General features: G+C 54.9%; 45 protein-coding genes and 3 pseudogenes. 27 read left to right on the top strand and 21 right to left on the bottom strand.

Annotation, left to right across the window (positions count from 1 at the left end):
- Window positions 1-209: transposase domain-containing protein (locus FHX05_RS28010; RefSeq protein ID WP_183875976.1), on the top strand; the 209-nt coding region annotated here is incomplete at its 5' end.
- A 63-nt stretch (window positions 210-272) separates the two neighbouring features.
- Window positions 273-557, top strand: a complete 285-nt coding sequence (locus tag FHX05_RS28005) for a hypothetical protein (protein WP_183875974.1) — start codon at window positions 273-275, stop codon at window positions 555-557.
- Window positions 558-1,151: 594 nt separating this feature from the next.
- Here the strand turns inward: FHX05_RS28005 and FHX05_RS30810 are convergent.
- The 4 genes and pseudogenes from FHX05_RS30810 to FHX05_RS30900 all read right to left on the bottom strand — a co-directional run bounded on the left by FHX05_RS30810 (window position 1,152) and on the right by FHX05_RS30900 (window position 2,838).
- Window positions 1,152-1,280 carry a hypothetical protein gene (locus FHX05_RS30810; RefSeq protein ID WP_281411899.1) on the bottom strand — a complete coding sequence of 43 codons (129 nt, stop codon included), beginning with the start codon at window positions 1,278-1,280 and terminating at the stop codon, window positions 1,152-1,154.
- Window positions 1,258-1,607: pseudogene (locus tag FHX05_RS28000) on the bottom strand (DUF1612 domain-containing protein); the annotation flags it as partial. The gene FHX05_RS30810 and the pseudogene FHX05_RS28000, both read right to left, overlap by 23 nt.
- A gap of 109 nt (window positions 1,608-1,716) precedes the next feature.
- Window positions 1,717-1,938 carry a hypothetical protein gene (locus FHX05_RS30585; RefSeq protein ID WP_246699134.1) on the bottom strand — a complete coding sequence of 74 codons (222 nt, stop codon included), beginning with the start codon at window positions 1,936-1,938 and terminating at the stop codon, window positions 1,717-1,719.
- A gap of 405 nt (window positions 1,939-2,343) precedes the next feature.
- Window positions 2,344-2,838, bottom strand: a complete 495-nt coding sequence (locus FHX05_RS30900; RefSeq protein WP_348648351.1) for a hypothetical protein — start codon at window positions 2,836-2,838, stop codon at window positions 2,344-2,346.
- Here FHX05_RS30900 and FHX05_RS30580 point away from each other — a divergent pair.
- Entirely contained in the window at window positions 2,837-3,421 is a 585-nt protein-coding gene (locus FHX05_RS30580; protein WP_348648350.1) for a transposase, read from the top strand. The genes FHX05_RS30900 and FHX05_RS30580 overlap by 2 nt on opposite strands.
- Before the next feature lie 2 nt (window positions 3,422-3,423).
- Here the strand turns inward: FHX05_RS30580 and FHX05_RS27990 are convergent, their stop codons facing one another.
- Both FHX05_RS27990 and FHX05_RS27985 read right to left on the bottom strand, forming a co-directional pair.
- Entirely contained in the window at window positions 3,424-3,744 is a 321-nt protein-coding gene (locus tag FHX05_RS27990) for a hypothetical protein (RefSeq protein ID WP_113240632.1), read from the bottom strand.
- 234 nt (window positions 3,745-3,978) lie between these two features.
- Window positions 3,979-5,421, bottom strand: a complete 1,443-nt coding sequence (locus tag FHX05_RS27985) for an RtcB family protein (protein ID WP_183875972.1) — start codon at window positions 5,419-5,421, stop codon at window positions 3,979-3,981.
- A gap of 306 nt (window positions 5,422-5,727) precedes the next feature.
- Here FHX05_RS27985 and FHX05_RS27980 point away from each other — a divergent pair, with 306 nt between their 5' ends.
- The 4 genes from FHX05_RS27980 (at window position 5,728) to FHX05_RS27965 (ending at window position 8,755) form a co-directional block, all read left to right on the top strand.
- Complete coding sequence (locus tag FHX05_RS27980; protein ID WP_246699132.1) at window positions 5,728-6,255, top strand: AAA family ATPase; 528 nt, start codon at window positions 5,728-5,730, stop codon at window positions 6,253-6,255.
- Between the two features lie 183 nt (window positions 6,256-6,438).
- Entirely contained in the window at window positions 6,439-6,924 is a 486-nt protein-coding gene (locus FHX05_RS27975) for a DUF4946 domain-containing protein (RefSeq protein WP_183875970.1), read from the top strand.
- A gap of 44 nt (window positions 6,925-6,968) precedes the next feature.
- Window positions 6,969-7,223, top strand: a complete 255-nt coding sequence (locus FHX05_RS27970; RefSeq protein WP_183875968.1) for a hypothetical protein — start codon at window positions 6,969-6,971, stop codon at window positions 7,221-7,223.
- Window positions 7,224-8,356: 1,133 nt separating this feature from the next.
- Window positions 8,357-8,755, top strand: a complete 399-nt coding sequence (locus tag FHX05_RS27965; protein WP_183875966.1) for a nuclear transport factor 2 family protein — start codon at window positions 8,357-8,359, stop codon at window positions 8,753-8,755.
- A 487-nt stretch (window positions 8,756-9,242) separates the two neighbouring features.
- On the opposite strand, the gene FHX05_RS27960 is transcribed toward FHX05_RS27965, so the two are convergent.
- Entirely contained in the window at window positions 9,243-10,193 is a 951-nt protein-coding gene (locus FHX05_RS27960; RefSeq protein WP_183875965.1) for a hypothetical protein, read from the bottom strand.
- Between the two features lie 574 nt (window positions 10,194-10,767).
- Between FHX05_RS27960 and FHX05_RS27955 the strand changes: the two are divergent.
- A pseudogene (locus tag FHX05_RS27955) lies at window positions 10,768-11,824 on the top strand (IS66 family transposase); the annotation flags it as partial.
- A 791-nt stretch (window positions 11,825-12,615) separates the two neighbouring features.
- Here FHX05_RS27955 and FHX05_RS27950 read toward each other — a convergent pair.
- From FHX05_RS27950 to FHX05_RS27930, 5 genes are all read right to left on the bottom strand, one after another.
- A complete protein-coding gene (locus FHX05_RS27950; RefSeq protein WP_183875963.1) occupies window positions 12,616-13,137 on the bottom strand; it encodes a hypothetical protein in 522 nt (173 codons plus the stop codon).
- A gap of 109 nt (window positions 13,138-13,246) precedes the next feature.
- Window positions 13,247-13,669: a hypothetical protein gene (locus FHX05_RS27945; protein WP_183875961.1), complete on the bottom strand. Its 423-nt coding sequence runs from the start codon at window positions 13,667-13,669 to the stop codon at window positions 13,247-13,249.
- A gap of 260 nt (window positions 13,670-13,929) precedes the next feature.
- Window positions 13,930-14,748 (bottom strand): HEXXH motif-containing putative peptide modification protein, encoded by an 819-nt coding sequence (locus FHX05_RS27940; protein ID WP_183875959.1) that lies wholly within the window; start codon window positions 14,746-14,748, stop codon window positions 13,930-13,932.
- Between the two features lie 7 nt (window positions 14,749-14,755).
- Entirely contained in the window at window positions 14,756-15,856 is a 1,101-nt protein-coding gene (locus FHX05_RS27935; RefSeq protein ID WP_183875957.1) for an aminopeptidase, read from the bottom strand.
- A gap of 34 nt (window positions 15,857-15,890) precedes the next feature.
- The gene (locus FHX05_RS27930) at window positions 15,891-16,082 is read right to left on the bottom strand and encodes a hypothetical protein (protein WP_183875955.1); all 192 of its coding nucleotides are present in this window, start codon (window positions 16,080-16,082) and stop codon (window positions 15,891-15,893) included.
- A gap of 328 nt (window positions 16,083-16,410) precedes the next feature.
- Here FHX05_RS27930 and FHX05_RS27925 point away from each other — a divergent pair, with 328 nt between their 5' ends.
- Both FHX05_RS27925 and FHX05_RS27920 read left to right on the top strand, forming a co-directional pair.
- Window positions 16,411-16,917 carry an HIT family protein gene (locus FHX05_RS27925; RefSeq protein WP_183875953.1) on the top strand — a complete coding sequence of 169 codons (507 nt, stop codon included), beginning with the start codon at window positions 16,411-16,413 and terminating at the stop codon, window positions 16,915-16,917.
- A gap of 83 nt (window positions 16,918-17,000) precedes the next feature.
- A complete protein-coding gene (locus FHX05_RS27920; protein WP_183875951.1) occupies window positions 17,001-17,348 on the top strand; it encodes a hypothetical protein in 348 nt (115 codons plus the stop codon).
- A 466-nt stretch (window positions 17,349-17,814) separates the two neighbouring features.
- Here FHX05_RS27920 and FHX05_RS27915 read toward each other — a convergent pair whose 3' ends face one another.
- Window positions 17,815-18,912 carry a DUF4238 domain-containing protein gene (locus tag FHX05_RS27915; RefSeq protein ID WP_183875949.1) on the bottom strand — a complete coding sequence of 366 codons (1,098 nt, stop codon included), beginning with the start codon at window positions 18,910-18,912 and terminating at the stop codon, window positions 17,815-17,817.
- A gap of 799 nt (window positions 18,913-19,711) precedes the next feature.
- On the opposite strand from FHX05_RS27915, the gene FHX05_RS27910 reads away from it, so the two are divergent.
- From FHX05_RS27910 to FHX05_RS27880, 7 genes are all read left to right on the top strand, one after another.
- Window positions 19,712-19,939: a hypothetical protein gene (locus tag FHX05_RS27910; protein ID WP_183875947.1), complete on the top strand. Its 228-nt coding sequence runs from the start codon at window positions 19,712-19,714 to the stop codon at window positions 19,937-19,939.
- 7 nt (window positions 19,940-19,946) lie between these two features.
- Complete coding sequence (locus FHX05_RS27905; protein WP_112420575.1) at window positions 19,947-20,237, top strand: type II toxin-antitoxin system RelE/ParE family toxin; 291 nt, start codon at window positions 19,947-19,949, stop codon at window positions 20,235-20,237.
- Between the two features lies 1 nt (window position 20,238).
- Window positions 20,239-20,550 (top strand): addiction module antidote protein, encoded by a 312-nt coding sequence (locus FHX05_RS27900; protein ID WP_112420576.1) that lies wholly within the window; start codon window positions 20,239-20,241, stop codon window positions 20,548-20,550.
- Window positions 20,551-21,163: 613 nt separating this feature from the next.
- Window positions 21,164-22,327 (top strand): plasmid partitioning protein RepA, encoded by a 1,164-nt coding sequence (repA, locus tag FHX05_RS27895; RefSeq protein ID WP_246699131.1) that lies wholly within the window; start codon window positions 21,164-21,166, stop codon window positions 22,325-22,327.
- A complete protein-coding gene (gene repB, locus FHX05_RS27890) occupies window positions 22,324-23,340 on the top strand; it encodes a plasmid partitioning protein RepB (RefSeq protein WP_183875943.1) in 1,017 nt (338 codons plus the stop codon). Before repA ends, repB begins: the two co-directional genes overlap by 4 nt.
- A 193-nt stretch (window positions 23,341-23,533) precedes the next feature.
- A complete protein-coding gene (gene repC, locus FHX05_RS27885) occupies window positions 23,534-24,748 on the top strand; it encodes a plasmid replication protein RepC (protein ID WP_183875941.1) in 1,215 nt (404 codons plus the stop codon).
- Between the two features lie 212 nt (window positions 24,749-24,960).
- A complete protein-coding gene (locus FHX05_RS27880; protein ID WP_246699130.1) occupies window positions 24,961-25,983 on the top strand; it encodes a hypothetical protein in 1,023 nt (340 codons plus the stop codon).
- 382 nt (window positions 25,984-26,365) lie between these two features.
- Here FHX05_RS27880 and FHX05_RS27875 read toward each other — a convergent pair whose 3' ends face one another.
- The 5 genes from FHX05_RS27875 to FHX05_RS27855 all read right to left on the bottom strand — a co-directional run bounded on the left by FHX05_RS27875 (window position 26,366) and on the right by FHX05_RS27855 (window position 30,319).
- A complete protein-coding gene (locus FHX05_RS27875) occupies window positions 26,366-27,046 on the bottom strand; it encodes a hypothetical protein (RefSeq protein ID WP_183875939.1) in 681 nt (226 codons plus the stop codon).
- Window positions 27,047-27,113: 67 nt separating this feature from the next.
- Window positions 27,114-27,266, bottom strand: a complete 153-nt coding sequence (locus FHX05_RS27870) for a hypothetical protein (protein WP_162714489.1) — start codon at window positions 27,264-27,266, stop codon at window positions 27,114-27,116.
- A gap of 427 nt (window positions 27,267-27,693) precedes the next feature.
- A complete protein-coding gene (locus FHX05_RS27865; RefSeq protein ID WP_112420503.1) occupies window positions 27,694-28,569 on the bottom strand; it encodes a hypothetical protein in 876 nt (291 codons plus the stop codon).
- Between the two features lie 276 nt (window positions 28,570-28,845).
- Window positions 28,846-29,265, bottom strand: a complete 420-nt coding sequence (locus FHX05_RS27860) for an HIT family protein (RefSeq protein WP_162714491.1) — start codon at window positions 29,263-29,265, stop codon at window positions 28,846-28,848.
- A gap of 124 nt (window positions 29,266-29,389) precedes the next feature.
- A complete protein-coding gene (locus FHX05_RS27855; RefSeq protein ID WP_183875937.1) occupies window positions 29,390-30,319 on the bottom strand; it encodes a PHB depolymerase family esterase in 930 nt (309 codons plus the stop codon).
- A 101-nt stretch (window positions 30,320-30,420) separates the two neighbouring features.
- Here FHX05_RS27855 and FHX05_RS27850 point away from each other — a divergent pair, with 101 nt between their 5' ends.
- Window positions 30,421-30,738 carry a hypothetical protein gene (locus tag FHX05_RS27850; protein WP_183875935.1) on the top strand — a complete coding sequence of 106 codons (318 nt, stop codon included), beginning with the start codon at window positions 30,421-30,423 and terminating at the stop codon, window positions 30,736-30,738.
- Between the two features lie 153 nt (window positions 30,739-30,891).
- On the opposite strand, the gene FHX05_RS30575 is transcribed toward FHX05_RS27850, so the two are convergent.
- Window positions 30,892-32,052 (bottom strand): hypothetical protein, encoded by a 1,161-nt coding sequence (locus FHX05_RS30575; RefSeq protein ID WP_246699129.1) that lies wholly within the window; start codon window positions 32,050-32,052, stop codon window positions 30,892-30,894.
- A gap of 391 nt (window positions 32,053-32,443) precedes the next feature.
- Here FHX05_RS30575 and FHX05_RS30570 point away from each other — a divergent pair, with 391 nt between their 5' ends.
- The gene (locus tag FHX05_RS30570; protein ID WP_246699128.1) at window positions 32,444-32,716 is read left to right on the top strand and encodes a hypothetical protein; all 273 of its coding nucleotides are present in this window, start codon (window positions 32,444-32,446) and stop codon (window positions 32,714-32,716) included.
- Between the two features lie 84 nt (window positions 32,717-32,800).
- Here the strand turns inward: FHX05_RS30570 and FHX05_RS27840 are convergent, their stop codons facing one another.
- Complete coding sequence (locus FHX05_RS27840) at window positions 32,801-34,375, bottom strand: type IV secretory system conjugative DNA transfer family protein (RefSeq protein ID WP_183875933.1); 1,575 nt, start codon at window positions 34,373-34,375, stop codon at window positions 32,801-32,803.
- Window positions 34,372-34,665: a mobilization protein gene (locus FHX05_RS27835; RefSeq protein ID WP_183875931.1), complete on the bottom strand. Its 294-nt coding sequence runs from the start codon at window positions 34,663-34,665 to the stop codon at window positions 34,372-34,374. Before FHX05_RS27835 ends, FHX05_RS27840 begins: the two co-directional genes overlap by 4 nt.
- Window positions 34,666-34,935: 270 nt before the next feature.
- Here FHX05_RS27835 and traA point away from each other — a divergent pair, with 270 nt between their 5' ends.
- The 8 genes and pseudogenes from traA to FHX05_RS27795 form a co-directional block, all read left to right on the top strand.
- Window positions 34,936-38,229: a Ti-type conjugative transfer relaxase TraA gene (gene traA / locus FHX05_RS27830; protein WP_183875929.1), complete on the top strand. Its 3,294-nt coding sequence runs from the start codon at window positions 34,936-34,938 to the stop codon at window positions 38,227-38,229.
- 171 nt (window positions 38,230-38,400) lie between these two features.
- Window positions 38,401-38,601, top strand: coding sequence for a hypothetical protein (locus FHX05_RS27825; RefSeq protein WP_183875927.1), 201 nt, complete (start codon window positions 38,401-38,403; stop codon window positions 38,599-38,601).
- Window positions 38,602-39,229: 628 nt separating this feature from the next.
- Entirely contained in the window at window positions 39,230-39,814 is a 585-nt protein-coding gene (locus FHX05_RS27820; protein WP_183875926.1) for a hypothetical protein, read from the top strand.
- Window positions 39,815-41,817: 2,003 nt separating this feature from the next.
- Window positions 41,818-48,804, top strand: coding sequence for a DUF4214 domain-containing protein (locus FHX05_RS30895; RefSeq protein ID WP_348648349.1), 6,987 nt, complete (start codon window positions 41,818-41,820; stop codon window positions 48,802-48,804).
- Window positions 48,805-49,021: 217 nt separating this feature from the next.
- Window positions 49,022-49,762 carry a hypothetical protein gene (locus tag FHX05_RS27810; protein ID WP_183875922.1) on the top strand — a complete coding sequence of 247 codons (741 nt, stop codon included), beginning with the start codon at window positions 49,022-49,024 and terminating at the stop codon, window positions 49,760-49,762.
- Between the two features lie 15 nt (window positions 49,763-49,777).
- On the top strand, window positions 49,778-53,716 hold the full coding sequence (locus FHX05_RS27805; RefSeq protein WP_183875920.1) for a calcium-binding protein: 3,939 nt from the start codon (window positions 49,778-49,780) through the stop codon (window positions 53,714-53,716).
- A gap of 133 nt (window positions 53,717-53,849) precedes the next feature.
- Window positions 53,850-54,005 (top strand): hypothetical protein, encoded by a 156-nt coding sequence (locus tag FHX05_RS27800; protein ID WP_183875918.1) that lies wholly within the window; start codon window positions 53,850-53,852, stop codon window positions 54,003-54,005.
- Between the two features lie 597 nt (window positions 54,006-54,602).
- Window positions 54,603-56,592, top strand: a pseudogene (locus tag FHX05_RS27795) (hypothetical protein); the annotation flags it as partial.

Below are 56,592 nucleotides of genomic sequence, written 5' to 3'. Positions count from 1 at the left end.
AGAACGCGCTCTTCGCCGGACATGACGCTGGAGCGGAGAACTGGGCGATCATCGCCTCGCTGATCGAGACATGCAAGCTCAATACCGTCGATCCGCTCGCCTACTTGACCGCCACGCTGACCGCCATCATCAACGGCCACAGGCAGTCCCGCATCGATAAGCTTTTACCGTGGAACTATCCGGGCATGGCAAGCAATTTCCACACGTAGTAGCTCCCCCGTTGCGTCCGATCGCCTCTTTCGGAAGGGTGGTTCGTGAAGTAAAACACTTCGATGAAAAACGAACTTGTCCACGAAATCTGGCTCGATCCCGAGCCAGACGGTCAACTGCTCCCCGGCCTTTGTCTTGCTGGTCCAATGGGAGACAGCTTCAGAGCGCTCCTTAGCAAGGGGGCTGTTAAGGCTGGCGAGATAACTGGGCATAGCCATTTCGATGTCATGACGAAATACTGGAAGCTTCAGGGCTGGGGCGAGTACCAGACGGAGCACCGGCAGGATCACGAGCCATATCCTGACGAATGGGTTCTCATCCAACGCCCCTTTATCGACAGCATGTGAATTTGCGGCTTGACCGCGATCAACGCACACTCGCCTTGGGTCGGAACCGATCTTCAAAACGAATCCGCGTTTGGTGGTCAGGTGTGATTGGCACACCGCTTACGAAGAATCTCCCATCGGCAATATTGGACGGGGATCCCACTATTCGGTCTTCCGGACCGCTGAGTGGAGGGATGTCGCGCGAGAACCCCTGGATCAAGCCCAGATCCATGACTTCGCGGTCATCTGGGATGAGGATCACGACGAGCGGGTCATCGACGTCGCTGAACGCATCTACATGTCCGGATTGTTCTCACCAGTTCAATTCATCGGAGAGCGTAAGGGAGGCCTAGCGGTCATCGTGGCAGCTCGGTTCAGGTTCTATCATCCAGAGCCAGTCTATTTGAAATGGCAGAAGGACATCGAGCGTATCGCAAGCGATATCAACGGCGACTCGTGGAATGTCAATTTTGGAATGTTCGACAAGAGCGTAGGCTCCCCTCAACAGACAGACCCGACATACATCGTTCAGGATTCTGAGGACCGAGCCATCACGTACCTTCGCCACATCGACAATCTTTGGAACCTAGGCACGTGGGAATACAATTCCAGGCGTTACCCGCCACCACCGGAGCCCTTCCCGTTCCCTTCCGGGCTGCCCGGCATGCCGACAGTCCCCGTGCCGACATTCTTCTCACCGCCGCCCGTTGCGAAGCGATAGTCGATCCAATGAGGGCCGGTCATGTTCTTTCATGCCGATCTCGACCCTTACGATTCGGCCGCACGCGATAGCGAGCAGCCTGATTTCGCGGTCGCTGTGCCGGCGCCGATCAGTGGGAATGGTTTAAGACCGAGATTGACGGCGGTCAGGTGAGCGCCGGTGGCGATGCTGGCCCGACACAGTATCGACGCAACCAGCAGCCGACCGAGCCACGGCGCACGGTGCAGGACCGAAAGCTCATTCCAGGCATCGAGGACGACAATGGCCTGCAGCACTGCCGGCAAATGGTCGGCCTTGCGCAGCACGCCGCGCCACTCTTCGTCGTCCCAGTGTACGTGGGGCAGAAGGGGTGGCGCCGCCGGAGTTTCCGAGCTGACAACGACGGGCACGCAGTTAGCTGTGCATAAACATCGGCCTTGAATCCGACGACTGTCGTGGCCGATTCCGCCGGCGGGCAAATCATGATTCCTTCTCGCTATGGGCGAGAAGCCACTGCCGTCCGTTGAGCATGTCGAGACGCTGTCGCTGGTGGCGATGCGCCGGCTCGTCGGCGGCCTTGTCGAAGAGCTGCACACGCTGAAGGCCGACGTCGCGGCACTGCGGTCCGAGAATGACGCCTTGCGGCAAGACAATGCCGAACTCCGGTTGGAGAATGTCCGCCTGAAGGTTGAGAACCAGCAATTGCGTGACGAGATCGCGCGGCTGAAGAAACTGCCGCCGCGTCCGCCGTTTCGACCATCGGGTATGGACAAGGCAACAGATCCAGCCAGCGATAATCCTGGTGATGATCGAACAGCCGGCAAGCCGCCCCGCGGCCCTAAGCGCGACAAGAACCGGATCACCCGCACCGTGACGCTGAAGGCCGACATACCCGAAGGCTCACGTTTCAAAGGGTACAAAAGCTTCTTCGTGCGCGACCTGATACTTGCCGCGGAACTTGTCCATTATAGGCGCGAGCGCTGGCTGACGCCTCAGGGCAAACTGATCACGGCTCCCTTGCCAGACGGCGTCGCCTGCGGCTTTGGTCGCAACTTGCGTCGGATCTGTCTGGCGCTGCATGCGCAGGGGCAAGTCACGACGCCCAGGCTAACCGCGATTCTCAACAGCATCGGCATCGAGATCTCGAAGCGACAGGTCGTGCGATTGCTCACCACCGACCTTACGCCGTTCGTCGAGGAAGACAGTGCCGTTCTGCATGCCGGGCTGGTTTCGGCGTCCTTCATCACTGTTGATGATACCGGCGCCCGCCATTTCAGGCGCAACGCTTACACCACCCAGATCGGCGGCGAGCGCTTTTCCACCTTCCGCACCGGTTTTTCCAAATCGCGGCTCAACTTTCTGTCGATCCTGAAGGCAGGCCATCAGGACTATATCCTGAATGAGGAGGCGATGAACTGGCTGCGGACACAGGGTACTGTCGAGCAGACGACTATGGAAAAGCTCGCCACCAGGTCCACCACCATCTTTGCCGATCAGGTTGCCTTCCTGGAGTACTTGACTGGCAGAGGTATTGATATCTTTGACCGGCAACTGATACGCCCGCTTGTCGAAGCCGGCAGTTGGGGCACGATCCGCCATCATGGTCTGCTCGGCAACACGGTCATTGTCTCCGACGACGCTGGCCAGTTCCGCGTTCGGCAACCACGCCCTGTGCTGGATCCATTGCGAGCGTCTGTTACAAAAGCTGATGCCGGCCAAATCAAAGGAGGTGCGTGCTGTCACCCTCATTCGCGACCTTGTCTGGCGTTTCTACAGGGCGCTGAAGGCTTGGAAGCAAAACCCCGCTCCGCAAGCAATCCCGGCTTTCCGACGACGGTTCGATCGCATCTTCACCCTGCGCACCGGCTATGACGCCCTCGACAAGTTGCTCGTGCGCTTGCATCGACGGGGACGGGAACTTCTCAAAGTCCTCGAACATCCCGAGATTCCACTGCATACCAACGCCTCCGAGAACGATCTGCGAACCTTCGTCACCAAGCGAAAGATCTCCGGTGGCACGATGAGCCTTGACGGTCGTATCGCTCGCGACGTCATGCTCGGCTTACTGAAGACCTGCCAGAAGCTCGGCATCTCATTTTATACCTATCTTGGTGACCGCCTCGGTCTTGCCTCCGCCGGATTGACAATTCCGCCGCTGGCTGACCTTGTCCTGGCGACAAACTGAGATCAGCCTTTTCTCGAAAACGGCACCAGCTTGCCGGACCGTGTTTCTTCAACCCGGCTTTCTTTCCGCAGCAACTGCGGGGAAACATTCCACTGGCGTCCGTTGTCGGCGTGCACCGTCACCGTCTTACGGTTCCGACGGATCACGATGCCCGCTTGCGTCTGGCCGCTATTGTCTTCGAACATGACACGCTCACCGATCGCCAGCTCGAGCAGCGCGTGGGTGGTCTTTTGCTGATGCAGAAAATGCAGTCGATCAACGATCTGATCGTGCAGCTCGATCAGTTCCGATTCACTCAAGCCGTCAAGATTGATCTTGTGCATCTCGATGCCTCCATACAAGACAATCGTCGCTCCGAAAATGCATCGACGCAATGCCGGCTCATCGACGACCCGCAGGATCCTTCAGCTGCTGAATTCTGCTCGCCGCCACCCCTTTTGCTCCGCGTACGTGGATCGGGTTAACGGGGGCATAATCGGTAGCGCGGCATGGCGCCACCGATCGCAATGCAATATTCATCGACCACGAAGAGCTCGCTGCCCATCGCTATCGCGGCGTCATCCCTTCACCGTAATCAGCGGCCTGATTTTCGCCACTCTTCTTATCATGCCTGCGTCGGCCATTGGCGCCACGATGTTGTCGATGGGCTTATATGCTCCTGGAGCCTCTTCTCTGAGGCGAGCCTCTATCTCAGTCACGATATCTTGCCTTGCTCGCAATGTCGGGCTTTGCGGATCAACGGGCCCGATCACGCGCAATGAACCGTCGATAGTCGTTTTCGAGCGTGCTTCCTGCCGTGATAACTTGCGTCCCGCGCCATGGGCGGCCGACTCCAGAAAGTTGACTGAACCGCATCCCGCAAGCAACCAAATACCATCCCCCATCGAGCCGGGAAGGATGACCGGTTCACCAAGCCATGCATATGGACTGGAAGCCATAAATCCAACGCCTTTGGCCGAGCAGGCACCTTTCCTGTGGCGGATGATATTTCCGCTTTCCCAAACAGTATTGTGAGGGGCGTCGTAGACGAGATGGTGGGCGATCTCCCGTCCCAACACACGCGCGACAGCCTCAATCGCCGCCAGGCCGATAAAGAAGCGGTTGGCGAAAGCGGCATTTACCGCATTTGCGTGGCCATTCATATATCGTCGGTAGAGATGCGGGTGCAGCTCCATGGATAGTATCCGCCAATCTTCACCAGCGTCTGCGCCAGCCCTCAATCTTTCCTTCGTTGCGGTACCAATTCGCTGGCCAAAGTCGAGCGAGCCAGAATGGACGACAAGGACGACCGAGCCAGATTTCAGCCCGGCGGCCCTGGCAAATGCACCATCGACGACCTGATCGACATATCCGAGTTCAACAAAGTGGTTCCCGCCGCCGATCGTTCCGAGCATAGCATCGCGGCGGTGGCAATGATCGATCTGCGCATAATCCGCAAAATCAGGGTCGATACCCTCACATGAGAAAACGCCATTGTCCGACTGGCGTTCGAGATCGGCCCACGTCCGCGAAAGATCCAGTTTGGAGAGTAAGCCTGTGCTTGCCCGTTCCAGGTTCTCGATGAGCCCGGGTAGACCTTCGCGTAGAATGGCGTGCCGGTCTGATCCCGTCAAAGCGATGTCCCGCCCTCCCTGGAAGAAGAGATGGCGAAGATGATGGTCCAAAAGCGGGGTCGACAATTGGTCGGCCGAAACGTCCTCGAGCACGATCATGCGCATTCCGCAACCGATGTCAGACCCGATCATGTGTGGCAGGACCGCACCTTCGAGGTCTGCGACCACGCCAACCGGAACGGGTTTGCCCGGATGAAAGTCTGGGGTTGTGACGGCCGTACGCAGCGAGGCATTCCTCTTAGCCAACGCCCCAGGCGTAGGCAGAGCGCTCGCAAGATCTGCTAGTGATTGTGAAAAACTTCGCTCCGGTTCGTCGTGTGCTACGACCGACCTGATGACATGCCCAGCGATGTTACTGGTGCGGCAGATGAATGATGGCGCGTTCATGTTGTTCTCCGTGAGTGCCTGGGTTCAGCAGCCGCGGCAATACGGAGTGCCAGAGCGTATGGCATGGCGGGATCGAAAACTCAATCTCTTTGTCAAGTTGATGCTGAGGGAATGCGAGCGAAGGGGCCGTGCGCGGGCAGGTGAAACGCCGCGCCAACAAATCTGCACCAATTACTAAAAGGGGTAAGTGGGGCAAATTCGAGGGTAGCCCAAATCGCTGGGCAACTGCCGCCGCTGCGGCTTTCGATATTGAATTGAATTTCACCGTCGAGTCTAATCTGCGGCGCCTGAATGTGGGAGAGACCATTGCACCCAGCACATCTTGAAGACCTTCGGCGGATACTGATCTTTGGGAACGGTGGGACAGGTAAAACATGGCTTGCTCGGGAAGTCGCCGCCATCATCAAACGTCCTATTGTTCATCTCGACGACTTGCGTTGGGTTTCCGGTCAGTATGGTGTCGCAAGAGACAACCAGCTCGTGCTCAGTGAGGTTGTCGACGCCGGAAGAGCCGAGACCTGGTTGATGGAAGGCGTATACGGCTGGCTGGCGAACGCCGTGTTGTCACGGGTAACCGCGTTGGTCTGGATTGATCTTCCAGAGGAAGAGTGCGTTGCCAACATCAGAGCCAGAGGCATTCAAGGCGGGGGCAGCGAGGAGAGTTTCCAAGAGCTTATCGACTGGGTGAGAGAATATCGCCACCGGGAAAACTCCTCGACCTGCTATTTGGGACATCAAAAGCTGTTCGATGCATGCTCAGCTTCAAAAGTGATCCTAAGGAGCAGGCAGGATATTCGCGCATATGCAGAGAATATCCGTGCATTTTTAGCATAGATAGCAGGCGAACTGGCGCGGCCGCCCATCCGGATGGAGGCGGGACTGATGGACATTGTCTTCCGGCATCGGTTATAGCCTTCATTAGATTTATGTCTCAGGCGCCCCACCAGATTGGGCATTGAATTGAAGACGATGTCGATGCGTGCCTTTTCTGCCATGCTGATCATGGTGCTCTTGCCGATGGTGCCGGCTGCGGCCGCCTCTTCGATCACGTGGCCGCAAGGATGGGAATTGCGGCAGTCGCCGGTGCCGACGTCAAACTCGGGCGAAAAATTCGATGGGTCGAACCGATTGGCGGTCAAGGTTGACAAGTCGGGACAGATGCTTGCGGTGCTGAACCTCATTGTGCTTGCGATTAAGCAAGGCGATAAGCCCACGCTGGAAAACCAGACGGCATCGCTGGCCAATACCATGCGCGCCGCATATGCGGAGAAGGGAATGACGTCGTCTTGTCAGGAGCCGCAAGACACGACGCTCGACGGTTTTCCGGCTCGGCAGATGCGATGCATAGTGCTGAAGGACAAGGCGGATGTTCTGGAACAATTGTTGATCGTCACCATCGGACGGCACACGGTGCAAGCGTTGAGCCTTACCGCGTCGCCGGCCAATTTCAAAACTTATGAGCCGGATTTCATAGCGACCCGCGACAGTTTGCGGATTGATTGAACCTCCGGGGCGAGGCCAGGTGAATGGCACGCCGCTGAGCATCTGTGGGCATCGCGGGGGCCGATGGGCTAAATGCCGGCGATGTCATCCTGGCTAGTCTCGCCGGCCAGACAGTTCAGCAGAGGAGTGATCGCGGGCCGGCATATGTGCGGCACACCGCCGCCCGGAAGCCATCGGCTACTCTCGCAAAGCCGATGGGCGCGACCACGCCTCCCCAAGGCGATGTCGGCGCGGACCAATATCTCCTCGGCCAGCGCCACGCCCTTGCCGGTGGCCGCCGCGTCAGGGCGAAGAAATGATGCACGTGCTCGACTAGCCTGTCGGACTCCACATGCTTTCCCGGGAAGTGCTCCCATGCCTCCAACGAATGGACGGAACTTTCTGCAAGAGACGCGCGGGAGCGAACAAGTGATGCTCATCGCGTTTCATGAGATAACCGGGCACGCAGACTGGACGATAGCGCGTGTCGCCTAGGCGCGGATAATCCCTGCAGGCGTTGTGACAGCCAGCGAACCGAGAACGTCGTGCTCAGCTCTTCACGAAGGGCTGCGTTTTCGGTGTCAAGCTTCGCGTGCCTGACTGCAGTCTGTTCCGCTCGTTTCAGCAGGAACTCGCTGAGCAAGTGGCTGAAGACGCCGCCACCGCAAATGCCCCACTTACCCGCGAACGTAACTGGGGCAAATTTTCTGGCAATGCAGAACCGCCCAGCATTGCACAAGCGGGTTTCGATTGCGATGGACAGTGAAAACTGCTTTTCTAATGCGAATTGCAAGTGGCGGGACAGCAAAAGGCTGTGGTTCAGATGGCCCCTTATCTGCTATTGTTTTTCATCGTCGTCACGTGCGGCCTCGTCAATATGACACGCCCTCGAAACTCTATTCGACCAGGGAGTGACCGAGACATCGAAAACGCTTACAAAGCGGCTTTCAAGATTGAATCCAAGGAGACGGTAGAGCGACGAAAGCTCATAAGCTTCCTTCTGGTGATTGCATTGCTAATCGACATGCTCCTCATCGTGTGGATAGTTCGCTACGCCTAATACCTCGGCGCGCTACGCGCGAAGAGACCCCTGGATGCGCGAGATGGCTCCGTCTCACGAATTTTTTGGATTGATTTGGAAGCGCGTTTCTGCCTTCAAGTCTGCCCCACTTACAGGTCACCCCGAAACCCGGTAACTAGGGCAGATTTGGTGGCAGTGCCAGTTTGACAAGCCAAGGCCGGGGCGGCTGGCCGCTTTATGCCGTGGCGAGTTTGCGTCTGGACAGTGCCGCACACCTGTGAAATATCTCGACCATGGAAACCGCCCGCACCTCGCTGATTATTCGCGCCGTTCTTTGAATGGTGGGTTTGTGCGTTTTTGGTTTTCAGATGCAACCCGCCCGGTAAGGCGGGTTTTGCTTTTCCTGTCTTCCGGCCTCAACAGGAGACAGATATGTCACGTCACGATCTGCAGCATGTGGTCGAAGCCGCCGACAAGGCCATCATGGCGGAGGATTTCGATTCCCTCATGGACTTTTACGATGAGCAGGCGACACTCGTCATCCGACCGGGACTGAACGCTTCCGGTAAGGAGCAGATCCGCAAGGCCTTCTTGGCGATCGCCAATCATTTCAATCACTCGCTTCGGATCTCTCAGGATCAGATGGTGGTAATTGAGGGTGCGGATATGGCCCTTGTTCTGGCCGAGGCCGTTCTCGATGCCGCCGGGCCGGATGGCGTGCCGATCTCGCTCGCACGGCGCGCGACCTATGTGTTCCGAAAGAATGCCGAAGGCAAATGGCTTTGCACGATCGACAATTCCTATGGGACCGATCTGCTCGACGAGCGATAGGACAATGGTGGAAGAGATCATTCTGGCGATAAACCAGAACGATCTCGATCGAGCGGAGTGCGGGGTGCCACCCCTTTTGCCCCACGTACCCCGATCTCGGGGCGAGATTCTCAAGTTTCTGTTTCATTAACCATATGAATTAACGCCGTTCTTTTGCCATAGTGAATCTAAATTGGCTTCTACTTCCGTTGGCCATACACCGTTTTGACGGAGCTCTAACCATCGATAGGTATCAAGTATCGATAGTGATGGTTTTCGAGCCGCAAAACAGGATGTCAGTCACCCTGGATGACCGGAAACCATTAGTTTTCCGGCCTTTTAAAAGGATTTCTGCGAGGTTCGGCGGAAAGCCACATCCGATCGTCGAGGAACGATCTCCGTCGCGATTGTATTACTCGGGTGAACTTCGTTCCAGGATAGGAAGACAACGCTCCATCAAGCGACTTGCTCATCGCGATGATCGGCAACTATTTGAAATCAATCGCCGTCAGGAACCAAAGAGGACTTTCAATATTGCCACAATCGCGCTCACGAGAACTGCCAGCGTGACGCAAACATTCTTCGACACCGCCAGACGTTCAACGACAAGGGCGACTGGCTTCAACGTAATGCCCCGGCTCCAATATACGGTTGCCCCCAAGAAGCATGACAGTGTAAACAAGATAAGAGGTATAAGAGCCTCAAGTGCAGCATATTGGGTTAGAGCGATTATCGAAAAACTGAATGGTGGTGTGGGAGGGCTATAGCACCTGAGCGTTAGGAATGACCTAAACTCAAAATTTTCCATTAGCGGAAGGAGCAATCCATTTCTGCCAAATTGAATATAGCTTTCCGAACCGAACGGGATTCCGAATTTCGAAGTGCTGAAGTCGAGCGAAACGGGAAGGTAGATAGCATGTAGAAGGCGGATCACAAGAAATGCAGATAGCGGCACTCCGATGACGACCACGAAACTGTGGTATTTCCGACTTCCTGACGTAATCTTCCTGAGAAACCAGATTGTTGCAGACCAGGTTAAAAGATCAAATATAAAGTTGATGAAAAACACCTTGATCATAACGGGCGCCAAATAAAATGGAACACCCAACGCTAGATAAAACGGTGGCGCGCGACAACTATCACTGTCATTCCATATGGATTTTAGATAACTTAAAAATATATATGAAAAAACCATCACAAACGTAAATATAACGCTTATGAAGAGCGTCTTTAAGAAAAATTTTATACTGAAAACCCTATTCGAAAGAATGCTTTCGAAAAATAAAAGCAGCTTTATAGCTGGACCTTTATAAAGTCGATCCCAGTCACCCTCTTCAATTGCCACGTAGAAATCGGCAAGGCGGTCTCGAAGTTTTTTGTTTCCTTTTTCACCTAATATGAAATCCAGCAATGCTCCCAGCGGGACTAAAATTGTTGAAATATAAATAAATGTCGCCATCCATATGGCCCCACCTTTTGTTCGCACAATACTTAAATTGTATTGCGATCGCAACTATAATCAACGGCTTGACCTGATCCGAACAGCCTTTTTGATCTTGCTACGGGCGGGACGATACCTGAGAACCTTTGACTTGAACGCTTACGGTTCGAAGTTAAGTCACGCCTGCTTCGACGCTCTCGGTTTCAGGCGATGCTAAATCCGGCGCCGTCAACTTATGTTTGCTTGAATAGCCAACAGACGGTCTACGGTCTGAATATGGCGCTAACGCAAACCGCCCCCAGAGATGGTTCCGACCGTGCGGGTTGAACCGCGCCGGCTTTACCGGCGACCGCTTGGGTTAAGTTATGCGTCCAATGCTGGTGCCCCCAGCATGACCGCTTACGTTGATCGTAAGCGCGAATTTCTCCGCACCTTCTGCAATTGAGTGAGCTTTGGCATGTGGTGTCCACTTAAAAGAGGTGGACACCAAGTTATGGATGAAGGTCAAAAACTCGCGGTCCGGCTGGTCGGTCGGAATGGAAGACGCCGCTTCGATCAAGGGTCGAAAGATCGTCTTGTTGCAGCCTGCCTTGTGGTAATCGCACCGATGCCGCCCCAACCCTTGCCGGGCAGCATCGCTACCGCCTCGACGCTGGCCTTCGCACTCGTCCACAAATACGTCGACGGCACGCCGCTCTACCGCGTGGCGCAAACGTTCGAACGCGCCGGCGTTCCGATCAGCCGGGGCGCTCTCGCGCACTGGGTGATCGGTTCGAGCGAGAGGCACCTGCATCGCATCTATGATGCGCTGAGATTGCGGCTGCGATCGCAGCCTCTCATTCACGGCGATGAGACGACCGTTCAGGTCCTGAAGGAAAAGGACAAGGAAGCCACCAGCACGTCGTACATGTGGGCCTACCGCAGCGGCGAGGATAGTAACCAGCCGATTGTATTGCTCGACTACCAGCCAGGCCGTGGTCAGATTTACCCGCAGACCTTTCTCGGTGATTACCGCGGCATATTGGTGACCGACGGCTACAGCGCATGGCGCAATCCATTTGGGGTGCATGGCACATTCACGGCGGCGCTTCGTCGAGGCTCTCAAAACCAGGAAGAATGGAGGCGGACCGCCGGAACAGGCACTCCGGTTCTTCGAGCAGCTCTACCGGATCGAAAAGCAGGCGCGAGACAGAAAGCCCGACGCCGGCGAAACGCAGGCCGATTGCATTCGCCGTTTCCGGCAACGGCACAGCTTGCCTGTCCTCAACGCCCTAAAGGCATGGCTCGATACCATCGCGCCTAAGGTCATGCCGGATACCAAGCTCGGCGATGCCGTGTCCTACACCCTGAACCAATGGGATTACCTGACACGCTATACCGGCGACGGCAGCATGCCGATCGATAACAACATTCTGGAACGCGACATCAGAGTTTTTGCCACCGGAAGAAAATCGTGGCTGTTCAGCGATACCGCCGACGGAGCCAAGGCCAGTGCCGTGATCTACAGTCTGATGCTGACTTGCAGGGCCTGTGGCGTCGATCCACTCACTTGGCTGCGCCACGTACTCACTGAGTTGCCTCAGCGCGAAGAAGCCGCCGACATTGCCGATCTGCTGCCGTTCAACTTCTCCAAAACCTCCGCCGACTGATAGAGCCAAATATCGCTACGCAGGAGCGGCCGCGTCAGCGCTGCCGCCGATGTCAATGCGCATAGAAAATCGCGCTCACCGTTGATCTGGAGCCGCAAATCAGCGAAACGTCTTACCGGAAATGTGCCCGCTCACTCTCGGACAGCTCCTTGCAGAAGATTTCGACGTGAACAGTGCGAAATCGCTCGATCAGCTCCTTGCTTCCAGCCTTTCGCCACTAGGACGTTATCTCGGCGATCAAGCAGGCTATCGAGGTGGGTTCCTCTTAGATTCTAGGGCCACCGTCAGACGAGGGGAAAAGTTCAATAGACTCGTCCCAATCTTCATCATTTACAAGACCTGCTCCCAATATCGATTTGGCCGGGGGTAGAACCGGAAGCGTTTGACCACCAGCAGCCTTGATCACGTCGAAGACTTCTTGGGCCGTGTTGATCACCGGAATTTTCTTTTCGCCGATCAAAAAGGCCGAGTTGTAGCCGCTGATGTTGACTTCGTTTTCGGTGATCTGAAGCGGTCGCTTTGCTCGCGCTCCATCGAAGTAGATCGGTCAGTGGTTTTTGGATGAGAGCAGGCTTAAAGGCTTGGGCCGCTCAGCGTCTGCAAGAGCCTTCACATCTACCGGTGTTTCCAAGCAGTATGTCTTATCGGTGACAGTGAGGATCATGCCGTTCGCCGGAGAGCTGTTCTCGACTTCAATCGGCTTGAGAACGTTCCGCGTGTATAGGATTTCGGTAGCCACTATCGGCTTGTCACCTTGTGGTGGGGGCAATGCACTTCCATGAGATTCCCCTTCAATTTCCCTGCTGCTTTTCTGTATGTAATACGGCAATCATGTTGCCAAACCCATCGAGCGATAGGTTCTTGGCTGCGTCAGGTCCAGCTGCGACTAAGAAATCCTTTACGTCCCGAGGACTGATGTTCCCATGGAAAGCCTGCCAAGACTTGAGGACCATCTCCAGGTTGGGCTGCCATTGATCCGGCTGATCATATAACCCGCGAAGCCGGATTATTTCCAAGAGTTCGCCCGATATTACAGTCGCATCACCGTTTTCGTAATTATCAGCAATGAGCAGGGATGTGATCAGTGCAACCATATACACGTCCCCAGCACGAATCCCTTGCATAAATCCCTGCATCTTCGAGCAAATTTGAGCTTCTTCCGCGTGTGAGATCAGTAGTTTCTCACCGGTCGGGATCGCATCGCAATGTTCAACAGGCGTCGTATCTTTCAACAGGTCACGATAGTCCGCCAGAGACGGGTTAGCGAAGAGGAGGACTAGTAACGCCGTCGAAGATGCCAGCTGCTTGTGCACGTGAGTTTGCCTCGATTTGTTTAAAAGGGAGACACGATCCGGGCGCGAACCATGGGACGAGATTATGAAGTAGCTGCCTTTGTCGACCGAACAGCTCCGTAAAGCTATTCTAGGACACAAGTGTCGCCGCCTTGGCCCACAGGGCGTCAGCGTTGTCTACCCAACCGGATACGTCTTCAACACCGCCGCCCGAACCGTGCGCCATCTCCCATGACGTTACCCTTGGAGAAACTCCGAAGGCCGCGCTGGCATCAACAGAGATATGTTTCCCCTCTAGTCCTCCATAGGGAAACGACAAACTTGGGTGGCCCTTAAAATCCTCGATACGCGAGAGCGGCAAAACCGAAACCAGCAACGTATGCGACCCGCTGCATTCCGAATGGCTGCAAGGGAATGTGACCCGAAAGTCCGGCGACCAGTTTCCGACCGTCCGGGGGTTCACGTTCCATTTCCAGCCTGCGAGATCAAAGAACGCAGCCCATTGGGCTTCAAGCGGGGTTTTGAATTCCAGTCCGTCGTAGATAGCAGCCACAGTGTTTCCTCGAATTCAGACAAAGCGCGTGGAGTTGGGAATCGAAGGAAAAGAATGCCGCCCTTTTTAACATATCAGCAATCCACAACGCGCGGTTTTACTCAATTTTCTTCGTGCTCGCGGAAGCTAACTCCGCTTAGGTTCCAAAGCCACTTGACCGTTTCGAATGCCTGGTGACCGATAACCTTTCTTAGCGGACACCAGAGCGACTTGCGGATTTTCCGGTTTTAAAAAGCAGCAAAGCGCCCTCCCCTGGCTCACTAACCCTGGACCCTTTGTTCAACAGTGTCAGCCCAACGCTGAAATTTCCGGAGAGCTTCCTCTCTTTCACTGTCCAAAAGGTCAGAAAACGTCGGATGTCGGTTCGCGATAGATTCTGAGCACTGGCAAATAAGCTGTCCGGCCTCAATGCATCGATCTAATTCTGGATTGCTGACAATTTGAAACATCTCAAGCGACCTGAGATTCAGTCCAACGCCTCCCATCATTTTGGCGAGGAAACTTGGGATTTCATTATCTTCCAAACCGACGCGCTCATCCATAAGGAAACTTTCCGCGAGGAGCATGACTTGGCACGAAAAGGTCCAAAATGAGTGCCAAACCAACCAGCCGGGACGCGTGCAATTCTTCCACGGCGAATAGCCAAGCGATCTACCGCGCACCGGGTCATCTACTTCCTGCCGCAGATACAAGTGCTGGTGCACAACTTCATGTGCCAATACCGAACTCAGACGGTATGTCGATTTCAAAGGCCATTGGGCTGCCAATAAAATATGGCCCAAGTTCGTAGGCGACGAAGCACTGACAATTTCGGCAGCCTTAAAGGCAAAACCAACCTCGATAGAGGTCACCATGGCCTGGTCGCTCTCAGGCCTTCCTAGTGGAAAGCGAGCGCTACACCATCGTAAGGCGTCGTTGATCTGCGAAATCGCAGCGGCATGAAGATTCACATCTACCTCGCGGGCACCGAGCCCCTCCAGCGCAGGAGAAATGTCAAACGCCAATGCTACTTCCGTCGTAACGGAGTAGTTCGGCAATCGTCCGACCGCGAGCCCCAACATTTTTTCTGTTTGAGACATGATGGCCCTATTGGATTAGGCCGCAGCAATCATCCTCAGCGTCATCAGAGACGACATCCTCACCGCTTATCAGAGGTGGATGGGGAAGAGTTGATTTGGTCAACTTCTCCAAATCTAGTGGCATTGGGTTGTCATCAAACCACACAAGTCCCCCTTTCGCGCACAAATCGATGTGTATGTCGCAATCGTATCCGGCGACCTCGTCCTGTTGGTTATGTTGCCCGAAACCTAAATGAATGCCTTGAACGCGCTCATTAAGGTGCGAATTAAACGAGACAGCCGCTCGAACCGCAGGATTGGTTCCAAATCCTAACTCGCCTACCCTGCGAGCGTTGCGCCTGGCAAAGGAGGTTTCGAGAAATTCTGTCATCTCTCGATTTTCACACGAGAAGTGGACAATATTTCCGTCTTCGATGTCCACGATTACCGGACTATCATGCAACCTAACATCGCCAGCGAAGTGCATATTTACGTTAAGCGCAAAATCGGCAACTAAACGGCCGCTTATTGTTTCTGGAAAGGTCGCCACTTCGCCTGGTGGAATGACCATAAACTTTCCGGCTTGTCGCACTCCTCTGCTGCTTTTGTATTGATATTTGATGTTGTTGAGGGTGCAACGAAGATCAGTTCCACCTGCGGCCTCAATGCGGAGAGAGTGCGCGAAACGACAGCGTTCAATTAGAGTAGTGTTGAGCGCGGATAATTCCGATGGCTTTGTGGAAAGCCCAACCGAAAACATTTCTGGACCAGAATTGATGCCCCTTACGACCGTATAACTGTCGGGTTCATAGTTGCAAAGGAGTCGCTTAACGACCTGATTGTGAGACATAGTCTCACCCTCAAACATCAACAGAATGAGACGTCCGCCACCCGATCTAGTGCTTGGGACATATTTCCCAAGACGCTCGGTGAAGCCGATGTCTATCAGCGGAAACATAGGCACGACCGGTGCCTCAAATCCCCTCTCCCTACAAGCGATGGCGACGAGGCCTGCGGTATCACGGACTTCTGGAGTATAAGCAATGACAATATCATCGCCGATGTTTACTTGGGCAAAATCATCAAGCATCGACTGGATACCCAGCCACACTTCTGCGCTTGCTTCCATGTCTAGCCTACCAAATTGTATGATTCAACCAAGACTAGGCGGTCGTTGAATATGCGACGTACCAAGCTACTTCATTGCCCTTTAGCTTGAATTCGACCTTCTTTCCGGTCAAGTCTTTGAAAACGGGATCGACGTCTTCTCGACCCTCCATATCCTTCAACATATCCTGCATTTTCTTTGCGAGATCAGCCGGGACAGCGCCCGTTTTATTGTCATCCTGAGCCATGTTGATTTCCTCTATGAGATTTCATTAACGACAAGACAACTGTACGCAAAGATATAGCACTTTATACACCAACTGCAACTAATGCTTTTAGGCGGGGACGGCAATTTCGCCACACCTTTGACTTTCCGCGCGGCTCGAGGTTTCGAGATCATAATATCGCCGCCTCCCGGACCATGGCGACCGGGCTATGGCCGAATCTTTTGGTCGTTTTGGTAGGAGATGACGTACGCGGGCAAAAGGGGTGGCATTGTCAATGTGACTTCCCAACCTGAACTGACGCGCTAAACTAAAGGTCGATAGGCTGCCGAGCAGCAGGCAGAGGTTCAAGATGAACGACCGGCAACCCTTTGATCTCAAGGCCTACGTGCACGACATTGGAACGAGACCATGCTTCATCTGCGGCCTGGTCAGGAATGATCCTTCCTTCTTCCATCATCGTATTTTCGACGACGATGAGACGATCATTTTCCTCAGCAAATATCCGACCTTGCCCGGTTACTGCCTTGTCTGCCCGAAGGAGCACCGGGAGGATTTGGCGCAAGACATGTCGACAGATGAGTATCTGCGATTGCAGAAGAAGGTGCATGTGTTGTCGCGCGCCCTAAAAAGGGTGTTTGATGCCGAACGAATTTATGTACTTTCTCTCGGCAGCCAACAGGCGAATAGCCACTTGCATTTTCATGTCGTCCCGCTGCCTCCAGGTGTACCGCTCGAAGAGCAGCAATACCATGCATTGATGGCGGAGCACGGGGTCCTACGCATTCCTGATGACGAAATGGCGCAAATGGCAAGGCGGATCGCTGAAGCTTACCATGCTGAACTAACCGCCCCATAATTGGTCTTTAGGCCTCGGACGGAACTTGCGGTTAAAGCCCTGCAGCACGTATCTATGACGTAAGCGGGGCAGATTTGTCGGCAATGCAGAGCCGCCTGGCATTGCGCGAGCGGCTTTCAATTGCGATGGACAGTGAAATCTGTTTATCCGATGAGAAATTGGAAGTGGCTGGACAGCAAAAGGCTGCGTTTGAGATGGCCCCTTATCTGCTATTATTTTTCATCTTCGTCACATGCGGCCTCGTCAATATGACACGCCCTCGAAACTCTATTAGACCGGTAAGTGACCGAGACATCGAAGACGCTTACAAAGCGGCTTTCAAAATTGAATCCAAGGAGACGGTAGAGCGACGAAAGCTCATAAGCCTCCTTCTGGTAATTGCATTGCTAATCGACATGCTCCTCATCGTGTGGATAGTTCGCTTCGCCTAATAGGCAGGCTTCCTAAACGCGAAGAGGCCTCTGGATGCGCGGGGTGGCTCCGTCTCACGCATTATTTAGAATAGTCTGGAAGCGTGTTTGTGCCTCCCAATCAGCCCCTTTTACTCCTAAGACGCCGTCAGCGGCGCAAACTCGCCGCATACTAAGTGGTTGTAATAGCTATCTATGGTGACGACAGGGGAAACCATATAAGCCTAAGCTTCGGTTAGGCATGCCCAAGCCTCCGCCTCCATATAGTATTAAAGACGGCGATCCCCCTCCCCTATTCCGCAACATCACATTTGGGTGCACCTTAAAGCGACATATCGTGTGACGCCGCTGTTGTGTAACAATAGCATGGATTCTTTGCGTTATGTGACGTTACATTCTCGGAGCCACCCTAATGTGACAGATTCGCTATGAGTAGTCGGTTCCGGCAAGGGGCGAAGAAGCACCCTGAGAGGTCATTGCTAATTTTTTAGTCGGATGGCTTGGTGGGAATAGTCGGCAATTTGATAGCGTTGAACTTCTGCGAATTGCGCGGAAGTCGCGAGTGATCTCGAACATCAATATCACCTTTCTGATATCTGGCATTTCTTGCGGCTAGGCGCAGTTCAACCCCCTGTGGGATTGAGAAACGTCGCACCGACTGCTCTAGCGCAAGCAAAACGCCACCTTTCAAAGTCGCTTCCGTCAGAGTTGGCAAACTAGGTCGCACGATAGAGGAACGCTGACGAAAGGCCTTCAAGGTTGCTTGAACTCGGTCTGGCGTCGCGAAGTAGAGATTTTCATCAGCGGCGGTGCATTGGGCTAGATTGAATTCGACAATATCCTTTGGCCTTTTGAGTGCGCAAACTCCGGCCCCACTTTTGGCAATCTTGTAAACCTCCGCATCGCTCAAAAATAGAAGTGCACGCGGAGATAGCGGATAGATAATAATTAAGCCACGGCTGGCAAGACCAACTTTGCGCTCGCCCGGGTGCCCATCGGGCAGGCTGTTACACAGGGCAATCGGATGATCACTAGTGAGAAAGTCTTCGTCTGTCTCGTTAGTAAACAGCGTGCAGTCCAGGTCGTCGATCACGGGACGCATTGCTAGATGCTGGCCAATACTGTCTAGCAGTGCGCTGGTTGTCGTATGGATTCGCACGTCCGGCAGAAGCTCCAAAAGGTGTGCCGAATCGCCCTTGCGTTCAAGATGATGGCGAAGAGCCGCCTTGGCGAATTGATCGCTCATGTGGTCCATTTTCGAGACGTTTGAGGCTGTTCGACCAGCCTGCAAAAGCACACCGTAGTATAGCGCCGTGCGTTCGGCACTTCCCGCAGGGGGCAAGGTTCCCCTTTTTAAAACACTGTTGATTAATTGCTTTTGCTCGCCTTCTATTTGGGAGAACGAATCTTCGAACACAGGGTTGGTGGAATAGAAATAATCTCGCGAACACTGGGATTTGATAGGTGCAGCCGGGACGACACGGTCGCGCTTAATATTATAAAGGCAAATCTGGCGTGCGCTTATTGAGGTAAACCGCTCAAGATAGCTTCGGGGAACAAAGTGGTTATTCTTCTTTTTTTGCACGATGACGATTCGCTGTTCACTTGGCGCACACTTGATTCATTAGTAGCTGTAGTAAGTGGACCGATGAAGCGATATCTACGCTTGGGGTATCAAATCGCCTGCAGCCGGAACCCACCTCAATGACTCGAATAGGATCACGATTGCTCGTCCCAGCGCGACGATTGCAAGGTCATCGCCGCCTGGCGTTCTCTTCAGCATGGTGCATCCGCCGCGATTGCTGCTCTTCTCGCCTGTCTTTTTCGCGCTCCATTGGTCTCGCCAATGGGCAAGCAGGCTTCGCCTGTCCGTCCGCCAGAAAAACAGGTTTCACCGCTGGGGCGGCGGCCCTTCGGTTTTTCAGTGCGGGATCCATTACTAGCCCAACGGACGAACGGCGAAGGCGTCGCCCACTGCGGGGCGCTTGGTTCCCCGAAACCGGGAACCGTGGGAGATCCATATGACCAATGTTATCGCCAACACAGGCATCATTACTATCGCTCTCGACAAGATCGACCGCAATCCGAAGGATGTGGGTAAGACAAGGAAGGCATCGAGGAACTGGTCGCCAATATCCGAGCTGACGGCTATCGCGTCTTGCATAACATCGTCATGCGCAAGGCCGACAGGTGCGGACGCTTCTATGCGATCGCCGGCGAGCGTTGTCGCCTTGCTCGCGGTCTTCTGACCGAAGCAGGCGAGATCGCCGGATTTCGCTGTGGATGCCATTGCGCGATGAAGCGGACGTGACAGGCATCAGCCTTGCTGAAAATATCATGGGCGGAAAATGCATCCCCCCGATCAAGTACGAAGCTTCAAGACCATGGACGAGGAAGGCAGGTCGATTGCCGATATCGCGGCGAGGTTCGCCACCACCGAAACCGTCGTCGAAAGCCGTCCTGCGCTTGCACGGCTTTCCCCTGCCCTGCTTGGGCTCTGTCGCAACAAACAAATGAACTATGAGCAGTTGGCCGCCTTCTCCCGCTGCGGCCTGGTTTCTGTGAACTTCAGTTCACATGTGACTTGCCTTTCTTTTCTGTGTGAATTATAATTCACAGATGATCGAAGTCCGCCAAACTACCGTTTTTTCAGAATGGCTCAAGGCGCTGCGGGACAGAAATGCTGCTTCGCGCATTGCCGTCAGAATCCGGCGTCTTGAGCTCGGCAATCCCGGCGATATCAAAGCTGTGGGTGATGGTGTGAGTGAAATGCGGATCGATTACGGACCAGGATATCGCTTGTATTTGACGTATACGGGCCGCACCTTGGTCATTCTTTTATGTGGCGGCGACAAGTCCTCACAGACGCGCGATATTGCCCAGGCGAAGAAAATGGCGAAGGAGATCTGACATGGTGCTAGAAACGACCCGCTTTGATGTTCTGGATTATCTGAAAACGCCGGAGGAACGCTTCGCTTATATTGAAGCTGCGTTTGAAGATGGCGACCCCTCTCTGATCGCTCATGCACTTGGCGATGTTGCTCGTTCCATCGGTATGAGCGCTGTTGCCAAGGAAGCAGGTGTAACGCGGGAAGCGCTCTATAAAGCCCTGAGTGAGCACGGCGATCCGAAGCTTTCAACGCTGATCGGTGTTGCCAGAGCGCTCGGCGTGAAACTCTCAGTGTCGCTCACGTCGTCGGACGAGCCATCGAAGGCGGCTTGATTGCGCAGTGGTATAAACACGTAAGCAAACGTGCAAAGAACATCATGAGCCGGAGATGAGCAAAGCAGGATCACGTATTTTGCATGGCGCCCGTAAAGCGCTTGTCTTCGTGAACGACAAGGCGGAAGATAAGCCCGTCATGGTCACGGTCGCCCAAAGGCATACGTCGTGAGCCAGGCGACGCAGCCTGAGAAGATTGAAGTTTCGAGAATAGCTCCGGCCGAAACGAATGATCGAAACGTGACCGTAAGATTTTAATTTTTGAAGTCTGCTTAATGACGGCCAGATCGCAAGAGCCCGTCATGGCTGGCTTCTCCGATCAATTCAAACCATCCTGTCCGCTCTCGATTCCTCTATTGCCGGAAAAGCGGGAACCGACTGAATGGCTTAGAGATGAGTGTGAAACAGCGAGTTGCCACGTGGCAACTTTCGGAATCTGGTGGACAGCAACTCGCTGGCTTTCTCGTTTACTTTTCGTTAACCCTTATTTCCTTGCCATAGCTTCCGACTCGCGGCATTTTAACTACGAAGTTTGCATCCATCCCGGGGAATTTTCGTAGTTATGGCAAAGGCACGTAGTCAGCACACAAGCTCGCTGAGCCCAAAGCGTCCAATGACTGATGTCATCGCAGGTGATGGTGCTGCGCTTTCGCGGGAGCTGCAGGCCATGCGAACCGCCCTCTTCCCACCGGTGTCCCAAAAAGTCTTGCGTTCCTTCTCGTCTGTTGAAGCCGCAAAGTTGATCGGGATAGCGGATGCATATCTACGACAGCTGTCTTTGAATGGTAAAGGACCGCAACCGGCGATCAGTCCAGGTGGGCGGCGGTCTTACACGCTCGATCAGATTAACGAGATTCGAGTGGTGCTTAACGAGAATTCGAAAGGCAAAGAATACGTGCCTCACCGCAAACCTGGCGAACACTGTCAGGTCATGGCCGTTGTGAATTTCAAAGGTGGCAGTGGCAAGACAACAACAGCCGCTCACCTAGCCCAATACCTCGCCCTAAACGGCTATCGCGTTCTGGCTGTTGATCTTGACCCTCAAGCATCTTTAACTGCGCTCCATGGCTACCAGCCGGAATACGACATCGGCGCAAACGAGACCATGTACGCGGCGGTTCGCTACGACGACCAGCGGCAGCCCCTGAAAGACATCATCCGCAAATCATATATCGCGGGACTTGACCTAGTTCCCGGAAACCTGGAACTGATGGAGTTTGAACACGACACGCCGCGTGCGCTTGCGGAGCATTCTACAGAGCCGTTCTTCGGGCGCGTGGCTTCGGCTCTCGGTTCGGTTGCTGACGATTACGATGTCATGGTGCTTGATTGCCCACCCCAGCTCGGCTTCCTGACACTGGGCGCTTTGTGTGCATCCACCGGCCTCCTAATCACCGCGCATCCGCAGATGCTCGATGTCATGTCGATGTGCCAATTCCTGTTGATGGCCTCCGATCTTCTTAGTGTCGTGCAGGAATCGGGCGGAGATCTCGATTACGATTTCATTCGCTATGTCGTCACAAGATACGAGCCATCAGATGGTCCGCAGACGCAAATGGTCGGCTTCATGCGATCATTGTTCCGCGAGCGTGTTTTGACCAACGCGATGCTTAAATCCACTGCCATATCGGACGCAGGACTTTCGAAGCAGACGCTTTACGAAGTCGGCCGCGAGAACTTTTCTAAGTCCACTTACGACCGTGCGCTCGAATCGTTGGACGCCGTAAATGGCGAAATCGAAGCTTTGATCAAGCATGCTTGGGGGAGAGATGCATGAGCCGCAAAGACACGCTCCGGGGTCTTCTTTCAAGGCGAGAACAGGAGTTGCCAGGTGGCAACTCTCACGAATCCGAGCATGCTTCGGAGTCAGGGATCGAAGTAGAGGAAAAGAAGCTTCAGCATATTCGATCCGGCGCGGTCGGAGCGATGGGACGGTCGCTCGGGAATATCGCTAATGCTGCAGATCAAGCCCGAGCTATGATCGCGGCGGGATCAGCCGTCGTAGAGCTTGACCCGGCAAAGATCGAAGCTTCCTTCGTCTCAGATCGGCTTACGCATGACGGCGAAGCGTATGATCAATTGGTCGAAGCGATCCGCGACACCGGTCAGAAAAGCCCGATCCTTGTCCGTCCGCATCCTTCGAAAGCTGATCGCTATCAGATAGCCTACGGTCATCGCCGCGTGCGCGTGCTTGCTCAACTCGGACGGCAGGTAAAGGCTGTTGTCCAGAACCTGACCGACGAAGAGCTTGTAATTGTCCAGGGGCAAGAGAATTCGGCCCGTGCGGATCTCAGCTATATTGAGCGGGCCCTGTTTGCTCTTGCACTTGAGGCCAAGGGGTACGACCGCAAAGTGATCATGGCATCGCTCAGCCTGGAGAAAACACAACTATCGAAGTTGATGGCAGTAGGTCACTCGATTCCGCGAAATCTCATCGAAGCGATTGGACCAGCACCGAAGGCCGGACGTCCACGATGGACGGCCCTTGCTGAAAAATTGCAGCTGGCCAAATCCACGCTGATCGACAAAGTTCTAGCCGACCCGAAGTTCGGAAGCTTGGACACAGACGCGAGATTCGACATGGTACTTGCTGCATTGTCGGCAAAACCGATTCGTAATGGCGCTGAATCGATCAAGTCAGAGCAGGGCGTCAAATTGGCTTCAGTGGAGCGCAAAGGGACGAAAATCTCTCTGCAGTTCGACGAAAAGGCGACGCCTGAATTCGCTGAGTACGTCATGGGACAGTTGCGTGATCTTCACCGCAATTACTTGGCGTCCCGCAAAGCGTGACGGCACGAAGAACACTATGAAGGATCAATAAGGAGAGTAAACAGCAAAAGAAAAAGGCCCCCGAACGGTTGCCCGTGGAAGCCTTCCTCAATCTGTAGCAAGAATGAGAATCGCATTTCCACGAATCGCAGTCAAGAGTCTTTGGCACCGTTTAGGTGAGCGGATTTCTTTTGCCTATTGAAGGGTGAAGGAAATGGAGAGTGGAAGTGTGACGACGCCCTTTGGGCGGCGGGCGATGACGCTTGGCATGTTGGCAAGCCAGCAGCTGGCCGAGGAGATCGAACCCGGCATTAGAAAGAACAAGTGGAAGCTCTTCCGCGCGATTTGTGAGGCGAGGCCCTCACTCGGCGTGTCGGACCGCGCCCTGACAGTCCTCGACGCACTGTTGACGTTTTACCCCGGCGATGAGATCTCCGTGGAGCGCGGGCTGGTTGTTTTCCCGTCAAACGCTCAGCTTTCGATCCGAGCTCGGGGAATGACCGCTGCAACGCTTCGGCGGCACCTGGCTGTCCTGGTAGACGCCGGTTTGATCCTGCGAAAGGATAGCGCGAACGGAAAGCGCTATGCGCGACGCGACGGGACAGGCGAGGTCTCAGAGGCTTTTGGCTTCTCGTTGGCTCCATTGCTCGCACGCGCAGCCGAGATTGAGACGATCGCTGCCCAGGTTCAAGCAGATCGAGAGCTTCTCCGTACGACCAAAGAACGCCTGACCATCTGCCGTCGTGACATCTCGAAGCTCATCAACGTTGCGATAGAGGAGGGCGTGGTGGGTGATTGGGAGAAGATCATGCTTATCTTCCGCGACATCATTGGGCGGGTTCCGCGAGCCGCTACGATCGATGACGTTGTCTCGGTGCTCGATGAACTGACGATGCTTCGCGAAGAAGTGCTCAACCGGCTGAAAATGCAGACCAAAATGAATAAATTGCGCGCCAATGAGTCTCAAATTGAGCGGCACATACAGAATTCAAATCCCAAATCCATTTCTGATCTTGAACCAGCTCTCGAAAAAGAGCAGGAGGCAAAATCGAGCCAAGCCATCAAACTTCCGAGGGAGCCGATAAAGGCGTTCCCCCTTGGTATGGTCCTGCAAGCCTGCCCTGAGATCTCGAATTACGGTCCGGGGGGCTCGATCGGTAGCTGGCGAGAGCTGATGTCAGCGGCGGTCGTGGTTCGATCTATGCTGGGTGTCAGTCCGAGCGCCTACCAGGATGCCTGCGATATCCTTGGTCCGGAAAACGCCGCCGCAGTGATGGCTTGCATCCTCGAAAGGGCAGGGCACATCAATTCGGCTGGGGCATATCTGCGTGATCTCACCCGGAAGGCCGAGCGCGGCGAGTTTTCAATGGGGCCGATGTTGATGGCGTTGATGCGCTTGAACGGAGCGCCGTCTCGAGAGGCTTCTTAGTCGTCTTGGCGCACCGCTTACTTCTGTCCCGCACATTGCGGGCTGCTGTCGACATTTGATCCATGGTCTTAACTTGCTTAAAACGACCAGCGTTTATGGATGTCGCAAGTACCTTGTGAGGCGGCAGTTGAGCGATTTGGCTCGTCGACGTTTGTTGGCTTCATGCGTACGGCGAAGGGCCGTCGTCTTCGTCGCGGCTCTGGACTTCGACATTGAAGACACCCCGTCAGCATCAGAGCGGGAACGGCGCTTATCAAGAACTCGGTGTCAGCAAGGATTCCGAATTTCAATCCCAGGAAGCGGAGACAGTTTTGAAGAAATTCGATCCCATTCGAATGCATGAGGTGATCGATGGAACTATCGCCCATGCACTTCGTACAGAATACGATCCCGCAAGGCCGATGGGGAATTTTGCGGTGCATGACATTAGTGACGTTATCCGTGCCTGGCTGGTGCGTCGTGAAAAGCAAATAGCACCCGTTCTTCCACGGGCGCTCCAATGGCTGGACAAGGCCATCGAGGGAAAAGAAGAGGAAAGGTTTGGACCCTTGCCCTGCTTCCACCGCAAGACTTTGCACTGGGCCAAGGCCCTTGGCCAATGGATGCACGATACAGGAAACGACGAAGCATCGTGGAAAACCGCACAAGATGCAGAGATTGAATACATGCGAACCGGCTTTACCAAGGTACTCGGTGTCGACAAGTTTGATTATAAGCTCCAACGTTTCGTTCCTCAGGAAATCAAGGGATTGCCGTATAGTTCACGGCGGCTCCTCATCGACGGTACTCTTGATGATTTCATGGCGTTCAGCCTTCAGGCTGGTCAGCACGACACCGCAGTCGAGGAATATGAGCGACACTTAAAGCCGAAAAACCTATCGCTCAAAACAACGTTAAAGCCGCGAGCGTTTGCCTATGCGCTTTGTCTAAAAAAGTTAGGGCGGGCGCGATTTGACGAAGAAGACCTGTTGGAGGCCGGGCGACGAATGTTACAGGCCAATCTTGAGGAAACGTGGTTGGGAGCCGGCCAATATGCGCGTGCGGCCACATGGTTGAAGATCGTCTATTGGGACCGCGAGCAGACTTTGACGCCATTGGAGACCATCCTTAAAGCGTACGATAACATGCCAAACGTACCGTTGCCCGATTTCATGCTGGCAACCCGTTCTGAAGCCGAGCCAAATTTCCTGCGAATACGGTGGGCACAATTAGTGGATAGACTGCGGTTCAAATGAGGTTTGCATGTGCAGGTAGGTGCCGTTTTCAGGCCGAGGTTGAACATCAATGATTAAGCGATGATCCGGAAGGCTGGGATCAGGACAGCGCTTAAACGTAATTCGACATTTTTCAGAGCGATTCTCGACGGTTGACGCTCCCCGATTCGGAAGTAGTTTTCTAGGATCTCTGGTATTTTCCGATGAAGCTTGGCCGTAGGTGCTCACCTTTTCTACGGCGGCGAATCTCATATTAAGTGCTAAAGTCGAACCTAGAACGCCAGAGTAAGTGCCGCGCTATCTGGTTGAAATTATTGGATAAGTCTTGTTATTAAATGCAAAACGATAGTTAGGTGGATTTTCTGCGCGTTTGCGGCTGAAAGTCCCTCAACAATTCTATTTTTCAATGCCCGGAGGTATTTGCGAGACTCTCACACACTTGCCGGAAGTCACTTACCGCCGAGGCCAGGTTTCTGATCGGGAAGTCAGCTGTGACGGTCTCCGAGCCGCCAAATTGAGCTGTGAATTGGCCATCTTCGCTCTGATTCAGATCGTTCAGAAAGCTTTCCACTGCCTCCCCATTCACACGAAAGATCTCAAAATCCCGGTCTTTAGCTACTTGAAGCGTGGTGAGCGCCTTTGGCGGTTGCTGTCCTACCCTGTATCTCACAATCGCTTTCGGAAAATCTCTGGACGTTCGCAAGCTGAATGCCGCGGTGATTGATTTCGGTGTGCACACCAATGCGAAGCTTGCTGTTCCTATGTTTGGCTGGGGTGAGGTCTCGACACTTGCAATAATGGATCGGGGAAGATCGCTGAATTCGTGCAACAGGAGGTATTCGTTTTGGCAGGCGCCGAAGGAACGATCCGGTCTTTCCTTCGACTGCTGCATACACGCGTCGAATACGGTAAGGAACTTGTCGCGGTGTTTTTGCATGATCTCCCGCACGATCGGATTGGCATGAGGATCGCCGGTGTGCACGCCGTTTTCAGTATTGATCTCATCCGCAAGTGCGGTGTTTGCGAAAAGCGAACACGAGATCGCGGTGAAAAAAGCGGCCCCAATGAGAACTGAGAATTTCATGATTTTTCCTCGGAGGTATTTCAGAAGCCCGTTTTGGGTGAGACTCCAGCCATGCCTGCCGACCAATTCAGGCAGCTAAAATCACGGGCTGAAAGTAAAAGAGATGGTCTTTTATCGCGCCGAGATACAGCGCCATGCCCACGCAGAGGACTGCGGTGATCGCAATTACCATTATCGCATAGCGACCTACGACCACGCCCTGCTCGTCGTCAACCCGCACGGCGATCCACCTGTTGGAAGCGGCAGCATTGTACCACCATTATCTTCAGCGAACCTTATTTCGCATCTGAGCGAGCCACCTTAGCTACAAGAGTGAACAATATAACGACTGCGAGCACCGGTAGGTAAAAAATGCCGACTATGTATGCACCCATCCATATGTCTCCATCAGGCCCACGGCAGGATCCTATAGGACAGTTAATTTCAGCAATCAGTACCAAGCCAATGAAGAGAAGAGTTGCCAGTCCAAAAAGGACTGCCGCTAGCGACAGAATGATTTTCACTTTTGCCTCCTTGCGCCCCGTTAGAAAACTTTGTCCTTGTGAACTTTGGCGATCCCGGCAATCTGGAAATGCGCATCAGATGAGATAGGCGACCTATTTGAAGCTCTTTCCGACTTCTACGGCCAACCAAACAGTTCGACTTAGCTAGACGTCTGCCTTGGGGTCGGGGCCTTCGGCTCGAAGCGACAAGATTAGCGATAGCATCTCACGATTGATCTCTTTGATATCGCTCCGCTGTTGGCTGAGCGTTTGAATGAATTTCTGGTTTTCCTTTGCAAGCCGCTTCCCCTCCTTCACCATGAACTGGCCGACAACCACGGAGATGTACAGCAATGTCAGGGCGTTGATCACGTGCATCTCGTCGAAGTCAGAAGAGATGCCGTGGCAGACCTGGTGACGGTTGGCAACTTTCGCAAACGCTCTTCGACCACGTTTGCTTGCGTCATATGAGCCCCTATAGGCGTAGTCGATGGCAAACAGATTTACGAAGATAAAGGTCTCGGTCGCTAGGAGTTCGGCGGCAACCCCTAACGAGTCGTTCTGGAGGTCTCCGATGGCAAACCTCATCTCCACCAGGCTGGTAATCCCTTCTGTTACCCCGGTTTCGTACATGTACCGCCGAGCGACCGCCTCGATTTCCGGATAGATCACCCGAAGTGTGTGAGTAGCGTTGCCTAACTCTGACAGCGATGCGATCTCCCGAAAAACCCTCGCGTCATCGGAATGACCTTTGCTATCCAGCTTGGCGGCATAGTCGCGCGCGACCAGAGCAGCGGTTAGCGCTGCTTGTTCGGTGTGCAGGGCAAGTACTGGGTCTGAGGGAAGAATACCGCGTCGAAGAAGCATGCGTTGCGTCTTGATCCTACGATCGATCGCGGTGGGCAGCTCGAACAGCCTCTTAAACGCCCCTTGGACCTCGGGCTTCTTTAGCCAAGCATCGGCTGCTTTCCAGAACTGGTTAAACGCTTCCCCTATTCCCCAAAGGGTGCTCACCAGATCGGTTTGCTTTTCAGACGTCATTGGTTGCTCGGATCGAACAGATCTCAGTTCCGATCTCTGCGGATCGGAACAATATACAAAGCATTTTTCTCTACAGCCACGTATCCGGTCAAGATGCCTAATGAGAGCGCCGAGAGAGGAGAAACTTTCGGGGAGTATCAGCCGCACCAGGGGCTTGGAGTAGGGGACAATTGTTCCGGTCGCATACGAATGACACTGCCGGTTCTTTCGCTATCAAAGTCTGGCCGACATCCTTTCCATCAACCTTTACGTGGATGCTAAGTTACTCAGTGCTGCTCAATCCACATCGCCGGAAAGCAGTCTGAATAGCTTATCGAGATCGGGTTCAATCTTCGGCATAACTGGCCACGCGTTCAAGCCGTCTTCCGGAAACCGCGGGAAAAAATGAAAATGCAGATGGTCGATCGACTGCTCTGCGGATTTGCCGTTGGCGTTCAACAGATTGAATCCGGTCGCGGCAATCCGTTCTCTGTAACGCTCAAAAAGCATCTGCACGGTGGCGATTAAATCTGTCCCTAGCTCGGTTGGGCAGTTTCGAAGATCGGAGTAGTGATCTCTGCTCACAATCAATGTATGGCCGTAAACGTCAGGGCTGATGGGGAAGAAACAGACGAAACGTTCAGTCTCGTAGACAATGCGCGCAGAGGATTGTCCGTTTGCAATTCTGCAGAAGATGCAATCGCTATCGTGCGTCAAATTCAGCCCCGACGATACCAACGGTTTCGCTTTGTGTTTTCTGTCCGACTCTTTCAGCTTTGAGAGATAGGCTGAGACTGAAGGTCGAACGGCTGGTTCCGGCTTGCATTCGACACCTATCATCCTACTGATGATGCTGATATTGCTTGAAAAAATCCCAAATCTCCACAGCAGTCTCAATGTCGCCGTTTCGACCCCCGAAGCGCGCACCTTTGATAGGATCATCATTGCCGGACTCGACGAGGCGGGGCCAACGATGTCCCCCGTTTTCGATACGGTAGAAGCGAACGCCTGCTCCGGTCTTGCATCCGGTCCAGTTGAACAGGGTAACACGGGTGCGATCATGGTCGTTCAGGCGCGGAAGGGATTTGCTATCCTCTCCCGAGCATCCATCGATCCGCCGCCAATATTCCAAGGTTTCCGGGACGGAAAGCAGTCGGTAATCCTCCGAGAGGAATCCGTCATAGAGCAGTGTGTCATCGCTTGTGCCGTTGACCATCATGATCGGCATGGGATGCCCGGGGCGGCAATCATCAATCTGAAACTCGGTCATGAGGCCGCTAACCGGAGCGATGGCGGCAATTTTATCGGGAAGTGCGCAGGCCAGGGTAAAGCTGAGCTGGGCGCCTCGAGAAAAGCCTGTGACATAAATCCTGTTCTCGTCGACGAGCTTGCGGGTTACGAAATCGTCGATCAGGGTGCGAACAAAGCCAATATCGTCCACCTGTTGTCCGTTGAGAAGCGGCATCTTCCGGACAGGGCGACCATAGTTCCAATGCGCGTCGATCGCATCGGGATAAACGACGACAAAGTTTTCCCGGTCGGCGACCGCGTCAAAGCCAATCGATGTTTGGAAATGAGCGGCGCTATCGCCGGAGCCGTATAGCGCAATGACCACAGGGGCAGCATGTCCAACAGTTGCGGCAGGTGCATGCAGGATGGCGCTACGAGTGGTGTTCTGCATTGTATAGGTCAGCGTTTCATCGGCATAAGCTGAGGTCGAACACATCAGGATCAGTGAAACAATTGTCAGCCTGCAAAATGCCTGGAGCATGGGAGTCCCTCTTGCTGCCGCTGCGGGCGCTATTGCCACCGGCGTCAAAACAACTAAGCTGCACTTATTATTTCGGTCAAATACTCAATGGATGATAACCAATGGCTCATGTCGGTGATCTCGTTGTAACCAGCGGTGTAGTAAACGCGAATGACATTCTCGGCGTGACCTACGTTAAAAAAGGCGGCAAGCTGGTTTCATCGGGAAAGCTGACCGGAGGTCTCGTTATCGATGAGGGTGGCAATGCGGTCATTTCCGGCGAGGTCGACAGAAATATCGTCAACAACGGAAACTTAGTGCTGAGCGGCCGGGTTGCGGGAAAAATTCTAGGATCAGGCAAGCTCGTCTTGGGTTCCAAGGCCCATGTTTCAAACCAGGATCTACCAATCGAGCCTGCGCCGAGCACCCCTGTGGCATAGGGGATACGGTTCAGCCAGTGGACTGTTCTCAGACGCAGGGTCATGTTCTCGGTGGAAATCAACAATTTCAGGTCTGAGACTTCGGGGCGATTTCTTGCAGCAGTTGCCGATCTGTATCGATGCGGCGAGTGCCAGATCGGGAAAGAGCCGGTTCTAAAGACTTCGCGCACTAGCCGTGCGATTTTTAGCTACCGTGCAGCCTCTCAACATCTTTCGTACTTTTAGTGAGACTTCATCCAGAGTTGCCATAACTCGATTCATCTGTGAGAGCGTAGCCGTCGTCTCCGGCCCATAACTGACGACGAGAATCTCTCTGCTTGATGAGAGAGTTGCCAAATGCGCCGCTGTACGCTTGCGCAGCACGAGGCCAGTTTCGGTCGCTATGCGCGCCTGCTCGCCGAGATCGTGCCGGAAACCGTGGATCGTGGTAGGACCCACGCCCTTTGCGAGCAGGAATGCATTCAGATAGAGTTCCATCGCATGAAACGCCAGAAGACGCTGTGGAAGGTGGTTGGGCTTCGACGAGCCCTCGCCAAGCGTGTTGGCGGCGTCTCGGTATCGGGCTGCCAAATTTAGAATGCCTCGTACGTCCGCTGCCTTGCCGGTATATGCAGGTCCATTGCCTGGTTCCGGCCGGCCCTTTTCCATAAGGAAAAGGAGATCCTTCAGCATCGTCCGCAGTTCGGGCCACGGCGCTTCTTCAAGCTTCAGGCCGGGATCATGCATGACAATCAGGCAATGGAGCTTAGCGGTGACTTCGATTAGTGAGGAGGGCCGTGTGATCCAGATGACACGTCCGGATATCCCAGCCCGTTCCGCGAGTTCCTGTTCTTGGGCAACGATCGCACTGTATCCCAAGCGTCGATCCGCTTCTTTCCATCGTTTCCGGCGCCGACGAAGCTCCGCTCGCGCTTGAGACAGGTGTTCGGTATCGAACTGAGAGGCCATTCGATTGATGTCGGCAAAAGAGCGAACCTCGACGACGCCATCCTTTCCGACGTTCGGAAGCATAACCACAGGAAGGCCGCCGGCCGCTTTGAGCAGTTCCGCCTTCAGCTTTTCCCTAAGACGGATGACCCTCATGTGCTGCTGGTGGTACTCGTACCATCGAGGCCACATTTCTCTGATGGGAGTGGGACCACTTTCTCTTCGCCGGGGGGGTTCTGCGATCAGTACGCGCAGCTGGCGCACAGCGACGGAAAGCAGGTTTCGGCGGTCGATGATTGGAGGTAGGTCTTCGTACGTACCACGCTTAAGATTTTCATTTCCACGCGAAATTGCAGGCAAAGTTCTGCTATTCTCAGAATCAGCCATGATCCAAGCTCCAGCAAGCTAGATTGTGGTTAGGCTGGGTGGCGTGCGCGAACACGCGATCCAGCCGTCTGCAGTATGAAGATAAACGTCCCCGTTTAATCCGTCAATAAAGGGGCCCGTTTATAAAAATCTAATTCAATAAGCAGCGACGGGGAAGTATACACTTTATGGGACGACCGCCGCTAAATCTGAAAGAAACGAAAGTTCGCCTCCCGAAGGCGACGAAAGAGCGGATCAAGGCCCTGGTCGGAAATTATGGCATTGCCACCTTCATCCGCGAGGCTGTCGAAAATGAACTAGCGCGACGCGAAGGTACGCCACCGGCGACCGATGGGACTGGCGGATGCACGGAAAGCGAGAGCGGCCAGAACCGCAATACTGGGCCAACATCATGATCGAGAGCGAGACACGACAGGCGGATTGGCGTCGGGCAAATCCGGCAAAATACGACGCGCATCTCGCGGTCCAGAGAGCCTTGAAGACCGGGCAGCTGGAAAAAGGTGTCTGCGAGGTCTGCGGCATTGAAGCAGTCGACGCCCATCACGATCAGTACGAACAGCCATTGCAAGTTCGTTGGCTCTGCCGGCGCCATCACACACGCCTTCACCATTATGGGGAAGACATGTTCCCCATAAGGTCGATTGCTGCGCACCGCGAAGCTTAGGAGGAGCGATTTGCATCGTGAGGGTGGCTTGTAGGAGCTCTTACGAACTTGCCCGTGAAGGGGCGTCGACCTGCGGGAGGCCGTTCACGCCGGATCGAACCTCCCTTCGAATTCCACATCGGCATAGTACCGCAACTTCTTGACCCACGCCGGTCGCTGCCCCTGTCTGAGCACAATCATCTTGTCGTCTGGCAGACGCAGGATCTCGTCGGCGTTGATGAGATCACGCGCGGAGACGTGTTCCGATGTGGAGTTCTTACCCTCGCTCCACGATCGGGTGATGTACTGCGCGTCTGTTTTGCCGATCGAACGAGTGATGAGCTCAGCGGTTTCGATATCATTGACCCCAAACACCTGAAGGACAGCGGCATTCGACAGGAAGGTGCCGGCGCGCTTGCCATAGGTGGCGCGCAGCTGATGGATGTCCTGGAGGATCGGCCAGAGCTGAACGCCATAGCCGGCCATCAGACCCATGGCGCGTTCAACGGGAGCGAGATGGCCGAGAGCTGCAAATTCGTCGAGCAGGTAGAGTATAGGCCGGGTAGGGGAGGCGGGATCACGCGCCATGTCGGTGAGGCTTTGGGTGACCAGCAACCGCAGCCATCTCGAATAGGTGGAAAGCCGATCCGGCGGCAAGACCAGGAACACCGTTGCATTGTCGCGCTTAAGATCAGCGAAGCGGAAATCCGATCGGCCGAGCGCGACCATCATGCGTGGACTGTCGAGGAAATGGGTGTGACGTTGGGCAGCCGAGAGCACGCCCGCCGCCTCCCGATCGGACTTGCCGAGATGTCGATTGGCGGCGCGGGCAATCAGACCGTTGACCTCTTCCATCTCCTGCATGACGGCGAGCAGCGTGGCGAAGCGTTCTGGTGGAAACGTCAGATATTCGCGCAGCGTCGCGAGGTGTCGGCGCTCCGGAGATTCCCCGACGGCAATCGCGAGGATCAGCCCGGCGATGAGCGCCTTGGCCTCCTCGTTCCAATGCGCTTCCCCGGCCATGCCGGGTTCATCGAAGACGAGGGCGTCGGCAAGCGTGCTTGCGTCTTCGGCGACGTCGAGGCCATTCGGATCGAGCATATCGAGGGGATTGAAGGCGGCGGATCGTTGTCCCGTCACGCCGAACGGATCGAGGATATGGACCGGCCCGAACTGCGCTCGAGCGCGCCCGCTGACTTTGGCATTTTCACCCTTCGGATCGATGCAGATCACCGAGCGCTCGGCGGTCAGCAAATTTGGAATGATGATGCCAACGCCTTTGCCAGTTCGTGTCGGCGCCATCGTCAGCAGATGCGCGGGTCCGCCATAGCGCAGCAGCTTGTTCGTCACCGGATCCCGGCCGATCAGCAGGCCATCTTCGGTGGCTGAGAGCGCCTGCAACTCTTTCGCCGCTGCCCAGCGGGCGGAGCCGAACACGGCAGGGATCGGAGCATCCGTCATGAAGGCTGAGCAGAAACCCCCGACACCAAATAGAAGCGGCAGATATTTGGCGACGGCAACGAAGAACTGGCTGGCTGGCCCATGCTCAATCCCGGCAACCAGATGGACGAGACCATTGGCAAGCACGAGCAGTCCGGCAAGAAGAGTGCCGATGATCGCACATCCGACGGCCATGACCGGCGCCTTGATAGTCAGTTTCAGCATCCGGGCAAACGTCATTCACCGCCGCCAATTGTTTCCGGTGAGTAGGCCGGCTTGAGGATGTCGTCGAACAGGGCTTTGTCACCATCGCGGGTGAGGAAGCCGGGTAGCTCGCTACGCAACCAGTCGCCCAGTCGTCGGGTGAAGTCGGCATCGTTGGAATTCTCCAGCCGATGCAGCACGAGCGCCCCGAGCAGCACCTTGCGCCGCGTGTCTTCCGCACGCTCTCGTTTGCCAAGACGCGCCTGCAGCGTCTTCTTGCGGACCTCCAGTTCGGCAATGCGTTGTTCCAGGGTTTTACGCGCCATGTTATCCTTTCATGTCGGCTGTCTGCCGAACCGTTCTGAAGGTGAACAAGGATTGCCGTTGCGGTGATGCGTTGTTATCCGGCTCACTCACAAGACTACACAGCGGTGCGTCTGCAACAACCCTGAATATATACTGATGTTGGTGCGCCTTGCCTAAATCCCGACGCAAGGAGCGAAGCGAGTGTAGTTTTTAAGGGCGCACTTACGAGTTGCAACGCAACTCAAGGCTTGTTATGTTCGATTGGCCGTTTCAATTCGGAAAACCCTCATTTGGCGATCTATCACTTCAGCATGAAGACGATAGCCCGTAGCGGCGGCCGCAGCGCGGTTGCATCCGCTGCTTATCGTGCGGCCGTCAAACTTACCAATGAGCGCGATGGCCTGGTGCACGACTTCACCCGCAAGCAAGGTGTCGAACATGCGGAGATCGTGCTACCGGAAGATGTCGTGGCCGACTGGGCGCGTGACCGTTCAGCGTTATGGAATGCGGTCGAGTATGCGGAGAAGCGCAGCGATGCGCGGGTGGCGCGCGAGTTCGAGATCGCGCTTCCGCATGAGCTCAATGCGGAGCAGCGGCTTTCGCTGACGAGGGACTTCGCGCGCGACCTGGCGAACCGCTATGGTGCCGCGGTCGACTTTGCCATTCACCAGCCGCAAGGGGAGGGGGACGTACGCAACGTCCATGCGCATCTGTTGATGACGACGCGGACGGTGGGGGAGACAGGGCTTGGCGAGAAGACGCTGATCGAGCGCGAGAACAAGTGGCTGTTGAACAACGATCAGCCAACCTCGCACATGCAGCTTCGCGATATCAGGCAGGCCTGGGAGCATCATGCCAATCGCCATCTGGCGCGCGTCGGTCTTGAGGTGCGGATCGATCATCGATCGCACCTGGAGCGCGGGCTGGAGATCGAGCCGACCGAGCATATGGGTGTGCATGCCTCGCAGATGGATCGGCGTGGGCTGGAGGTGTCACGGACGCGGCTCGATGAGAAGGCGGCCCGGCGCAATGCCGAACTGATCCGCGAGAAGCCTGAGCAGGTTCTGGCGATCATTACGGCTGAGAAGAGTGTGTTCGATCGACACGATGTGGCGCGGGCGCTGCATCGCTATATCGACGATATCAAAGGTTTCCAGAATGCCTTTGCTTCCGTCATGGCGTCGCCGGCATTGGTCGAACTGCAGCCCGAGCGGGATGGGGAGCTGGCGCGCTACTCGACGGGGGAGATGGTCGAGATCGAACATGCCATGGCCGAGAGGGCATCGAAATTGGCGAGCGCTCTCGGCCATGGTGTTGATCGACATCATGTCGATCAGGCTATAATCCTACAGGACAGCGCCATCCGGGCAAGGACCGCGTCCTCCCTTTCAGGAAAGGTTGAACGCGGCGTGATGCCGCTTGTCGATCGAGAGCGAGCGATCGAGCGGTCGGGCTTGAGCGAGGAGCAGCGTCTGGCCATTCAGCACGTCACCGGAGCGCAGCAGATCGCTGTTGTGATCGGGTTCGCGGGGGCAGGTAAGTCGACGATGCTGGCGGCCGCGCGCGATGCCTGGGAGCGCCAGGGCTACCGCGTTCATGGGGCAGCACTCGCCGGCAAGGCGGCGGAGGGATTGGAAGAGTCCTCCGGCATTTCCTCGCGCACATTGGCCTCGTGGGAATATGGCTGGCAGGCAGGGAAGGGCGAGCTTGGAAAGGGCGACATCCTGGTCATCGATGAAGCCGGCATGGTTGGCAGCCGACAACTGGCACGGTTCGTCGCTGAAGCGGAGGCGAGGGGAGCAAAGCTGGTGCTCGTCGGCGATCACGAGCAGCTGCAGGCGATCGGCGCCGGCTCACCGTTCAGGGCGATTGCCGAGCGGGTAGGTGCGGTCGAGCTCTCGGAAATTCGCCGACAGAAGGAGGATTGGCAGCGCCATGCGTCGATCGCCTTTGCCACCCATCGCACGGTCGAGGGACTGGCCGCCTATGCCGATCGGGGTGGGGTTCAGTTCGGTGCTGACAGGGACGAGACACGGGCCGCGTTGGTGCGCGACTATCTGGCCGATCTGGAGCAGCATCCGTCCGGCTCTCGCATTGCGCTCGCGCATCGCCGCGCCGACGTTCGGGCTGTGAACGCCGATATTCGTGCCGCGCTTCAGGAGCGTGGATTGTTGGCGTCTGGCGCAGGTGAAGGCGTGGCCAAGGTCACCCGGGACCCCGAAACGCTTGGCCGCGAACTGGTCTATCAGACCAATGACGGCAAGCGCGCGTTTGCATCCGGCGATCGCATCCTTCTGTTGGAGAACAACCGCGATCTCGGTGTGAAGAATGGCATGCTGGGAACGGTGCAAGCCGTCGAGGCGGACGCAATCCATATACGTCTCGACGGCCCTGGCGACGGGCGGAACGGTGCCCGGACCATCTCGATACCAGTCAATAGTTACCAAGCCTTTGACCATGGCTATGCGACGACGATCCATAAGTCGCAGGGAGCGACCGTCGACCGAGCTTTTGTGATGGCGTCCGCCAGCATGGACCGGCATCTGACCTATGTGGCGATGACGCGTCACCGCGACAGCGTGAAGCTTTATGCGGCTTCGGACGAGCTCAAGGATATGAAGGTGCTCACCGCCAGCTTGAGCCGATCGGGCGCCAAGGAAACGACGCTCGATTATATCAATACCTTTGCCGAGCGGCGGGGACTTGCCGAAGAGTTTGGCGTTCGCAGCGAGATTGCCGTCAGTCTTGCCCCACCGACCCAGGCCCAGATCCTGATGCAGACCTCGGCACCACCGGAGCAGGTCGAGCGGGTAGGGGACAAGCAGTTCGAGACGGTGGCACCACTGGTGCCGGCGATCACGGGATATTCCCGAAGCGTCGAAGACATAGCCCGTGAAAGGGCAAAGCCGTATCTGCAGGATGCCATGGATACGGTGCGTTCCGTTGGCCGCCTTGTCTATACGGATCCGGTCGGCGCCGCGGAGAGGATCAGCGCGGCGATCGTGGACCAAGGGATTGGCCGCGAGGCGCTCGCCAAAACTATTGCCGCGCGTCCGGAGCAGTTCGGTGAGCTGTGTGGGAAGGTAGGCTTGTTGGGCGAGAACAGGCAGCGCAAGGCCGCAAGGCACCACGCGACCGCGCTGAGCAATCATGTCGCAGCCGCGGGTCTCACCTGGGAGCGCCGGCTAGAGGCGGAGCGTCAATCCGAAACCTGGCACCGGGAGAAGCGCGATGTTGTCGAGGTGCCTGGATTGACCAAACGCAGCGAGGAGCTGCTGAAGCAGTTCGATGCCCTCTCTCAGGCGGACAAGCCGAAGTTCCTTGAACAACTGTCCGGCACGCCGAAAGGACGACGAGCCCTCGATGAGGCGAAGACGATCGCTCAGGCGCTTGAGCAACGGTTCGGCAGTTCCGATCCGCGCGAGTTGAAGAAAGGGAACCTGCGGCTTGGGCCAGAGGTTGCCGATAAGCTCCATCGCATCGAGGCTGTCGCTCGCATAAGCGATCGGGCACAGAAGGCAGAGCTATCGCGTCAATACGAGTTGAAGCGCACCCTGAACAAGGGGCTGGGATTGGGGATGTAGTTGCTAGCAAGTGGGTGTCCCGGGTTAAGGCACCAGGCCATTTGGCTTCGGCGATCCCGGCCCTTTTGCAGGCGAGGAAGGGTCTGCTGCCGCCGGCGGCCCCCCAACCGTCGCATTCGTTGAAATTGTCGCTACTGTTTCTGATCGCCAATCTGGAACAAGGAGATCGCCATGGTGAAGCTTGCATATGGTTTAGGGGGACTGCTAGTTCTAGTCGGTCTCGTCTGGATGGGGCAGGGCAGTGGGTATTTTCCATATCCGGCCGAGAGCTTCATGATCGACCAGTCCCCCTGGATTTATCGGGGAGCTCTGGTCGCTATTGTCGGCGTTATCGTGATCGCGCTGGCGCGACGCAAGCGGCCGTTGCCGTGATTGCACCTGTTCGCTATTGTCACAGGAACCACTTCGCCAAGTGCTCCGGTGTCGAAATGGATCGCCAGGCGTCTCCCGTACATGCAGCAGATCTGACGTTTCCCGGTGGGCAGACAACGATGGTTGTTGACACACCTTTTCGGCCGCTCGCCCTCCTTTAACTACCCCTATCGCCGATTGCTGCCGTCCGGCCGATTCCCCCGAATAAACCTACACGCAAGGCAAGCGATTCCACCGTCAGACATTATAGCGTATCTCTATCCAATCCCAACGAAAAGCAGAACGCCATCTTACAGACCCGCCAATGAGGGCTTCGGCCGCGATGGCCGGCAGCATCGGATTCGCCGATCGTGCAGAGATATCCTCCAGATAGGCGTCAAGCAAAAGCAAAGACCACTTGGTTCAGCCTATTGCCGCATAGGCCAGTAACACCGATTGTACAAACTCCAATAGATTTTCAGAGAATTGCGCAACTGCGGTTCATGCCCGCTTGACTTGTGCGAGCACGTCGTTGTACCCATTCGACGACGCGCTGTGGAGGTGCGTTTCTCTTCGATGCGGTTGCCGTAATCTGCTTGCAAGCGGACGCGACGTCGATTGCTGAGGAGGGCTGTTTCGGGGGCAATTTGTGGAAAATGCATCTGTCCATGGGGCAGAGCATGCGGCTGATGCGCATGCTCTGGACCGTTCTGTTTTGTCATCCGTTGAAGATCAAGATGTTCGCGCAGAGCGCGTAAAGCCCGGTATCGTGATACGATTGCCGCATGACGGCGACTGGCGTGCGCTTCATGAACTTGTGCGCAAGGTTCACGAACGAACGGTGTTTTCGCATATACCGTTTTCCGATCGGAAGTATGCGGCGATCGAAGCTCAGGCACGCAATCCTCAGCCGCATCAGTGCTTACTGGTTGCGGATGTTGCCGGTCGTGTTGTCGGTCTCGCGTGGTTTTCGGCCGGGGAATATCTGCTTGGTGAAGGCACGGTCTTGACGACAACGCACCTGCTCGGGATTGATTCAGAGTTCTGCGGTCCGTTTCGAGCGGCGAAGGTCTTTGTCAAGCTATTGCGCGGGGTGGCGGCCTGGTCGAAGACGCGTGGTGCTCACCAAATCTTGGTTCATGTTACCACTGGTTACGCGCTCAAGCAGACGGATCGGCTCATTCGAGCAGGCGGGGGTGTTTGTATCGGCGGAAGCTATTTGGTGAAGGCATAGCTAGGAAAAGTCAGAGCGCGGCGCGTGAGCCAGGACGGGAAGTTCAGAAATGCTCTTAGCAATTCTCGATAATTTGGTTCAGTCTGTCTTCGTCCATAAGGTGGGCGTCGATCATTTTGACGACATCACCGACTTTCACCTCTGTACTTCAGCTTCGCGGATAAGCGCAGATAGATTTCACGTCGGCCGGGGCCTTGATTCTGAAGATGCCAAAAAGAAACTCTTGGGATGACCTGCTGTTTGAAGGAGCCAAAGTAGAAAGGGCGGTGTTAAGATCAGCTTTTTTCACGCTAGTTTTGTTGCTTGTGCCACTAATATTCTTATTTTTATTTCGGACGCATAATACCTGTTCTCTTGACTCTCCGTGGTATTACCTTTGGCCTCCAAATTTCAAAACAGCTCAACAGTTGCTGTTGAGCGATGCGGACCGGTTTGGTTCATGCCTTTTCTTGAATATGAGTTCAATCGCAAGCGCACTGTTTCTATTTTGGCTTCTGTGGAGGATATACTTCGACTTCAGATGGGGAGCATACAAATTTGAGGGGAGCGTCTTCCTGGTCAGTGTATTTGGCGCGGTTGCGATATATTTTGCATCGACCGTTTTGTTCATAGATGGCAATTCCCCGTTCGACCCGAGTCTCGATCAGTCAATGTTGAAAAACCTGGCAGTAAACGTGGGGTTTATTGCCGGATTCTATGTCTGCGTTGGGGAAATATTGGTGTGTTTCATTCGAAGGATCAGTGGACGCCCAATGTAGCGTCCTCCAGATTGAACTGCTTTATAAGTAAAGAATTCCGCTTAGTGGGGTGTGGGGTGAATTATGGGAAATAGCAATCTATTTTCTTTGGGCTTCAATTCTGGTGCTGTTAATAAATTGGCCTATGATACGGCCAGCTCGTTTCTTACACCCAATCGAATGACGGTGACTGGGACGTTCCTCGGCACCGGTTTACTTAACAGATTCTTAGCAAGGGGTATTCTCGCGGCAGAAGATTATAAGACATACGTTGCTGTTGTGAAGACCGTTACTCCTGGCATGCAAATTGTGGGGTCGGTAGCATTGGGTTTGAGCCAAGTAGCAGTAGCAGCCAACAGTTCGGACGACGAAGATGATAGTCACGTCCACCGCGTGGAAGCTCAGGCGGTTGGCTCGGTTGCGGGTACCGCGCTGGGAGGTTTTATTGGTGGTCCGATTGGTGGGGTTATTGGAGGATTTGCAGGAGGTGTCATAGGAAAAATTGCATTTGATAATCTAAGTCCTGCTGAACCTTATGGCTGGAAAGTTGTTCCAGCCGAAGCGCGTGACATATATAATCCCTATCATATAGTTGATCCAATCACTTCGGAAGATGTCTTTTCCGGTTACATTGGAAAGAATACAAGTTTCAATACACCCTCGGAGATGAACGCCGCCGCCGCGGCGGGGCTCAGGTCCGCTAGCACACCAAGCTATGGCGGTCCGGGTTTTGATGGCGCTTACGGTGGGGCATACGGAGGACAGGACGAGGGCAGCCGTGCTCGGGCTGCGCAATCGCTAGGGGCAGGGGCTTATAGCAGTCCCGCTAGCGCGCAACCTAGTGCATCCAAGTATAACTATGACGGCAGCCCGGCCTATAGCTATTCGAACCCATATTCGAATTCCTATACGTCGGGAATTTATTCGCCTACGCTTGGCATTGGCATGGGAATTCCCAGCGATTTCGGACCATCGATAGGCCAGAAGTCGCCATGGGCAACAGCGGATGATTATGATACCGCATCCCGCACTGGACTTTACTCAGGCGCCATATCCGCGCCTCGAGTCCAACCGGCTCCGGTTCCCGTCGCGCCGGCTCAGCCGCAGTATGCTCCATTGCCGTATCATGGGCCGGTGCCAGCGGACCGTCCCAGCGATTTCTCACGCGCGATTGGCCAGTTTGCGCCCGCTTTTGGAACATTTGCTGCCGGCTTTGCTCCGACCCTGGGAGCCGCGGCAGTCGGCTTTGTTTCGGGTATCGCCGGCGTGGTTGGCGCATTTGTGCACGACGCCTTTGGTGGCAGCTCGAGCGGCAAGACCAAGCCGGTACTTCTTGATCTCGATGGCAATGGCGTGTCGGTCGACACTCTTGCCTCGTCGAACACGTTTCTTGATCTCGACAACAGCGGCTACATGCGCCGTACGGCATGGGCCGGCAAGGGCGATGGCGTGCTGGTGTTCGACGCCGATGGTAACGGCAAGATCAGCAGTTCGAAGGAATTTGCCTTTACCGAATGGGACGACGCGGCGAACGGCGACCTCGAAGCGCTGCGCAACGTGTTCGATACCAACGGCAACGGCAAGCTCGACGCCGGCGATGCGCAATGGTCGAAGTTTAAGGTCATGGTCGATGGCCAGATGGTGTCGTTCTCCTCGCTCGGAATTACCTCGATCGATCTGACCGCCAAGGGCAGCGGCCAGACCTTCAGCGATGGTTCGGCAATTACCGGTACGACGACCTACACAAAGTCAGACGGCACAACAGGCGTTGTTGGGGACGCGGTCCTCTCCAACGAGACGGACAGCCATATCATCAAGAACACGGTCGTCGTTAACGCCGATCAGTCGAGCACCCGGACCATCCTTGGCTATAACGCCGACGGCACTCTGGCTTTTCAGAATCTGGTCACTACGAGTGCGGACGGCAGAACCGTCCAGACAAAGTTCGACGACGATGGCAACGGCACCTACGACCGCTCGCAAACGGATGTGACGACAGTCGCGGCTTCCGGCGAACGCACCCGTGTCATCTCCAACTTCAATGCCGATGGTTCGCTGGTCGAGCGGACGACCACGGTAACGAGCGCGGACCTGAAGACGATCACGACCTCCGTCGATAAGGATGGCGACGGCAGAGACGATCAGACGCAGGCCTTTACGACCAATGCCGATGGTTCGAGTGTGACGACGACCAAGGAGTTCAGCACTTCGGGCGCGCTCCTGCAGCAGAAGCTCGTCCAATCGAGCGCTGATGGTCTGACGAAGACAACCAGGACGGACGCGAACGGTGACGGCGTCTATGAGGCGGTCACCACGGAGACGACGGTGATTGCTTCCGACGGCTCGCGGACGCGGACGGTCAATAATGCAAGCGCTAATGGTACGCTTCTGTCGAGCGACACGACGGTCACGAGCGCCGATGGCCGCACCCGAACGACCAGCAGTGATCTCGATGGCAACGGTACGCTGGATGATCAGGAGCAAACGCAGCGAACGATCGCGGCCAATGGCGATGTCACGACCGTGGTGACCACGACGAACGGAAACGGTTCGCTTCGCGGGAAGGTTACGACCGTTGCAGCCGCGGATGGGCTGTCGACAACGGTGTCCTCGGACCTCACCAGTGATGGCGTTGCCGATCGTGTTCATTCCGACGTCACATTGGTTGCCAGCGATGGGACACGAACGCAAACGGTCCAGGATACCAGCGCCAGTGGCATGGTTCTGTCGAAGAGCGTCACGACCACGAGCAGCGACAGCAAGACGAAGACGATTTCCGTGGACGCGAACGGCGATGGAGCGGCTGACACGCTCACCTCCATCATAATCGCAGCCGATGCCTCGACGTCGCAAACCGATAGCAAGTTGAATCCCAACGGCACGCTGGTGTCCAACGCAGTCACAGCGACCAGCGCTGATGGTCTTTCGAAGACCCTGAGTACCGACCTCAATGGCGACGGCACTTTCGATACGGTTCTGACTGATGTCATCACCGCGGGGGCCAATGGCGCTCGCGTGGAGACGGTAACTACTAAGAGCGCCAACGGCACGGTTGCTGCCCAGACGCTGACGACGACGTCGGCCGATAGCTTGACGCAAACGGTGCAGTCCGATCTCAACGGCGATGGCACGTTCGATAAGACGGTCACGGACGTGATCACCCTCAACGCCGGGGCTCGCACGGAAACGGTGACCGCGAAGAGTGACAACGGCACGCTGCTGAGCCAGACGGTGACCACGGTGAGCGCCGATCGCAAGACGACGTCGGTAACAAAGGACGTCGATGGCGACGGTCATATCGATACGGCCTCGGCGCAAATCATCGCCGCGGACGGCAGCCAGACGACGACCACGGTACAGGCCAGTGCCGACGGTGCGCTCCACCGCAAGACCGTAGTGACTATCAGCGCCGACAAGCTGACGACAACCACCTCGGATGATCTGAATGGCGATGGCACAGTCGATGTGACCACCGTCGACCAGACGGTCATCAATGCTGATGGCAGCCGCACCGAAACGGTCACAGACAAAAGCAATACCGGCATTCTGCTCGATAAATTGATCACCGTCACCTCCGGCAACGGCCTGAGCGTGACCGTTCAGAAGGATCTGAATGGCGATGGTATCGTCGATGCCAAGAGCGTGCAGGCGACGCTCCTCAACAATGACGGTTCGAAGACGACCACGACATCGGATTACGCCGGGACCTCTCTCACCGATCAGACAAAGGTAACGGCCAGCGCCAATGGCTTGGTGACGACGACCTCCTACGATTATGACGGCAACGGCACGGTCGATCGAACCGAAACTGCCACGAAGACACTGAATGCCGACGGTTCAACCTCGCTGGTCGATTCCGTCACCACGGCCAGCGGGACGTTTCTGTCGAAGACGACCAACACCGCGACCTCAGACGGCAAGACCATAACGAACCAGGTCGATCTCGACGGAGACGGCACGATCGATACGAAGACGACGACTGTCATCGATGCGACCGGCCTGACGAGCAAGACCGTCGAGACCTATAAGACCGGTACGACGACGCTTGCCAGCCGTTCAGTCACGACGACCTCCGCCAATGGTCTCTCCGTGTCCACGACCGCCGATCTCGATGGCGACGGTGTCTATGAGCAAATGACGAACGATGTCACCACGCTCAATGCTGATGGCAGCAAGACCGAGACCTTCGGTCGGTCGGCCAATGTCGGGCCGATCCAGCAAACGACTGTGACAACCTCCGCCAACGGTCTGAGCAAGACAACCGTCGTGTCCGGTGATCTCTATGACGTTTCAGCCCGAAACGAGATATACCGGCTTTATCGAACGATCCTGGGACGAGAGCCGGATTACACCAGCCTGCCGCATTTCATCTCGTCCGCGTATAATTTCGGTACGGACGCCGTCCATATTGCATCTGATCTGGTGAATTCGACGGAATTCACCCAAAAATATGGAACGCTGGACAATACGCAATTCATAACCTTGCTCTACCAGAATGCATTCGGTAGAGCGCCCGACAGCGCCGGTCTCACTGCATGGGTGAATCTGCTGAATTCAGGCACTTCGCGCGCGCAAGCTGCTGAGCAATTCGCCGATTACGTGGAAGGACAGACCCATCTTGCCAATTCCGCTACGGCCTGGGCGCTGAATAATCCCTCTCTTGTTTTGACGACTGTCAGAACCACGACCGATGTCACCACGCTCGGCGCGGATGGCTCGACAACCGAGGTCGTCACCAATACAGGTGTGATCGCCAACAAGACGACGACCACGACGAGCGGCGACGGCAAGACGGTCACGGTAACCTACGATATCGATGGCAACGGCGTCGTGGATCAAAAGTCCGTTACGACTAAGAATGCCGACGGAAGCGTCACCCAGACCCTGTCGGATCTGACATCCACGGGCGCTGTGGCGCATAGCAAGACGATCGATACGAGCGCAGACGGCCTCTACCAAAGCTTCGCCTATGATACGAATGGCAACGGTTCTCCTGACAAATATGTGACCGATCGGACGATGCTCAATACGGACGGTAGCAAGTCGACGGTGGAAAGGGTCTATTTCCCCAACGGCAGCGGCACTCTTGTCCTGAGCGCGATCACACAGACCGACACCTCCGCCGATGGGCTGACCGTGACGACGAAGTGGGACCAGACCGGTTCCGGCACTTTCACCAAGAGCCGCACCGACGTGACCGTTCTCAATGCCGACGGTTCGCGCACCGAGACCGTCAGTTATTTTACCGGGGCGACGCTGACCAGCCGCTATCTCACCAAGACCAGTGCTGAGGGTCTCTCTGTCACGACATTGTCCGATCCGGCCGGCACGGGCGTCTATGCCCAAATGCTCAAGGATGTCACGGTCATCAATGCCGACGGCACCAGAACGCGAACGGCGTCCAGCACTAAGGCGGATGGCTCGCTGATTTCGAAGTTTGTCACAACGACGAATGCCGATGGCCTGGTCGTCTCGACCAACGAACAGCGTACGGGGCTTGCGACCCAGACGATCAGCGATACGGTGGAGATCCTCGGTGACGGCGCCAAGCGCGAGACCGTCACGACGGCGGATGCGTCCGGCAAGCTTATCGACAAGACGATCACGCTCACCAGCGCCGACAAGAAGACGGTGACAATTGACCGCGATGCCAACGGCGATGGTGTCATCGATCAACATCAGCAGACGGTCACGGCGGACTCCGGTGTCGTGACGCAAACTGTCACGGATTATAAGTCGGCCGGCGTGAAGGCTGATAACTCGACGACCATCACAACGGCGGATGGCCTGCAGACCAACACCGATTGGGACCTGGATAGCAACGGCACCGTCGATCGCCGGCGCGTGACGGTCAATACCAACAATGCCGACGGCAGCAAGACCACCGTCATCTCCGATACGGATTTGACGACGGGCAAGCTGGCTTCGAAGACGACCATCCAGCAGTCGTCCGACGGCATGGTGCGCACCACCTCCAAGGATGTCGATGGTGACGGTACCGTAGACCAGGTGGAAACACTGACCGCCGACACGACCGGTGTGGCCGTGTCGATCGTCACGAACAATGTCACCGCTCAGAAGACGAACTATCTCCTGGCCGGCAAGGTCTACTGGAAGCAGGCGATCGCCGCCAAGGTCGAGACTGACAGTTCCGCCGATGGCCGCACGAAGACGGTGAAGTATGATTACGACGGCAATGGCACCTTTGAGGTCGTCATGCAGTCGCAGCTTCAGGCCGATGGCTCGACAGTGGCCACCGTCACGGAGACGAATTCTAGCGGCGCAGTGATTGCCAAGGGCACGATCACGACCAGCACGGATGGCCTGATCACGGTCCTGAGCAAGGATACCAACAACGACGGCGTGATCGATCACACAGAAACTTCCTTCATCCACAATGATGGCTCGATCACGCTGACGAAGGTCGATCTCAATGCCAGCAGTGCCGTGACGCAAACCGTTGTCGACACTGTTTCGGCCATGGGTAGCCTGACGCTGCGGGTGACCAGCAATGGGCAGGGCCAGAAAACCTCGCAGACCGCAATTGCGAGCGACGGCAGCTCGGTTACCACAACTTATAACGCCGCCGGCGGACAGATCTTAAGCATTGTCAACGCTAATAAGAACGGGACCCTAACTTCGGCCACTATCTGGGACCCGCTCAACACCAATCCTTGGTATCGCGATGAGCAGTCCTTCGACGCGAACGGCAAGAAGACGATCGAGAAGCAGTTCAACGATGATGGTACGCGAACGGAAATTTATTTCAACACTACGAGTGGCGCCCAAGATCACCTTCTCTATTACAACAGTGCCGGCCAACAGACAGGCAGTACATGGTTTGATTTAGCGAATGCGCAATCATGGAGCCGAGCGGATAACAGTGTTGATCCCGCAAACGGGAAGCTTTTGATCCAAACTCTCTATAATGACAATGGCACAAAAACCACTACGTACTACGATTCAAACAATGTGCAGTCTTGGGAGACCATTGCCCAAAGTTACAACACGGCTGGGCAGCTTGTTTTTGTCGACCAACACAATGACAACAAGACAAGAACGATAACCGACTATGACGTTGCCAACACAGCCGAATGGAGTCGCATCGAAAAGAACTACAATGCTAATGGTCAATTCATTTCCCAGGTAGCCTATTATGACAACGGAACCAAGGGAATCTGGTTCTGGGATCCGACCAACGCACAGTCCTGGTCTGAGATTGATCAATTCTTCAATACTGCGGGTCAAATGACCAATCAGAATGTCATCTATGACGATGGCAGCAAGGTGCTTTATGCATATGATCCGGGCAATACGCAAAGTTGGTCGCAGATCGCCGATGCCTATACATCCTCCGGAAAATTAATTTCGGATACGAACTATTCGGATACGAGCGGAAAATACACCGTCACGACCTATGACGTGAACAACAACCAACCCTGGACAAGCTTGGTTCAGAATTTCGTTAACAACGTCATCAACACGGCAAGATCCAACAATGATGATGGTGGCTATACGAATTATCAATACGACAGCTCGGGGAAAAACACGGCTTGGCAACGCTACGCGTATGGAACCGGCGGTGGCGGAGGAAGCTCTGGCCTTCATATGGTCGATCAATGGCCCCAGTCAGGTTCCGGTGGAGGCAATAGACCGGTCCTTCTCGATCTGAACGGTGACGGCCATATCGACCTGCGGCCTCTCGACACCAATGCGCTCGCTACCGGCTCATCGGTCACCTTCGACTGGAACGGCGATGGAGCACGGGATGGCACTGCCTGGGTGGGCGCCCAGGACGGATTCCTCGCGATCGATCTCGGTGAGAATGGTCAAGCTGGCCCGGACGGCAAGATCGATCAGTCGAAGGAGCTTGCTTTCTCAGAATGGGCAACGCCCGATCAGGTTGCGGCCAATGGCGGTTCGGTATCCGATCTTGATGGTCTGCGTCTGGCCTTCGATAGCAACCACGACAACGTGCTTGATGCCAACGACGATCGCTGGAACGAGTTCCGCGTCTGGCGTGATGCCAACCAGAATGGCGTGGTCGACGATGGCGAATTGCAGATCATGTCGGAAGCGGGCATCAAGCTGGTCAACCTTCTCTCGACGACCGACGGCAGCCAGTCCTTCTCCGACGGATCGGCGATCACTGGAACAAGTTCGTACCAGACGGCGGACGGCACGTCGCACTATCTGGTGGGAGACGCCACGCTCGCCTATCAGCCGGCGATCCCGAAGCAGAATGCTGCATGAGGATAGATACCGAGCCGTTCAACAGTTCGGCATCTACTGACTCCAGTGAAAGCCGCTAGCCAAGTTCGGGAACAGGCTTTCACTATTTTGAACACGTGAAAATGCAAGATTGAACGATCTTCAATTCTGAATGCGTGCATAAGATGAATTTCTGGACCGCAACCCTGCGCAGAGGAATTTTCGACTTTGTCGCCGTAAGCTAAACAACGGTATTGGAATGTCTGGAACACGCTATTTCATTCAGCAGGTTTTGGCAGCGGCAATAGCGGCAGTTGTAAGCACGTGCTCCTTTTGTGCTGCCGCCGGTGAGCTCAAAGTTTTTGACAAGTCCTTCTTAGACGGCACAATCAACGGTCTGTCATTACGCTTCAGAGTGGATGGCACGGTTCTTCTATCGCCCGTTGGCGGCGGGACCCAACGGTCCTTTGAACTATTCGCTGGTCGCGCGGGCAACGATCGGGACGCAAATGCGGTACGGGATCTTCTTGCCGCAAACGCGGAACCTGTCGAACTCGACAATATCATCTTTGAAGTCGCATCCGACTGTCAGTCAGGAGCCAACAACCGCTATCCCTGGTGTGCGCTTACTAAGGTCGGCTATCAGCCAAGCATTTACATCAACAAACTGCATATTTTCGCCCCTATCTCGTATCGGCCCAAACGCACTACGGAGCGTTCGTCAGTCCTGGACTGGTTCGCGCACAGGCATGACACCGGCGAGCTAATTTCCGATAGATTTAGGCTTTACGCACTGAGCAACTCCAAGGGTGATGAATTAGATTGCTTAAACGAAAATTTCCCGCGGTATTGCAAATACAGACTTTCAATCGACAGCGATGCTGTCGCTGAATTCATGATCGATGTGCGTTACCAGAACGAGGACGAGCTATCGGCCTTCCGCAAGATTGCTCCCCATATAGTTCAATTTTACATATCGTCCCCCTCAACAACACAATAATGTCGAGAAACTTTCATGGCGTATGATTTTTCTTCATCCGAACTTTCGGCAATCAACACGGCTTATGATAACGCAACGGCCGGCACAGGAACGTGGGCCACGGTCTATGCGACCATCGCGTCCGCGATCACGGACGGCGGCGAGCCCAAAGCGGGGGTTGATCCGGCGGCGTGGGTTTGGGTGAACGGCGCCTACGCGGTTAATGTAGGGTCCGGAGACTATTCAGCGTTCATCCGAACCTATTCTTCGGCGCAATATCAATATCGTTTTGGAACGCCATCGCAGACCAGTCTCCAGAGTGTGTCGAACGGTGTCGCAAAGGCCGTGGCGGATACGATCCTTGCAACAGGAAAAATGCCGGACCTCCATACAATCGGCGTTGAGGATGCGAGTACCTCGATTTCGCAATATTTCAATGGCGATCAGAGTGGCTGGTCAGGCAATCCACTCTTCCTCTTTCTTGGCGACGACTCTTTCTATCGGAACACTATTCTTCATCTGACGAACCAGAATGATCCTCTGGCTGGCGACAGCTATGACTTTATGACCTTTGTGAAAAGCAGCATCGATGCACTTGGCCCGGTGAAGAGCCTGAGTGATCTGGCAATCAACGTCATTAAAACGATGCAAACCAACGGGCTGGGGCTTCTCGGTACCACATCACTCGTTTTGAAGGACATGCATGAATCTGACCTTCTGATAAAAAAGGAAACAGGTTCCTCGGCTGCAGCGATCGTCTCGCAATATACAATCAAATTGGGCACAAATGTCGGGCAAGACAACCTAGGTGCCGACAACGACGGCGAAGCATGGTTCATCAATGGAGGTGCGGGTGATGATGAGATTGCCGGCAACACCAGTCCCGATACGCTCATCGGCGGGCTTGGCGATGATGTCGTCATCGGGGGCGCTGAAATCGATCACATTTTCGGCGGTGCCGGAAATGACATCCTAATTGGCGGAGACGAGTCGAACATCGCCATTGGTGATACGATCGATCTCACTGTGGATCACAGGGATTGGAATGATCACGCTGGCGATATTCTGGACGGCGGGATGGGGAACGATACTTATCTATCATCCACGACTGTCGGCGACACATGGGACTGGGCATTCCTCTACGATATTAATGACGCAAAAGTGGGCTCCCTTCTTAAAGTTATCGATACCGTGGATGAGACCGACGGCGATGGCGTCGGCACAATCCGCATACAACAATATGACCCGTCTGCTGATCAGGATAGGCGATATATAGAATTGGCCCCGGCAGGGAACTATGAGTTCCAATATACGGACAATTTTGGGACTTCATTTTATTCCGATTATTCCGACCAGTCGGTTCAAAAGGTTGTTGCGGTTCGCAACGTGAACCTCGACGGATCGCCTGTTCCTTATCTGTTTGTGATGGGTGGATATCCGTCAAGCCCTGTCTTAGCCATTAAGAATTTTTACGAGGGTGACTTTGGCATCACCCTGGAAAATTACGATCGCGCGCGGCCATCCCCGGGTTCGGTCACGCAAGATCAGAATTTTCAGGGATCATCTTCATCGGAAATTTTCACTGGCGGCGCCGGCAACGATTCCGTCGACTATTCGGGGTCGAGCGGCTCGGTTCAAGTCGATTTGACATCGGGCACCGGGTCCGGCGGTTTCGCAGAAGGCGACACGTTTGTCTCAATTGAGAATGCTTCTGGGTCGCAGTTTGCCGATATCATTATCGGCAACAGCGGCGACAATTCTCTGAGCGGCGGCGGCGGCGACGATGAAATTCGAAGCGGTGGGGGTAACGATTACCTTGACGGAGGTGCAGGGAATGACACGATCTATGTCGCCGCGGGCCAGCAAATAGTTGATGGAGGCGCTGGTGACGACGTCCTTGTGGTGTCCGGAACTCGCAGCGATTATACGCTCGCCGTAGAGACAGATCAGTTGATTTCCATCCGAAATCAGGCTGGCGCATCGATCATAGCGACCAACGTAGAGTGGGTTAGATTCGAGGATGCGGCCGGCGCGCAGATCGGTTTGGTGAACGTCGATCACCTTTTGGCGAGCGAAGGCAAAAATCTCATTGAGGGAAGCGCGGGCAACGACGCTTTGGTTGGAAGCACGGGAGCGGACGCGATTTTTGCTTCTGACGGAAACGATACAGTCGACGCAGGCTCCGGCGACGATCTGATTAATGGTGGACTGGGCAACGACTATCTCAAAGGTGGCGTGGGCAGCGACACCTATCTGTATGCCTCCGGCGACGGTTCCGATGAGATTGATGACGATGTCGGCGCCGTTGACGCTGGCAATATCGATGTCCTGAAGCTTAGCGATCTCAACAGTTCCGATATTGCGCTTTCGCGTGACGGCAATAACCTCAAGGTCACGATCAATTCGACCGGCGCGGTCATCACCGTCGACAACCAGTTCCGCGATTCCGCCTCCGGCTGGGGTATCGAGGAGATCGATTTTGCTGACGGGTCATCGATAAACAGAGCCAATATCCTGGCAAGCGTCGGCGATCCAGGCGATCCCAGTGGCCAGACCATCACGGGCACGTCCGGTGATGATCATTTGCTCGGAACCGATGGGAGCGACATTTTCGACAGCCTCGGTGGCAATGACTACGTGAATGGCGGTTTAGGAAGTGATGCTTATCTCTATTCCGTCAACGATGGCGACGAGTATATCGACGACGAAGCCGGCTCGATGAGCGATGTCGATACCCTGAGGCTGAAGGATCTCAACTATTCGGATGTCACCTTCAGCTATGATCTGTCAACATCGTCCAATTTGGTTTTGACGGTCAATTCGACCAATCATGTCATTACCTTCGACGAACAGTATTATTCGGCTTCCGAAGGTTGGGGACTTGAAAGAATCGAATTCGCCAATGGCATGTCGATGGAATTGCAGCATTCTCCGGATGTGTGGGCCTATCACGGTTCCAGCGGAGACGATCATATCGTGGGCGCCGTTTGGGGTAAGCAGGACACCTTCGAAGGTGGAAAGGGGAACGACTATCTCAGCGGGGAGGCCGGAAGCGATACCTATATTTATTCGAAGGGCGACGGTTCCGACCTCATCTATGACAATGTTGGCTTCACGACTGAGCAAGGCAATACCGATGTTCTCCGCTTTAGGGATCTCAACCAGGCCGACCTGACGTTTTCACGCGATGGCGACAATCTGAAGATTGCCGTGAATGGCACCGCCGACATAATCACCGTCGACCGGCAGTTTTATTCGACTGACCAGGATTGGGGGGTGGAGAGAATAGAATTTGCCGGCGGCTCTTCGTGGAACCTGCAGGACATCTGGCAGAATGTTCCGGCTACACAAGGCCAACAGACTGCGTCGTCGGCGCCAGTTCTTCTCGATCTGAACGCTGACGGCCATATCGACCTGCGGCCTCTCGACACCAATGCGCTCGCTACCGGCTCATCGGTCACCTTCGACTGGAATGGTGATGGAGCGCGGGATGGCACTGCCTGGGTGGGCGCCCAGGACGGATTCCTCGCGATCGATCTCGGTGAGAATGGTCAAGCTGGCCCGGACGGCAAGATCGATCAGTCGAAGGAGCTTGCTTTCTCCGAGTGGGCAACGCCGGATCAGGTGGTTGCCAATGGCGGTTCGGTATCAGACCTCGACGGCCTGCGTCTGGCCTTCGACAGCAACCGTGACAACGTGCTCGATGCCAGCGATGATCGCTGGAGCGAGTTCCGCGTCTGGCGCGATGCCAACCAGAATGGTGTGGTCGACGATGGTGAATTGCAGACCATGTCGGAAGCGGGGATCAAGCTGATAAATCTTCTGGCGACCACGGATGGCAGCCAGTCCTTCTCCGACGGATCGGCGATCACTGGCACGAGCTCGTACCAGACGTCGGACGGCACGTCGCATTATCTGGTTGGGGATGCCACGCTCGCCTATCAGCCGGCGATCCCGAGACAAAATGCAGCGTAACGAGCCCGTAACAACAACCAGGCTGTCGGGTTTTTATGTCCGACAGCCGACCTTGCAGCCTCCGGCGTAAATTTCCATGGATCAAAGAGTTACCGCAGACCCGGAGCAGCCCCCGACGGAATCTTCGCCATCAGTGGACGATGTGAGACGCCCGGACAGCGGCCTTGCGGCGATCGCAGCGATTGCCGGCTACTTCCGCATCGCCGCCAACCCGGATGTGCTGGCCCGGGATCTCGCCCTGTCGAAGCTGGCGGGACGCAGTCACCTGCTGCGGTCGGGCTTATCTTGACAAATAAGATCGAGTGCGCGCCGATTAGTTGTAGAAATCGCATTGACAGTTCAGGCAATGGATTACAAATGTTGTTCAATTTTTAGTTGCCAATCTTTTGAGATTATAATGGCCGACATATACTGCTCACAAGAATGATGTAATTCCGGTTTTGGTGAATTTTTGCCAGGTATCTATGCTTGGATATGAGGACTTGGAGGATTTCGTGATGGGTGATCTTTCGAACATCTATAACGACGCGTCGATTCTGATTATGATAGCCGCAGTATTGGTGCTTTATCCACTGATGCGATACAAATCAGTAGAAGCTATTCCCAAAAAAAAGCTCGTCATAACTGCGGTTATAGTATTCCCGCTTATATTTATACTGATATTGATTGCTCCGTATTCCGTGCATAAGTAGGATTTTCTTATATAAAATTTGCATATTTGCACCGATCTAATAAATGGCTAATCAAGCCGCGCGAACTTCTCCAAAGTTGCCATATCTTTTCGCGCCAAACACGCAGATATCTGTCATGATCTCTTTTTAGGATTGCATTTGATTCTGCGCCATGCCCCTATTGCGAGCCACCTTCATCGCTAAAGGAACCAACTATGTCGGATATTCCTCCTTCTCCAATTGGAAGCGGATATTATTTTCAGGCCTTCTTTGTTTCAGTTTCGAGGGGTACTGGTACCGACGGTGCGCCAAGCACAAGTGTCGGCATTCAAGCCGGAATCTTTGGTGCGGGAGGCGCTGCGGGCGTAACGTGGGGCGGCGGCAATGCTGACTCCTCCCTGTATCTCGACGGTGGCGTTGCTTCGCCGAGCGGCACGCCAGGCGCATCATGGTCAGCAATGTACGACCTATATTCAGGCCATGTTTTTTTTACTGAAGGCACAGGGATTACCGACTGGGCGGAAGTCGGCGCATATCAAGAGTTTCCGACATGGAAGGAGTTCAAGGACTGGTTTAACAAAAACTTTCCTGATCAGCCGAGCCCGCCTGATTCGCCTCCAGGTGGGAACGGAGCGTCCAACGATCCCTCAGGTGGAGGGTCTGATGGATCGCCAAATGGCGGATCTGGCGGATCTCTTGGTCTCTTGGTTCCGAAGCCAGCTCCTCAGATGCCAAAAGGAGCCCCCAGCCCTTACGCAGATCCGCTTGTTCTGGATCTCTCGGGGATGGGTATAACCTTGTCGTCATCCTCTTCGTCAACTGCTCACTTTGATTTTAGCGGTTCAGGGTTCGCGACAAAGACGGGGTGGATTACTTCCGGCGAAGGTCTGTTGATATTGGACGATGGTAGGTCCGACGGCAACGTTACCGCGTCGGAGCTACTCGGGGCAAGAACTGGAAATGCTTTTAATGATTTATCTCAGCTCGACTCTAACGGTGACGGGGTCATTGATAGTAAAGATGCCGCCTTCTCCCAGCTTAAAGTGTGGATCGACGACGGACTTGACGGTACTTCGTCCTCAGGAGAACTGTATAATCTTAGCGATCTTGGAATCACCTCGATCAATTTGACGAACACCTTTCTGAATAAAGAGGTCAACGACAACGTTGTGGTCTCCTCGGCGACGTTTGCGATGAATGTGATTGACCCAGCAACTGGCGAAGTGAGCTCCGTCGAGCGATCGATGGCAGAAGTCGATTTTGGCACCAACCAACAGCTTACTGTTTACAAGCCGCCAGAGGGGTTTTCATACAATTCGGAAAGTCTCCTTTTGCCTGAGATTACGGGCTATGGAACCATGCCAAACCTGCGCGTTGCAATGTCGCAGAATTCCGAACTATTGCTCGATGTGAAGAACCTCGTTTTTAATTCGGGATCTATGACGTGGGATGATTTTGATGATGCCTTCCAGGCTATGGTAATTGAGTGGGCAGGCGCTACCGGAATCGATCCAACAAGCCGGGGCGCCTATGTGGATGCCCGTCATCTCGCGGTAGTCTATTCATTCTATGGCATCGATCCGGCACGCGATCCCGCTTACAGCCAAAATCCAAATTGGCACAACGGACCAGCTGTGTTCGAACCTCGATATCGCATGATCATTGATGCCTTAGAGACGCGGTTCGCAAGTCAGGTGTCAATAAGCCAGTTATTAAACGGTCTCGATCCCGGTGCTGTCATTAACGATCCTTTAGTGTCATTCTTAAACGTGCGATATGATGTGGCGACCGACCATCTTTCGGTTGATTTTCCTGCGCTGGTTAAATCGCTGGCAGAGCTTGCGCCTTTAGACAGCAATGCTGCGACAGCATATTGGAACAAAGCAGTCGCATTGGTGTCTGATCTGCGCCTGGACTTTGCTAACGACGCCGCCTTTGGCGGAACCCTATTGTCTGCTGTCGCACACGCAAGCTTATCCCCCCCAACGTTGGGATTGTTCGAAGACATTGTCGATACCCCTTTTATCATCGGATCAAATGGTCAAGACACGATCATTGGAAGCGCGAATTCTGAAATCATATTTGGCGGGCTCGGCAACGACACGCTGAATGGCGGCAACGGCGACGACACCTATTACTACAGTCGAGGCGACGGCAACGACACGATCACCGATGGGTTCCTGGGCGGCACGGATCAGCTGGTGT

Origin of the sequence: Rhizobium sp. BK491, assembly GCF_014194925.1 — a bacterium.
Taxonomy (GTDB): Bacteria; Pseudomonadota; Alphaproteobacteria; order Rhizobiales; family Rhizobiaceae; genus Rhizobium.
The sequence above is the reverse complement of the archived record's forward strand: the minus strand, read 5'-3'. Positions and strand labels throughout refer to the sequence as shown.

Excerpts from the sequence above, each read along its gene's own strand:
- FHX05_RS28005 (WP_183875974.1), top strand. The coding sequence starts at position 273 with ATGAAAAACGAACTTGTCCACGAAATCTGGCTCGATCCCGAGCCAGAC.
- FHX05_RS30810 (WP_281411899.1), bottom strand. The coding sequence starts at position 1,280 with ATGACCGGCCCTCATTGGATCGACTATCGCTTCGCAACGGGCGGCGGT.
- FHX05_RS30580 (WP_348648350.1), top strand. The coding sequence starts at position 2,837 with ATGGTCTGCTCGGCAACACGGTCATTGTCTCCGACGACGCTGGCCAGT.
- FHX05_RS30900 (WP_348648351.1), bottom strand. The coding sequence starts at position 2,838 with ATGATGGCGGATCGTGCCCCAACTGCCGGCTTCGACAAGCGGGCGTAT.
- FHX05_RS27990 (WP_113240632.1), bottom strand. The coding sequence starts at position 3,744 with ATGCACAAGATCAATCTTGACGGCTTGAGTGAATCGGAACTGATCGAG.
- FHX05_RS27985 (WP_183875972.1), bottom strand. The coding sequence starts at position 5,421 with ATGAACGCGCCATCATTCATCTGCCGCACCAGTAACATCGCTGGGCAT.
- FHX05_RS27975 (WP_183875970.1), top strand. The coding sequence starts at position 6,439 with ATGGTGCCGGCTGCGGCCGCCTCTTCGATCACGTGGCCGCAAGGATGG.
- FHX05_RS27965 (WP_183875966.1), top strand. The coding sequence starts at position 8,357 with ATGTCACGTCACGATCTGCAGCATGTGGTCGAAGCCGCCGACAAGGCC.
- FHX05_RS27960 (WP_183875965.1), bottom strand. The coding sequence starts at position 10,193 with ATGGCGACATTTATTTATATTTCAACAATTTTAGTCCCGCTGGGAGCA.
- FHX05_RS27940 (WP_183875959.1), bottom strand. The coding sequence starts at position 14,748 with ATGTCTCAAACAGAAAAAATGTTGGGGCTCGCGGTCGGACGATTGCCG.
- FHX05_RS27935 (WP_183875957.1), bottom strand. The coding sequence starts at position 15,856 with ATGGAAGCAAGCGCAGAAGTGTGGCTGGGTATCCAGTCGATGCTTGAT.
- FHX05_RS27930 (WP_183875955.1), bottom strand. The coding sequence starts at position 16,082 with ATGGCTCAGGATGACAATAAAACGGGCGCTGTCCCGGCTGATCTCGCA.
- FHX05_RS27925 (WP_183875953.1), top strand. The coding sequence starts at position 16,411 with ATGAACGACCGGCAACCCTTTGATCTCAAGGCCTACGTGCACGACATT.
- FHX05_RS27920 (WP_183875951.1), top strand. The coding sequence starts at position 17,001 with ATGCAGAGCCGCCTGGCATTGCGCGAGCGGCTTTCAATTGCGATGGAC.
- FHX05_RS27910 (WP_183875947.1), top strand. The coding sequence starts at position 19,712 with ATGGACGAGGAAGGCAGGTCGATTGCCGATATCGCGGCGAGGTTCGCC.
- FHX05_RS27905 (WP_112420575.1), top strand. The coding sequence starts at position 19,947 with ATGATCGAAGTCCGCCAAACTACCGTTTTTTCAGAATGGCTCAAGGCG.
- FHX05_RS27900 (WP_112420576.1), top strand. The coding sequence starts at position 20,239 with ATGGTGCTAGAAACGACCCGCTTTGATGTTCTGGATTATCTGAAAACG.
- repA (WP_246699131.1), top strand. The coding sequence starts at position 21,164 with ATGACTGATGTCATCGCAGGTGATGGTGCTGCGCTTTCGCGGGAGCTG.
- repB (WP_183875943.1), top strand. The coding sequence starts at position 22,324 with ATGAGCCGCAAAGACACGCTCCGGGGTCTTCTTTCAAGGCGAGAACAG.
- repC (WP_183875941.1), top strand. The coding sequence starts at position 23,534 with ATGGAGAGTGGAAGTGTGACGACGCCCTTTGGGCGGCGGGCGATGACG.
- FHX05_RS27875 (WP_183875939.1), bottom strand. The coding sequence starts at position 27,046 with ATGAAATTCTCAGTTCTCATTGGGGCCGCTTTTTTCACCGCGATCTCG.
- FHX05_RS27865 (WP_112420503.1), bottom strand. The coding sequence starts at position 28,569 with ATGACGTCTGAAAAGCAAACCGATCTGGTGAGCACCCTTTGGGGAATA.
- FHX05_RS27855 (WP_183875937.1), bottom strand. The coding sequence starts at position 30,319 with ATGCTCCAGGCATTTTGCAGGCTGACAATTGTTTCACTGATCCTGATG.
- FHX05_RS27850 (WP_183875935.1), top strand. The coding sequence starts at position 30,421 with ATGGCTCATGTCGGTGATCTCGTTGTAACCAGCGGTGTAGTAAACGCG.
- FHX05_RS30575 (WP_246699129.1), bottom strand. The coding sequence starts at position 32,052 with ATGGCTGATTCTGAGAATAGCAGAACTTTGCCTGCAATTTCGCGTGGA.
- FHX05_RS30570 (WP_246699128.1), top strand. The coding sequence starts at position 32,444 with ATGATCGAGAGCGAGACACGACAGGCGGATTGGCGTCGGGCAAATCCG.
- FHX05_RS27840 (WP_183875933.1), bottom strand. The coding sequence starts at position 34,375 with ATGACGTTTGCCCGGATGCTGAAACTGACTATCAAGGCGCCGGTCATG.
- FHX05_RS27835 (WP_183875931.1), bottom strand. The coding sequence starts at position 34,665 with ATGGCGCGTAAAACCCTGGAACAACGCATTGCCGAACTGGAGGTCCGC.
- FHX05_RS27825 (WP_183875927.1), top strand. The coding sequence starts at position 38,401 with ATGGTGAAGCTTGCATATGGTTTAGGGGGACTGCTAGTTCTAGTCGGT.
- FHX05_RS27810 (WP_183875922.1), top strand. The coding sequence starts at position 49,022 with ATGTCTGGAACACGCTATTTCATTCAGCAGGTTTTGGCAGCGGCAATA.
- FHX05_RS27805 (WP_183875920.1), top strand. The coding sequence starts at position 49,778 with ATGGCGTATGATTTTTCTTCATCCGAACTTTCGGCAATCAACACGGCT.